At 72.7% G+C, this 57,671-nt stretch carries 38 protein-coding genes (1 of these 38 cut by a window edge); 24 read left to right on the forward strand and 14 right to left on the reverse strand.

Annotation, left to right across the window (positions count from 1 at the left end; genetic code table 11):
• Positions 1 to 123 precede the first annotated feature (123 nt).
• Entirely contained in the window at positions 124 to 579 is a 456-nt protein-coding gene (locus FHS29_RS22680) for a DUF6098 family protein (protein WP_184693607.1), read from the reverse strand.
• A gap of 60 nt (positions 580 to 639) precedes the next feature.
• Here FHS29_RS22680 and FHS29_RS22685 point away from each other — a divergent pair, with 60 nt between their 5' ends.
• The gene (locus FHS29_RS22685; RefSeq protein WP_184693608.1) at positions 640 to 2,121 is read left to right on the forward strand and encodes an FAD-dependent oxidoreductase; all 1,482 of its coding nucleotides are present in this window, start codon (positions 640 to 642) and stop codon (positions 2,119 to 2,121) included.
• A 116-nt stretch (positions 2,122 to 2,237) separates the two neighbouring features.
• Positions 2,238 to 3,788 (forward strand): outer membrane protein assembly factor BamB family protein, encoded by a 1,551-nt coding sequence (locus FHS29_RS22690; protein WP_184693609.1) that lies wholly within the window; start codon positions 2,238 to 2,240, stop codon positions 3,786 to 3,788.
• Between the two features lie 24 nt (positions 3,789 to 3,812).
• Here FHS29_RS22690 and FHS29_RS22695 read toward each other — a convergent pair whose 3' ends face one another.
• Genes FHS29_RS22695 through FHS29_RS22715 form a run of 5 tightly spaced genes read right to left on the reverse strand, consistent with a single transcriptional unit; the run spans position 3,813 to position 10,837 of the window.
• The gene (locus tag FHS29_RS22695; protein WP_184693610.1) at positions 3,813 to 5,234 is read right to left on the reverse strand and encodes a peptidoglycan-binding domain-containing protein; all 1,422 of its coding nucleotides are present in this window, start codon (positions 5,232 to 5,234) and stop codon (positions 3,813 to 3,815) included.
• Positions 5,235 to 5,290: 56 nt separating this feature from the next.
• On the reverse strand, positions 5,291 to 6,496 hold the full coding sequence (locus FHS29_RS22700) for a CHAT domain-containing protein (protein WP_184693611.1): 1,206 nt from the start codon (positions 6,494 to 6,496) through the stop codon (positions 5,291 to 5,293).
• Positions 6,490 to 8,592, reverse strand: a complete 2,103-nt coding sequence (locus FHS29_RS37755; RefSeq protein ID WP_184693612.1) for a hypothetical protein — start codon at positions 8,590 to 8,592, stop codon at positions 6,490 to 6,492. The genes FHS29_RS22700 and FHS29_RS37755 overlap by 7 nt, the downstream gene beginning before the upstream one ends.
• Complete coding sequence (locus FHS29_RS22710; protein WP_184693613.1) at positions 8,589 to 9,596, reverse strand: hypothetical protein; 1,008 nt, start codon at positions 9,594 to 9,596, stop codon at positions 8,589 to 8,591. The genes FHS29_RS37755 and FHS29_RS22710 overlap by 4 nt, the downstream gene beginning before the upstream one ends.
• On the reverse strand, positions 9,593 to 10,837 hold the full coding sequence (locus FHS29_RS22715; protein ID WP_184693615.1) for a hypothetical protein: 1,245 nt from the start codon (positions 10,835 to 10,837) through the stop codon (positions 9,593 to 9,595). Before FHS29_RS22715 ends, FHS29_RS22710 begins: the two co-directional genes overlap by 4 nt.
• Positions 10,838 to 10,937: 100 nt before the next feature.
• Between FHS29_RS22715 and FHS29_RS22720 the strand changes: the two genes are divergently transcribed.
• From FHS29_RS22720 to FHS29_RS22730, 3 genes are all read left to right on the forward strand, one after another.
• Entirely contained in the window at positions 10,938 to 12,077 is a 1,140-nt protein-coding gene (locus FHS29_RS22720) for a PA2928 family protein (RefSeq protein ID WP_184693617.1), read from the forward strand.
• Between the two features lie 25 nt (positions 12,078 to 12,102).
• The gene (locus FHS29_RS22725) at positions 12,103 to 12,876 is read left to right on the forward strand and encodes a hypothetical protein (protein WP_184693619.1); all 774 of its coding nucleotides are present in this window, start codon (positions 12,103 to 12,105) and stop codon (positions 12,874 to 12,876) included.
• Between the two features lie 76 nt (positions 12,877 to 12,952).
• The gene (locus tag FHS29_RS22730; RefSeq protein WP_312865047.1) at positions 12,953 to 15,685 is read left to right on the forward strand and encodes an AfsR/SARP family transcriptional regulator; all 2,733 of its coding nucleotides are present in this window, start codon (positions 12,953 to 12,955) and stop codon (positions 15,683 to 15,685) included.
• A 230-nt stretch (positions 15,686 to 15,915) separates the two neighbouring features.
• On the opposite strand, the gene FHS29_RS22735 is transcribed toward FHS29_RS22730, so the two are convergent.
• From FHS29_RS22735 to FHS29_RS22755, 5 genes are all read right to left on the reverse strand, one after another.
• Positions 15,916 to 18,903, reverse strand: a complete 2,988-nt coding sequence (locus FHS29_RS22735; protein ID WP_184693624.1) for an amidohydrolase family protein — start codon at positions 18,901 to 18,903, stop codon at positions 15,916 to 15,918.
• A 62-nt stretch (positions 18,904 to 18,965) separates the two neighbouring features.
• On the reverse strand, positions 18,966 to 20,540 hold the full coding sequence (locus FHS29_RS22740; RefSeq protein WP_184694129.1) for an outer membrane protein assembly factor BamB family protein: 1,575 nt from the start codon (positions 20,538 to 20,540) through the stop codon (positions 18,966 to 18,968).
• Positions 20,541 to 20,641: 101 nt separating this feature from the next.
• On the reverse strand, positions 20,642 to 21,661 hold the full coding sequence (locus tag FHS29_RS22745; protein ID WP_184693626.1) for an acetamidase/formamidase family protein: 1,020 nt from the start codon (positions 21,659 to 21,661) through the stop codon (positions 20,642 to 20,644).
• Positions 21,658 to 23,070 (reverse strand): APC family permease, encoded by a 1,413-nt coding sequence (locus tag FHS29_RS22750; protein ID WP_184693627.1) that lies wholly within the window; start codon positions 23,068 to 23,070, stop codon positions 21,658 to 21,660. Before FHS29_RS22750 ends, FHS29_RS22745 begins: the two co-directional genes overlap by 4 nt.
• 273 nt (positions 23,071 to 23,343) lie before the next feature.
• Positions 23,344 to 24,456, reverse strand: coding sequence for an ABC transporter substrate-binding protein (locus FHS29_RS22755; protein WP_184693629.1), 1,113 nt, complete (start codon positions 24,454 to 24,456; stop codon positions 23,344 to 23,346).
• A 47-nt stretch (positions 24,457 to 24,503) separates the two neighbouring features.
• On the opposite strand from FHS29_RS22755, the gene FHS29_RS22760 reads away from it, so the two are divergent.
• Positions 24,504 to 24,929, forward strand: a complete 426-nt coding sequence (locus tag FHS29_RS22760; RefSeq protein ID WP_246440704.1) for a MarR family winged helix-turn-helix transcriptional regulator — start codon at positions 24,504 to 24,506, stop codon at positions 24,927 to 24,929.
• A gap of 159 nt (positions 24,930 to 25,088) precedes the next feature.
• On the opposite strand, the gene FHS29_RS22765 is transcribed toward FHS29_RS22760, so the two are convergent.
• On the reverse strand, positions 25,089 to 25,232 hold the full coding sequence (locus FHS29_RS22765; protein WP_184693633.1) for a hypothetical protein: 144 nt from the start codon (positions 25,230 to 25,232) through the stop codon (positions 25,089 to 25,091).
• 112 nt (positions 25,233 to 25,344) lie between these two features.
• On the opposite strand from FHS29_RS22765, the gene FHS29_RS22770 reads away from it, so the two are divergent.
• From FHS29_RS22770 to FHS29_RS22840, 15 genes are all read left to right on the forward strand, one after another.
• Complete coding sequence (locus FHS29_RS22770; RefSeq protein ID WP_184693635.1) at positions 25,345 to 26,613, forward strand: MFS transporter; 1,269 nt, start codon at positions 25,345 to 25,347, stop codon at positions 26,611 to 26,613.
• A complete protein-coding gene (locus tag FHS29_RS22775; protein WP_184693637.1) occupies positions 26,610 to 28,010 on the forward strand; it encodes a pyridoxal phosphate-dependent decarboxylase family protein in 1,401 nt (466 codons plus the stop codon). Before FHS29_RS22770 ends, FHS29_RS22775 begins: the two co-directional genes overlap by 4 nt.
• Positions 28,011 to 28,126: 116 nt before the next feature.
• Positions 28,127 to 28,702, forward strand: coding sequence for a hypothetical protein (locus tag FHS29_RS22780; RefSeq protein ID WP_184693639.1), 576 nt, complete (start codon positions 28,127 to 28,129; stop codon positions 28,700 to 28,702).
• A gap of 45 nt (positions 28,703 to 28,747) precedes the next feature.
• Positions 28,748 to 29,413, forward strand: a complete 666-nt coding sequence (locus FHS29_RS22785; protein ID WP_184693641.1) for a TetR/AcrR family transcriptional regulator — start codon at positions 28,748 to 28,750, stop codon at positions 29,411 to 29,413.
• A 533-nt stretch (positions 29,414 to 29,946) separates the two neighbouring features.
• Positions 29,947 to 30,651: a metallophosphoesterase gene (locus FHS29_RS38505; RefSeq protein ID WP_376774461.1), complete on the forward strand. Its 705-nt coding sequence runs from the start codon at positions 29,947 to 29,949 to the stop codon at positions 30,649 to 30,651.
• A gap of 321 nt (positions 30,652 to 30,972) precedes the next feature.
• Positions 30,973 to 31,188 carry an MbtH family protein gene (locus tag FHS29_RS22795; protein ID WP_184693645.1) on the forward strand — a complete coding sequence of 72 codons (216 nt, stop codon included), beginning with the start codon at positions 30,973 to 30,975 and terminating at the stop codon, positions 31,186 to 31,188.
• 109 nt (positions 31,189 to 31,297) lie between these two features.
• Positions 31,298 to 37,027: a non-ribosomal peptide synthetase gene (locus tag FHS29_RS22800; protein WP_184693647.1), complete on the forward strand. Its 5,730-nt coding sequence runs from the start codon at positions 31,298 to 31,300 to the stop codon at positions 37,025 to 37,027.
• Between the two features lie 5 nt (positions 37,028 to 37,032).
• Positions 37,033 to 40,149, forward strand: coding sequence for a non-ribosomal peptide synthetase (locus FHS29_RS22805; RefSeq protein ID WP_184694131.1), 3,117 nt, complete (start codon positions 37,033 to 37,035; stop codon positions 40,147 to 40,149).
• A gap of 118 nt (positions 40,150 to 40,267) precedes the next feature.
• Complete coding sequence (locus FHS29_RS22810; protein WP_184693648.1) at positions 40,268 to 41,620, forward strand: FAD-dependent oxidoreductase; 1,353 nt, start codon at positions 40,268 to 40,270, stop codon at positions 41,618 to 41,620.
• The gene (locus FHS29_RS22815) at positions 41,620 to 42,300 is read left to right on the forward strand and encodes a DUF6875 domain-containing protein (protein ID WP_184693649.1); all 681 of its coding nucleotides are present in this window, start codon (positions 41,620 to 41,622) and stop codon (positions 42,298 to 42,300) included. The genes FHS29_RS22810 and FHS29_RS22815 overlap by 1 nt, the downstream gene beginning before the upstream one ends.
• A 2-nt stretch (positions 42,301 to 42,302) precedes the next feature.
• Positions 42,303 to 45,530, forward strand: coding sequence for a non-ribosomal peptide synthetase (locus FHS29_RS22820; RefSeq protein ID WP_184693650.1), 3,228 nt, complete (start codon positions 42,303 to 42,305; stop codon positions 45,528 to 45,530).
• Positions 45,527 to 46,813, forward strand: coding sequence for an MFS transporter (locus FHS29_RS22825; RefSeq protein WP_184693651.1), 1,287 nt, complete (start codon positions 45,527 to 45,529; stop codon positions 46,811 to 46,813). Before FHS29_RS22820 ends, FHS29_RS22825 begins: the two co-directional genes overlap by 4 nt.
• Positions 46,810 to 51,195: a non-ribosomal peptide synthetase gene (locus FHS29_RS22830; protein ID WP_184693652.1), complete on the forward strand. Its 4,386-nt coding sequence runs from the start codon at positions 46,810 to 46,812 to the stop codon at positions 51,193 to 51,195. Before FHS29_RS22825 ends, FHS29_RS22830 begins: the two co-directional genes overlap by 4 nt.
• Positions 51,196 to 51,197: 2 nt before the next feature.
• Positions 51,198 to 52,196, forward strand: a complete 999-nt coding sequence (locus FHS29_RS22835) for a class I SAM-dependent methyltransferase (RefSeq protein ID WP_184693653.1) — start codon at positions 51,198 to 51,200, stop codon at positions 52,194 to 52,196.
• A 403-nt stretch (positions 52,197 to 52,599) separates the two neighbouring features.
• Positions 52,600 to 54,450 carry a PQQ-dependent sugar dehydrogenase gene (locus FHS29_RS22840; protein WP_312865048.1) on the forward strand — a complete coding sequence of 617 codons (1,851 nt, stop codon included), beginning with the start codon at positions 52,600 to 52,602 and terminating at the stop codon, positions 54,448 to 54,450.
• Positions 54,451 to 54,453: 3 nt separating this feature from the next.
• Here FHS29_RS22840 and FHS29_RS38510 read toward each other — a convergent pair whose 3' ends face one another.
• On the reverse strand, positions 54,454 to 54,648 hold the full coding sequence (locus FHS29_RS38510; RefSeq protein ID WP_184693655.1) for an excisionase family DNA-binding protein: 195 nt from the start codon (positions 54,646 to 54,648) through the stop codon (positions 54,454 to 54,456).
• A gap of 254 nt (positions 54,649 to 54,902) precedes the next feature.
• Between FHS29_RS38510 and FHS29_RS22850 the strand changes: the two genes are divergently transcribed.
• Complete coding sequence (locus FHS29_RS22850) at positions 54,903 to 55,673, forward strand: DddA-like double-stranded DNA deaminase toxin (protein WP_184693657.1); 771 nt, start codon at positions 54,903 to 54,905, stop codon at positions 55,671 to 55,673.
• A gap of 14 nt (positions 55,674 to 55,687) precedes the next feature.
• Positions 55,688 to 56,110, forward strand: coding sequence for an Imm1 family immunity protein (locus FHS29_RS22855; RefSeq protein WP_184693659.1), 423 nt, complete (start codon positions 55,688 to 55,690; stop codon positions 56,108 to 56,110).
• A gap of 416 nt (positions 56,111 to 56,526) precedes the next feature.
• On the opposite strand, the gene FHS29_RS22860 is transcribed toward FHS29_RS22855, so the two are convergent.
• A complete protein-coding gene (locus FHS29_RS22860) occupies positions 56,527 to 57,324 on the reverse strand; it encodes a GNAT family N-acetyltransferase (RefSeq protein WP_312865049.1) in 798 nt (265 codons plus the stop codon).
• A gap of 169 nt (positions 57,325 to 57,493) precedes the next feature.
• Here FHS29_RS22860 and FHS29_RS22865 point away from each other — a divergent pair, with 169 nt between their 5' ends.
• Positions 57,494 to 57,671, forward strand: the 5' portion of a protein-coding gene (locus FHS29_RS22865) for an SRPBCC family protein (RefSeq protein ID WP_184693661.1). The gene runs 251 nt beyond the window's last position; only the first 178 of its 429 coding nucleotides appear in the window; the start codon lies at positions 57,494 to 57,496; the stop codon falls past the right edge of the window.

The following is a 57,671-nucleotide window of genomic DNA, read 5'->3' on the forward strand; positions in this document are numbered from 1 at the left end:
ATCCTCTGGGTCCGATCCTCTGGGTCCGATCCTCTGGGTCCGATCCTCTGGGTCCGATCCTCTGGGTCCGATCCTCTGGGTCCGATCCTCTGGGTCCGATCCTCTGGGTCCGCTTCTTCGGGTTCACTTCTCACGGTCCAGCGAGCCCCATTCGCCGTCGTGCTCCCGCACCAGCTCCTCGCACTGCCGCAACACGTTGCCGGAGATCCACGCCACCGGCTCCCGGCACCGGACCAGCGGCTCGTTGTCCGGGCCGCGCCCGGCCTCGGACCCCGCCAGCACCCACGGCCGGACGCCGGGGCCGCGGCGTTCGGGCAGGTGGCGGTAGTCGTACAGGCGGCGGGCGACCCACAGCTCCAACGAGCGGTCGGCCCACCACGGCTCGACGGCCAGCGGGTTGGCGGACAGGCCGGGCAGCCGGACACCGGTCAACCCGTCCCGGCTGCACCCGCTCCGGTCCGCGTCCGGACCCTGTGACCAGCGGACGAACAGATCCGGCCCGCGCGCTTCCACCAGCGCGACGAGCTCATCGAGGTCGTTCAGCGTCCGCATGTGCTCGGACTCCTCGGGCGTGCTCATGGACACGGGTTAGCCCGTTCGATCCGGTTCGAACCCGGCGGACGCGGGTAAGCCGATGCCATGTCCCACGAAACGGTGACCGCGAGCCACTCGCTGTGGACGGTCGACAGCGCCTACCCGCCGGTCCACGACGTCCGCGTCGACGTGGCCGTGGTCGGGGGCGGTATAACGGGTGTGACGACGGCATTGCGCCTCAAGCGGGCGGGGCTGACCGTGGCCGTCGTCGAGGCCGAACGCGTCGGCGGTGGCGTGAGCGGCAACAACACCGCCAAGGTGACCGCACTGCAGTCCACTGTCTACTCGACCATCGCCGACAAGCACGGAATCCACGCCGCCTCCCAGTACGCCGAGGCGAGCATGGCCGGGGTGTCCGAAGTGGCCGCTCTGGCGGCCACCGTCGACTGCGACCTCCGCCGCGCCCCCGCGTACACGTACGCGATCAGCCCCGACGAACTGCCCGCCATCGACCACGAGGCCTTGACCGCCGCACGGGCGGGCCTGCCGGTGGACCGCGACCGCGGCGAGGGCATGGGGGTGCCGTTCGAGGTCTACGGTGCCGTCCGGCTGGACGACCAGCTCGCCCTGCACCCCGGCCGCTACGTGGCGGGCCTGGCGAAGCTGGTCGACGGCGACGGCAGCCACGTGTTCGAGCGCAGCCGTGCCCTGCGCATCGACGACGGCAGCCCGTGCGAGGTGCACACCACGGCTGGTGTGGTCACCGCCGACCGCGTGGTGGTCGCGACCCACTACCCGATCCTCGATCGCGGCCTCTACTTCGCCCGCCTGGAACCCACCCGCGCGTACTGCGTCGCGGCGAGCCTGCGTTCCGGCGAGCCGCCCACCGGGCTCGCGATCAGCGCGGGCAGCCCGTCGTGGTCCCTGTCGGCCTACCGCGACCTGCTGATCGTGTGCGGTCAGAGCCACCCGACCGGCGACCGCCCCGACGACCCGTACGGCAAGCTGGAGGCGTTCGCCCGCGAGCACTGGGACGTGGAGCGGATCACCCACCGCTGGTCCGCCCAGGACCCCAGCGCCTACGACCAGCTGCCGATGATCGGGTCGTACACACCCGGGTCGACCAAGCTCTACGTGGCCACCGCGTTCATGAAGTGGGGCCTGTCCACCGGCACGTTCGCCGCGATGATCCTGTCCGACCTGATCACCGGCACCGAGAACCCGTGGGCGGAGCGCTTCAGCCCCCACCGCTTCAGCCTCAAGTCCGCGCCCAAGCTCGTCGGGCTGAACGCCAAGGCCGCCGTCTCCATGGTCGGCGACCGCCTGCGCCCGCCGGATACCCGGACGCCGGAGGACGTGCCGCGCGGTGAGGCGCGGGTCGTCGGTAAGGCCGGGGTCTACCGCGACGACGAGGGCGCGCTGCACGCCGTCTCGCTGCGTTGCACCCACCTCGGCTGCCTGGTGCACTTCAACGACGCCGAACGCAGCTGGGACTGCCCGTGCCACGGCTCCCGGTTCGACGTGGACGGCAACGTGCTGGAGGGCCCGGCCACCAAACCCCTGCCCCGCCACGACCTGGACTGCTAGCGACACCTCGTCGCGGGTTGACGACAGGTGAACGCGCGTCGTCCGATCACGGCTGCCGACCGCCGACCGGGAACGGGCGGTGAGGAACTTCCGTCACAGCGGCGGAGGTTCCACACATGCTGCGATACATGACCCTCGTCGGCGCGTCGGCTGCCGCGGTCGCGCCGTTCCTGTCGGGTGGGGCGGGACGGCCGGACGACCTGGACTGGCCGGTCGCCGGTCTGGCGGCCGGGCTGGTCGCGGTGGCCGTCTTGGGGTTCGCCCGCAGCAAGGGCGCGCGGATCACCGCCGTCGTGGGCGCGCTGGTCGCATTGGGCGTGACGGTCCGGTTGCTGCTGCGTGACTTCGAAGCCGGGTTGACCGGCAGCCGGCTGCCGGTGCTCGCGATGGGCGCGGTGGCGGTCACGATCGGGGTCGGGGTGGCCGGCAGCTGGCGGGTGCGGCCGGTCGGGGTCGTCGCCGCTGTCCTGGCGCTCGCCGCTGCCGTGCTCGCGCCCGGTGCGGCTCAGGCGGTGATCGTCGACTCGCAGCCGCGTGGTGCGCAGCTCGTGGAGGCTCCGGTGGTGGTCGAACGGCCGACCGGTGGCCAGTGGTCGTGGCAGCCCCCGGCAGACGTGGTCGGGGTGGTCGCCGCCGGTCACGGCGTGGCGGTGGCGACCGCGGACGGGTCGGTGGTCGCGTTGACCGGCGACGACGGGCGGGTGGACTGGCGGTACACGCGCCGCGGTGCGCGGATCGGCACGGTGAGCGCGTCGATGGACCGCAAGGCGGTCGTCGTGACGTTCCGGTCGCCGTTCGACACCAGGGCACAGCTGTTGGTCGCGCTGGACGCGGACACCGGGGTGGTGCGGTTCGAGAAGGTGGTCCGGTCGGTGCAGGTGGACACCGAAGGGGTGATGCCCGGCACCCGGACGCTCGCGTTGCGCGACGGCGACTCGGTCGTCGGCTACGACCTGGTCACCGGCGACGAGCGGTGGCGTTGGTCGCCGCCGGACGGGTGCGAATCCGCCTACGCGCGGACCGTGCGGGGGCGCAGCACCGTGTTCGTGCGCGTCGAGTGCGAGGACCTGCTGACGCTGTCCGCGCTGGACGAGGTGACCGGCCTCGAACGCTGGAAGCACCAGGTCGGGCTGACCCGCCCGGACGGCGACCGCCTGGACTTCCACCTCCACGGCACCACGGACGGCTCGGTCGTCTCGGTGCGGATCGTCACCGCCCGCGCGCTGCCCGGCGCGGTGACGGACGGCCTGTTCGACGCCGAGACGGGCACCCTGCTGGCCCGGCCCGACCGGAAGTGGGTCTTCCGCGAGGGCGTCGGCCCGCGGGTCCTCCTGGAGGAGCAGGTCGGCGCCGGACCTACCGCGATCCAGTCGATCGAGCTGCCCGGCGGCCGGACCACGCCTCTCGACGTCGCCGCCTGCCCGAGCCGTACCGCCGACGCCACCACGCCGACCACGTACGTGCGGGCCTGCGGGGACAACGGCCGTGAGGTGTCCGTCGTCGTCCAAGGCCTGGACGGCTCGCCACCCACCACGACTCCCGTCCGGCTCGACGGCTCGGGTTCGCTACCGGATTTCGAGCTGGTCCCGGCACCGGGCGCGATCGTGCTCACCCGCACCTCCTACGGCGGCACGCCTGCCCCGGTCGTGGGCTTGACCGGTCGCTAGCGAACACGCCGCCCGGTCGTGACGTCAGGCCATGCCGTCGGGTGCGACGGTCGGGAGGAAGCCGATGGCTTCCGCGTGGGCGACTTCGGCCAGGACGAACGCCGCCACGACGTCGCTCGCGGACGGGAAGGTGAGGGTGTCCAGCCGGGCCACCAGCCGCAGCCAGATCGCCACCTGGCGGTTGAACTCGGCGGCCGGTCGGGTCGCGAGCTCCTTCATGTAGCCGTTGTCGTGGTACGCGCCGGGGTCGCCCTTGGCGAAGTTCACCGCGGCGTGGAACAACGCCCCTCGGGCGGGCATCGGGCGGGCGGCCGTCGGTGTGCGGGAGCGGGCCGCGTCGTACTCCTGGGCCACGTGCCAGGCGACGTGGCGGGCCGCCACCTCCACCGCGAACTGCTTGCGCACGAACGGTGTCGTGCGGAACCGCTTGGCCAGGTTCACGTCCACGTACTCGGCGCGGTTGCTCACCTCGCCCGCGCGTTCCTTCTCGATCCGCTCGGCCTGCTCGGTGACCCGGTAGTGGTTGAGCTCGTGGGACAGCACCAGCATCGGGAACCTGAGCGGCGCGTTCCGGTCGGCCAGCAGCCGCGAGCCGATCAGCACGAACCCCTTGGCGGGCCCGCCGTTGCCGAGGATCTGCTGGGCGCCCGCGCCGGTGCCCATGTCCGGGGAGTTCAGCAGGGTGGCCGTCGCGGTGCCGACGCGAGGGGTCAGCCGGGCGCGGTCGGCCCACTTCACCATGCCCGCCAAGCCGCCGTTGCCGAGGTCGCGGAACAACAGGTCGGCGCTGTCGAACATCCAGCTGCCGGGTCTGCGGGCCATGAAGTTGAACAGCAGCGCGGCGTCCGCGTCCAGGATTCCCGCCGACACGTGCTGCTGGAACGGGCCCGCGCCGGCCGGTGCCAGCGTGGCCAGGGTCGGCTCGACGGGTGCGGGCGGGACGCGCCGGGCGAGGGCGGCGTCCAGCGCGGTCAGCGTCTTGCGGCCCGCCTCGAAGCCCCCGACGGGACTGACCCCGTGGTCGCGCTGGAACTGCTGGACGGTCGTGGTGGTCTCGCCGCCCCAACTCCCGTCGGGGTGGCCGGTGCGCATGGTGAGCGTCAGCGGGTAGCGGGCCGGGTCGGCGTCGAACAGCGCCTGCTGGAGTTTCGCCACGACCGCCCGCGGGTCGCCCGGGCGGATGGGCGGCGAGTTGTTGGCAGCCGCCTGGAAGCGGGTGTCGCCGCTCCAACGCGGGTCGCCGAGCGCGGTGGCCGGCGGGACCTGGCGCTGCACGACGAGCGCCCGCACGGCGTCGTTGCCCGCGATCGTCTGGAGCGTGATCATCTGGGTGCGCTGGAGGTGCGGGCCGATGGCCGGGACGCGCGCACCGCCGCCCGCCGGCTCCCGGGGGGCCGGTTCCGCCCGCCGGGTCGGCTTGCCCCGAGCGCGCGGTTCGCCTTCCACCCGACCAGCATCCGCAGGGGCGGCGCAGGTGTCCAGGGCAGCACCGCGACTCTGCCCTAGCGGGCGGCCGTGAGGCCGTTGGGCGCCGGAGCCCACGCCGTCTGGAACGCCGCCCACACCACCGGCGAGTACGCCGGATCGCCCGTCTCCTCCCACTTCGCGGCCTGGTCGCGCTGCCACGCGCAGAGCGCGGCCACGGGGTCGGCCGCGTCCCCGGCGGCGTCCACCGCCACGACGGCCCGGCTCAGCACCGGTGTCGGCGGGAAGTCCGGCACGAGGCCGGTCAGCCCCGCGTCGGTGGGCAGCGTCCACCGGGTCGACACGACGTACTCGGCTCCACCGTGCACCATCGCCGTGACCAGGCCGGACGGTTCGGCGAACCGCACGTCGCCGCCGCTCTCGCACGCCACCAGCGCGACCCGGTTGGGGATCCGCCACGGCCGGGGCGCGCCGGGGCGGTGGCCCAGCACGATGTCGGCGGCGGTCAGCGGGCGGTGCGCGCCCACGGGCGCGGCGCGGCCGGTCGTGTCGGCGCGGCACGACAGGTGCAGCCGGGCGTCGAGCCCGTGCCCGCCGGTGGTGACGTGGCCGACGTACAGCAGGCGGGAGGCGTCGAGCAGCGCCTTCTCCAGGACGTCCCGGTCGATGTCGTCCCGGCGCACGCCGCCGGGCACCTGGGCGGACGCCAGCGCGGTCAGTTCCGGCCCCACCTGCCCGAGCACCGAACCCAGGCCGGAGGCGTCGCCGAAGCCCGGCACCCTCGGGTCGAGCACCCCGACGACCGGCCCGCGGAACGGCGAGACCCGGCGCTCCGGGGCGTTGCGCACGGTCGCGGGCGGCAGGACCGAGACGTCGGTGGTGTGCACGGTCCGCTCCCCCTCGTCGACCCGCAGCGCCTCCCACGGCACCAGGGCGGTCGACGGCGAGGGGCGGATCCGCAGGTGCGGCCGGACTCCCCGGGACAGCAACGAGTTCAGCTCCGCGGCCAGCCGGTGGGGCAGGAGCGCCCGCGACAGCCGTCCGGCCAGGTCGACCTCCCGCGCACGGTCCACCAGCGGCCCGTGGGTGAGCGACCGGACCAGCGCCTCGCCCGCGCTCTCACCGGGCAACGGCGACGGCACCGCGCGGGCCAGGTCGTCCAGCGCCTCCTGCACCAACGCGCGCGGCACCTTCACGACCCTCGGCTGGTCGAGCGCGTGCTCCCACCGCCACGACACGTACAGTTCGCCCGCGTCCACGAACTTCAGCTGAACCGCTACCACGACGCCACCGCCCGCTCGGACCGCACCGGAAAGCCGTAGCGCCGTTCGGCGATGTCGATCCAACCGTCCAGAGTGGAGGGAAGCGCCGGGTCGACCCGGACCCGGGGAGGCAGCGCGAAGCCCACCGGGGGGAACGCCGGGTCATCGCCCGCACCGCCCACGAACGAGGCCGCGTAAGGCAGGTGCTCCTCCTCCGCCGCCGCCGGGGGCGGAGGCAGCGACACCAGTTCCCCTCGGGCCAGTGGCTGCTCCTCGGCGGGACTCAACGAGACCGTGCCGGCGATGTGGTCGATGTAGGCGGCGGCCAGTTCCACGTCCCCGAGCGACGACACCGCCGCGAACGCCGACCTGATCGCGGGTGCGGCGGCCAGCGCCACCCACCGTTCGCGCAACGGCCCGTGCCCGAATCGCTGCCGCACCGCCTCTGCGGCCAGCGCGGCGGGCAGTGCCAGGTCCAGGGCGCGCTCGCACAGCTCGCGCCGCCGATCTCCGTCCACAGTGGACGCCCACCGGATGAGGGCGTCGGCCCGCCACCACGCGACACCCAGCACCACGTGCCACAACCCGGCCCGCTCGCCTATCCCCGCCGCCGCGTCGTACCGCTCGTCGGCCGCCGCGTACTCCTCCAACGTCTCCAGCGCCGCGCCCTGCACCTGGTGGATCGCGATCCGTTCGACCGGCGTCGCCCCGTCGCCCAGTCCCTCGACCGCCCGGTCGAGCAGGGCCAGCGCCTCACGCGGCCGACCCGAACCGACTTCGACCGCGGCCCGCCCGAGCAGGCACACCACCAGCCCGCGCCGGTTCCCGGTGGCCCGGACCAGGTTCTCGGCCTCGTCGTACAGCGCCGCCGCCCGGTCGTTGGCGGAGTCCAGGTACGCCAGCCGGGCCAGGCTGAGCACGGCGGTCGCCTGGGCGCCCACGTCCCCGGTCGCCGCCGCCAGGTCGCGGGCCAGGCCCAGGTGTTCGGCGCTGCCCGCCGGGTCGCCGGTCGCGCCGGCGACCTCGGCGAGCGTGGTGTGCACGAACGCGGCCAGTTGCGGCGCGGAGCCGTAGGCGAGGTCCAGCGCGGTGTGCGCCTCGGCGGCGGCCTCGCCGAACCGCCCGCAGGCCGCCAGGACGGATGCCCGGACGGCCACGATCGACGGCTGACTGCCCGCCAGCGCCACCGCGTCGTCCAGGTCCGCCAGGGCCTCGGCGTGCCGGGCCGCGTGCCGGAGGTTCTCGGCGCGGGCGATCAGGGCGCTGGTGAGGACGTCGACGGTGCCGTACTCGTCGCCGACACGTGCGATCACGGCTCGGGCCAGCGTCACGGCCTCGGTGTTCCACCGCAGGGCCTCCGCGCCGTCACCGAGCAGACCCGCCAGCCCGGCGAGGTTGCCCGCGACGGCCGCCCGGCACACCAGCGCCTCGGTGTCGTCGGACCCCAGGGTCGCGCGGTACGCGGCTTCGAACGCGGACGCGGCGGACGCCACGTCACCCGACGCGGCCAGCATCGCGCCTTGGCTGTTGAAGTTGACGGATTCGTGCCACCGCGGGTCGATCGGACGCACGCCGGCGGGGCGTTCCACCAGCCGCCGGTAGGTCGCCGCGCGGTCGGCGTCGCCCGAGGCCTCCGCGATGGCGGCCAGGTTCGTGTAGGCGTGCACCACGAAATCCGGGGCTGCGCGGGTAGCGAGTTCGACCGTGGCGAGCGCCTCGGCCTCCGCCTCCGCCAACCTGCCGGCGACCATCAGCAGCCCGGTCCGGACGTTGCGCAGCATGGCCTCCGCGTGCGGCGGGGCGTCCACGAGCCCGCGTTCGACGTCCTGCCACGCCTCGTCCCACCGCTCCAGCCCCAGCAGGACGTCGGCGCGCGAGGCGAGCACGACGGCCCGCGAAGCCTCGCCGGTCAGGCGCAACGCCTCGGTGAGCAGGTCGGCCGCCCGGACGCGGTCGCCCGCCAGGTCCGCGGCGGCGGCCAGGTTGACCAGGATGGACGCCCGGTCTTCACCGAAGGCCTTCCGGTACGCCCGCTCCAGCGCGGCACGTCCCCCGGCCACGTCACCGGCCTGGAGCAGCCGCACGCCTTCGTCGTTCAGCTTCCGCCACCGCCTCACCGCCGACCCGCCAGCCGTTCGGTGAGCGTGGCCGTCGGCGAGTCGGGGCGGGACCGGGCGTAGTCGATGATCGCCGCCCGCCGCGCCGGGGCGTCCGGGTCCGGATCCCGTTCCGGGACGGCGAAATCGGGCGCGTACACGGTCAGTCGGCGCTCGGCGGGCGGCAGCAGGAGCACGGTCGGCGGGACGGGCGTGCGCCCGGTGTGCCACCCCAGGCCGTCGGTCCGGTCGAGCGCGATGTCGACCTGGCCGAACCGCGCCGCCAGCCGGACGTCCGGTCGGGGACCGGCGGGGACCGTGACGTCGAGGAATGTCGACCCCCCGTTCCGTACGACCGCCCACCGCGCCTCGGCCGCCGCGTCCACCGCACCGGACGGCACGAGCGCCCAGTCGACCGCGTCCGTTCCACTGTGGACGGTGACACCGCCACCGCCCACCGTGTCGCCCGCAGCCAGCGCGTACTCCGCACGGCTCGACCGGACGACTTGCGGCACAACGACTCCGTAGTCCTCGGCGAGGACGGCCAAGCGGGCGGACAGGCCGTCCACGGCAGGGTCGGCGGTGACCGCGGCCAGTGCGCGCACGGCCGCGTCCTCGTCGTCCAGCAGGTGTTCGACGTCGCAAGTCGCCACCGCGCGTTCGGCTAGCAGCAGCACGGGATCGAGCGCCGGGACGCCCGCTGCCGCGGAAGCCGGCCACCACGCCTCGGCCCAGCCGAGGTGCGCCACGACGCGGCACGCGTCCCGCACCCGCCAGTCGCCCGCGCCGATCTCCACCGCGTCCGAGTCGCCGAGGATCCCGTCGGCCGCCGCCCCGTACACCTCCCACAGCCAGTCCGCCGCACGGGCGGCGTCGTGGATGCGGGCGGCGGGCACGGCGTCGTCGGTCGGCACGTCCCACGCCAGCAGCGCGCCGCGGGCCTCCAGCAGCGCAGTCCGCTCGGGGTGCGACGGCCAGTCGCCGACCAGGACGTCGGTCCCGTCCCGTGCCACTCGCAGGCTCATCCGACCGCCCGCCGCTCCAGCGCCGACCGCAGCCGGTCACGCTGGTCCAGGATGACCGACCGCAGCACCCCGTCCAGCACGTCCCACAGGCCGTCCACCGGCACGGTGTCGCGCCGCAGCTCCCGGCCGTGCGTGCGGACCCACAGCCGCCGCAGATACGCCTGGCGCACGCCGTGCACGTCCGCGCGGACCCCCTCCGGCACGGCCGACGGCATCCGCAGCACGCGGCGCACGTAGGCCTCGCGTTCCCAGCGCGCCCGCAGCCGGGCCGCCGCGTCGCTCCGGCTGTCGCCGGCGAGCCCGGCGGCGGCCTCCCGACCCAGCACCATCACCACCCGGCCGGCCTCGTCGGCGAGCTGCCACGGCCGCGCGCAACGGGCGATCTCCTTCCGCACCAGCGCGGGCACGTCCTCCAGGGCGTCCCGGTGGGCGTTGCTGAGCGGGACGAACAACCGCTCCACGATGGACCGGTCGAACGGCTTGGGCAGGTTCTGCTTGGCCGCCGTCTCCCCCAGCTCCGGTCGCACCGGGCGGTCCCGGTCGGACAGACCGTGCGCCAGCGCCACCCCCGGCTCCGCCAAGCCGACCGCGCCCCTGGTGCCCGCCCGGTCGGCGACCAGGGCGTCGAACAGCCCGGGGTCCGGGTCGGTCGCGCAGGTGGCGAGGAAGTCGCCGGGGCGCACCGACTCCGGGCCCGGCGGCTCGGCCCCGGCCGTCCACTCCGCGTCCAGCAGGCGGGTCAGCCCGGCCGCGTTGCCGGGATCCGCCACGAACCGGCGCAGGCCCGCCAGGGTCGGCCCGTCCTGCCCGTGCACCTCGGCCAGCACGCCGGCGGCCCGGTCGGTGGCGGACGGGTCGAGCCTGGGGTCGCCGTGCGCGGTGGCCAGCTCGTAGCAGCGCTGGAAGTACAGGTCCTGCGGGTTGCCGTCGGTGATGCCCGCGCGCCTGCGCTCCTTCTTGAGCACCAGGAACCAGGCGGCGGTGGCGGCCAGCACCGGACCGGCCCGGACGATCCGCTCGCACAGCGCCTCGGCGTGCTCGGCGGCCACCGCCCCGGCCGCGAACTCCGGGTGGAGCACCGGGCGCAGCACCAGCGGGTCCAGGACGAGCTTCACCGTGCGGGCCAGCGGGCGGCCCGCCTCGTTGCTCAGCGGGGCGACCGACTCGCCCAGCGCGGACCACGCCCGGTCGACCAGCAGCCCCCTCGGCGTCGCCTTGCCCGCGGCCCGCGCTGTGCTCACCCGGCCGAGCCTAGCCGGTCGGGTGTCCGCGCTGGTGGGATGCCGTGCACCGACCATTCCTGTGATCGGTAGGCGGGCTGCCGACCGGAAGCTCTGCGGCATGATGGCGAAGACCCCGGACGGCATGTACCCGCCGTACCAGACACCTCAGGCGTACCAGGCTCCCCCGGTCCACTTCCCGGCGGCGCCCTACGACACCCCGCGTTTCCGGCGGCGGCTGCCGATCATGCTGCTGCTCCCGTTCGTGCTGTTCGCCGCGCTGTTCTTCGGCGGCTCCTACCTGATCTCCCCCGAACCGGACATCGAGGTCCAGCCGGACATCGGCTTCGCCTCCGTGGGCGAGCGGGACGTGCTGCTCGTCCCCTACGAGCGGCACGGTCCGCGCGGCATGTTCCAGCTGATGTTCCAGGACATGTTCCAGGTCCGGCTGGCCGCCGTGGACACCGCGACCGGGGACGTGCTGTGGGACAGCCGGCTCTCGGACGACCTGATCTGGGAGGCGTCGGTGCTCGCGTCCGGCGAGCGCTACACCTACCTGGCCACCGACTCGGGCCTGGTGGTGCTGGACCTGGCCGACGGGTCGACGGTCGCCGAGGGCAAGGGCGTCGAAGGCCTGGGTGACGGGTTCGTCGCCGCCCGCTGGGCCTACCGGTACGACCCGGACAGCCGCCGGGTGATGGCGATGAGCGGCACCGGCGGCGTGCTGGCGATCGCCCTGGACTCGGCGACCGCGACCCCGGCGGACCCGCAGACCTCGGCGGTGTGGGCGAGCGCCCTGTCCGAGCGCGAGCGCGCCGACATCCCGCCGGGGACCAAGCCCGCGGCCGGTGTCCGGGACGGGCAGGTCGCGCTCCGGGAACGGCCTGGCGGCGCTCCCGGCCAGGTGCTGGTGCGGACCGCTCCCGGCGGCGAGCAGAGCCAGGTGGGCGACCTCGCGTTCCACGGCGCGGGCCTGGTGGTGGACGGAACCGCGGCGGCCGGGCACTCGTCGGACCACGTGCTGGTCGTGCACAGCCGGAACGTGAACGACAAGGACCGCTCGATCAGCGCGGTGTCCCTCGCCACGGGAGCGGTCACCGGTTCCGTACCGATCGACTCCCACACGTTCAGCCGCACGGCGACCCGCGCGGACGGCACCACCGCGGTCGGCGTCGGCTCCACCGTCGTCCTGATGGCCCCGGACGGGCGGCTCACCGCACGCCCGGTCGGCGCGTCCGACTTCTTCGGCAACGTCTCCTGACCCGCTGTCACGAAAGGACGACACCATGAGGGCACTCGCCTGGGTCTTCCTCCTCGCCGGGATCGCCGGCACCACCGCGTACGTCGTCCGGGGCCTCACCTCCGACCACGACACACCCTGGCTCAACGGCCTGCTCTCGGTACCGCTGGTCACCGTCATCGTGGTGCCGGTGATGTTCTCCATCGCACGACTGACCAAGGGCGTCTCGCTGTCCGGCGGGGTGCACCGGACGTTCCGGGGCGCACCACTCGGCATCGGCCGGGTCACCGGCGTGGCCCGCACCAGCCTCTCCGTCAGCGACCAGCCGCTGATGGAGATCGAGCTGGAGGTCGACACCCCGGAGGGGCACACGTTCCGCGGCAGGACCCGCCAGGTCGTCGACATCACCGAACTCGGGGCGGTGCGGATCGGGACCACGCTGCCGGTGCGCTACCTGCCGGACGGCCGGGTGACCCTGGCGACCGACGCCGCACCGCACGAGGTGCAGGCCGCGTTCGACCGGGTGCAGCTGGCCAAGGGTCTGATCACGCCGAGGCAGCTGCACATCGCCGAGCACGGGACGGACGCGCACGCCGTGGTGCTGTCCCTGGTGCCGACCGGCGAGGTCCGCCACGACCGCTCGGTGGTGGACCTGACCCTGCGGGTGACCCGCCCGGACCGCACCATGTTCGACCTGACCCGGCAGAGGGCGCTGCCGCCGAGCGTGATCCCGCAGCTCCAGCCCGGTGCCGTGGTCCGGGTGCGGTACCTGCCGCACGACGAGTCCGAGGTGACCGTGCTCACCCGGCTCAAGCCGTGACGGACAGCCGCACCGCGCCGAGGCCGGTCGCCGGGCCGTTGCGACAATGGCCCGGCGACGACGGTGCGGAGGTGTGGTGGAGTTCTGGCTGCTCGGTGAGGTGACGGCGCGGAAGTCGCGCGCGGACGGGGAGTCCGCGGCCGTCGACCTCGGGCCGTCCATGCAGCGGTGCGTGCTCGCGGCGCTCGCGGTGGACGCCGGGCGGGTGGTGTCGGTCGGGAGGCTGATCGAGCGGGTGTGGGGCACCGACGCGCCGCTGCGGGTGCGGGCCACCCTGTCGAGCTACGTGTCGAGGTTGCGGCAGGTGCTCGACGGAGTCGACATCGTGTGGCGGTCCGGCGGATACGTGCTGGACGTCGACCCCTCCGCGGTGGACCTGCACCGGTTCCGGTCACTGCGCCGGAAGGGCGACGTCGACGCGCTGGCCGAGGCACTGCGCCTGTGGCGGGGCGAGGCGCTGACCGGGGTGGACGGCGAGTGGGCCGACGCGGAGCGGGAGCTGCTGCGGCAGGAGCGGTTCGGCGCGGAACTCGACCTGGTGGACGCCCGGCTGCGGCACGGCGAGGGCGAAGGACTGGTCGCCGGGCTCGCGGGGCTGGTCGCCGCGCACCCGTTGGACGAACGGCTCGCCGGGCTCTACATGCTCGCGCTGTACCGGGCGCACCGGTCCGCCGACGCCCTGGCGCACTACCACCGGCTGCGCGGCGAGTTGGGCGACCGGCTCGGGGCGGACCCCGGTGGGCCGTTGCGCGAGCTGTACCGGCGGATCCTCGCCGCCGACCCGTGCCTGGAGCCCGAACGCCCGGTCCTCCCGGCAGCCCGGCCGCCGGTACCCCGGCAGCTGCCCGCCGCGCCGACGCCGTTCGTCGGGCGGCAGGACGAGCTGGCCCGGCTGGACGACCTCGCCGGGACGGTGGTGATCTCCGCGATCGCGGGCACCGGGGGCATCGGCAAGACGTGGCTCGCGCTGCACTGGGCGCACCGCCACCTGGACCGGTTCCCCGACGGGCAGCTGTTCGTGGACCTGCGCGGGTTCGGCCCGGACGCCGACCCGGTGGACCCGGCGGCGGCCGTGCGCGGCTTCCTGGAGGCGCTGGGCGTCGACCGGGACCGCATCCCGGCCGAGCCGCACGCCCAGGCCGCGCTGTTCCGCACCACGGTCGCCGACCGCCGGATGCTGCTGGTGGTGGACAACGCCGCCGACACCGGCCAGGTCGTGCCGCTGCTGCCCGGCACCCGGTCGTGCACCGTCGTGGTCACCAGCCGCAGTCGGCTGCCCGGTCTGGTCACCCGGCACGGCGCACGGCCCCTCCCGCTCGACGTGCTGTCCGACGACGAGGCGCGGGCACTGCTCGCGGAACGCCTCGGCGCGGACCGCACGGACGCGGAGCCGGACGCGGTGGCCGAGCTGATCGCCCGCTGCGGCGGCCTCCCCCTGGCGCTGGGCATCATCGCCGGCCGCGCCCACACCGGGCCCGACCGGACGCTGGCCGCAGCGGCGCGCGAACTGCGCGAGCTGGGGCTGGACGCGCTGGACGACGGCGACCCGGCGGCCAGCCTGCCCGCCGTGCTGTCCTGGTCGTACCGGGCGCTGACCGCCGAACAGGCCGCCGTGTTCACCCTCCTGGGCATCGCACCCGGCCCCGACATCGGCGTGCCCGCCGCCGCGAGCCTCACCGGCCTGCCGCCCGCCCGCGCCGGTGCCGCCCTGCGCGGCCTGCACCAGGCGTCACTGGTCGGCCTGGACGCCTCGGGCCGCTACCGGATGCACGACGTGGTGCGCGACTACGCGGCCCGTCGGGCCCACGAACACCTGTCCGTCGCCGAGCGGACCGCCGCACTGCGCCGCGTCGTGGACTTCTACCTGCACACCGCGCACGCGGGCGACCGCCTCCTGGACCCGCACCGCAGCCCCGTCGAGCTGGAGCCAGCTGCCCCAGGCTGCACGCCGCAGCCGCTGTCCGACGACATGGTGGCGCTGGCCTGGTTCGACGCCGAGCACCCGTGCGTGCTCGCGGCGCAGACCACGGCGGTCGCGCACGGCCGTCACCAGACCGCGTGGCACCTGGCGTGGGCGCTGGTCACGTTCCACTGGCGTCGGGGCCGTTCGACCGACCAGATCGCCGCCTGGCAGGCGGCACTGACCGCCGCCGAACACCTCCCGGACCCGAAGTACCGCATCCAGGCGCACCGCCTGCTGGGTCGCGAGTACTCGGTCACCGCACAACACGACGACGCTCTGCACCACCTGCACGCGGCGCTCGGCCTGGCCGAGGGCGACCCGGTCCAGCAGGCCCGCACGCACTGGGCGCTGGCGTGGGCGTGGGAGATGCGTGGCGACGACCGTTCGGCACTGGACCACGCCACCCGAGCCCTGCACCTGCTCGACCGGTCGGACGACCCGATCGGCAAGGCCATCGCGCTCAACCAGGTCGGTTGGTTCAACGCGCGGTTGGGCGAACACGGGCCGGCCCGCACCCACTGCGAGGCGGCCTTGGCGTTGCACCGCAAGCACCACAACCGCGACGGCGAAGCCAACACGCTGGACAGCCTCGGCTACATCGCGCACGAGACCGGGCACCACGCCGAAGCCGCCGGGTACTACCGCGAGGCCATCGCCCTGTACCGGGAACTCGGCGACACCTACGAAACCGCCAGCACCCTGAACCGCCTCGGCCACACCTGTTCGGCCCAGGGGCTGCACGACGCCGCCCGCGACGCCTGGCGGGAAGCGCTGGCGCTCTATGCGGCCCAGGGACGCACCGCCGACGCGGAGAAGATGCGGCAGCAGCTCGACGAACGCGCGTAACGGGCCCACGCGGGTTTCGCACTACCGAGCCGGATCGACCGTGACACCGGCCTGGCACTGGTCATGCCGGGCAGTGTGGGGCGGCCGTGGACCGCGCCCACGTCGGGAGCCCGTCCACCGCGACCGGATCCGACGTGGGCGTACTGCGGCCTTACTCCGCACGCGAGGCGTTCAGCACGGCGCTCCACTCCGGCGCACCTGTCGCCGTCGGGGTGCCGGCCGCGGGCACGTCATCGCGGTGCGGTCCCCCCGCCGAACGGCGCGAGCAATTCCTCCACAGTGGACAGACGTCCGTTCTTCATCACCTGGCGGATGTCCGACAGGGCGGCCACGTCACGGGACGGGTCGCCCTCGGTGAACACCAGGTCGGCGAGCTTGCCCTCCTCCACGCTGCCCAGGTCGTCCTCCACCCCGAGCTGCCGGGCGGACAGCAGGGTGGCGCTCTGCAACGCCTGGAACGGCGTGACGCCGTACTTCGCCATCGCCCGCAGGTTCAGGTGCAGGCTCACCGCCATGCTGTCCAACGGCGCGTCGGTGCCCGCCAGCACGGTGCCGCCGGCCGCCAGCAGACGGGTGATCGTGCCGACGTCACGGCGTGCCTGCTCGGGCGTGCCGTCCAGGAACCCGCACGGCCCACGTCCCTGCGCGCACAGCAGCTTCGCGTACAGGGCCTGCCACTCCTGGGGGGTGTACAGGGTGCGCACCCTCGGGTCGTCGACCATGGCGGGGTCGTCGGCCAGCATCGAACCGGCGCTGAACAGCGTGGTGCTGAACGGCATCCCGCCGCGTGACGCGAGCTGGATCACGTCCTCGTACACGCCCGCCCAGGACGCGTCGCGGGCGAACCCGAAGCCCCACTTCGACGGCCCGGCGAGGTGTTCCTTCATGTCCACGCCGTGCGCGAGGCCCGGGTACAGGTAGTGCGAGGTGGTCGGGATGCCCAGGCGGTGCGCCCGCCCGGTCACCTCGGCCTGCCAGTCGAACGGGAACCGCTCGTAGGTCTTGACCAGGTCGTAGTCGAGTTCGCGGACCCTGGACAGCTCCAGCCCGAGCTGCTGCTCGCTGCGCACCGGCCGGGCGAACTCCCAGCCCACCCGCGAACCTTCCAGCATCTCGCCGGTCATGAAGAACCTGGGGCCGGTCCGGGCGCCGGCGTCCAGCGACTCCCGGTCCTCCAGCGCCCGGTACACCGGGTCGCCGGTGGAGCGGGTGGTGGTGATGCCGTAGGACAGCAGGAGCCTGCCCTGGCGGTCGCCGACGAACTTCGACCGCAGGTGCTGGTGGACGTGCATGTCCACCAAACCCGGCGTGACGGTGAGCCCGCTCGCGTCCACGAACCGCCGGCCGTCGCGCGGCCGGTCCGGGCGGTGCGGCTCGATCCGCTCGATGCGGTTGCCGTCGACCAGGATGTCCACGTCGGTGCGCGGTTCGGCGTTGCGGCCGTCCCACAGGCGTCCGGCGTGGATCACCGTCCGGGTGTTCGGCCGGTCGCGGGTGTAGGCGAGGTCCACCGGCACGTCGCGCGGCTTGCCGTTGTCCACGGCGGTCAACCGGAGCTTTCCGTTGTGCAGGTACAGCAACGTCTTCGCGTCACCCCAGCTCGGCGCGTCACTCGCCTCCCGGGTGACCTGCCGGGCCGGACCGGTCGGGTTGCCGCCGGGGCCGACCGGCAGCACCCAGATGGTGCTGTCCATGGAGAACGCGAGGAAGCGCCCGTCCGGCGACCAGATCGGGCCGTCGTCGCCGCGCGTCGACACCGAGCCGAACGGGGCGGGCTCGACGGTCTTCGTCGTCCCCGACGCCAGATCGGCCAGCATGATCTGGTTGCGCTCCGACACGCTCACGGTGAGCGCGAGGGTCCTGCCGTCCGGCGACCACGACGGCCTGCCCGGCGCGTTCTGCGGACCCAGCACACGGGTGGTCGCACCGCTCGCGACGTCGAGCGTGAAGGTCTGGTAGGCCTGGTCCTGGAAGGCCAGGGTGCGACCGTCCGGGGACCAGGTGGGCGCGACCTCTGCTCCGGGCGACGAGGTCACCCGTTGTTCGCGGCGGGAAGCCACGTCGAGCACGTACAGGTCCTCGGTGCCCGCCTTGTCCGAGGCGTAGGCGATCTTCGTGCCGTCCCGGGACCACGCCGGGTCGACCTCGTAGAACGGGTCTCGGGTCAGCTTCGTCGGCTTGCCGCCGATCGGCATCAGCCACAGGTCGTTGAGCGCCTTGAACACCACGGACCGGCCGTCCGGCGACAGCGCCGGACCGGCGATGCCGCGCACCCGCTGCGGCCGGCGGCTGTCGAAGTCGTATTCCTTGCGGTGGTAGCGATCCCGTTGGAGGGAGAACGTCGCCTTGAACGGCACGACCCGCGTGTCCCCGCTGCCGGCGTGGGAGACCGCGATGCGGCCGTTGGCGCCGTAGATCAGCTCGTCGGCGGAGAGCCAGCGCGGCGGGAAGGCGAACACGTCGTTGTAGGTGCCGACCTGGCGCACCGCGCCGCCTTCGGCGACCGCGAGCGCCCGACCGCCCTGCCCGCCGCGGACGAACGCGAGCCTGCGCCCGTCCGGCGACCACGACGGAGCCGCGATCAGCCCCGGCGAGGCCGGGACCACCGTCCGCACGGCCCCGGTCGCCAGGTCGACGCTCTCCACCGTGTTGCCCTGGACGTAGGCGATGCTCCGGCCGTCCGGCGCCCAGGTGGGCTGGGCTTCGCGGGTGGCGGCGGTCGTGATCCGCTTCAGCGCGCCGGACCGCACGTCCACGGTCCAGACGTCCTCGGTGCCCTCGCGGTCCGAGGTGAACGCGATCCGCTCGCCGTCCGGCGACCAGGCCGGGTAGAGGTCGTCGTACTCGCCGCGGGTCAGCGTCCGGGGGTTCCGGCCGTCCGCCGTCACGGTGCGGATGTGGAACATGCCGTCCACGAAGGACTGGATCGCGATCCGGCTGCCGTCCGGGGAGAACACCGGCCAGAACGGGTCGAGGAAGTCCTCGCCGATCGGCGTGGCCGTGCCACCGGAGCGCGGCATCGAGAACAGCTGTCCTTGGAGGTCGAAGACGATCGTGCCGTCACGTGGGGACACCGCCACGGCGAGGTTGGTGCCCTCGCTCACGGTGACCGTGGTGGGCGGCCGGTGGCCCCGCGCCTCGGCGGCGGTCGCCGAGGACACCGCGAGGACGCACACCAGCGCCACGCCGCCGAAGCGGCGGAGATCGGCTGTACGCATCTTGGGAACTCCTTGCGCTGGCGCGGTCGCACCGGGTGGTCCCGGTGCGACCGCGGCGAAGGTCAGAGTCCGAACGCGAGCAGGACGTTGCCGTGGTCGCTCGGGTAGGAGGGCCAGTAGCCGGACTGGACGTAGAGCATCCCGTTGGCGACCACCGCGCCCCCGTTGCCGGAGATCGAGCTGCCGCTCCCGGTCAACCCGTTGACGCCCTCGAAGTCGCGGATCGTGTCGAACTCCCAGCGCACCTTGCCGGTCGTCGAGTCGTAGATCCGCATCTTGCCGTCGTTGCTGCCCTCGTACACCAGGCCGGGACTGGTGGTCACGGCCGGTGTGTGGGCGAGTTGGCACACCCTCGGGTGCTTCGCCGCACCGCCGGTGGTGCAGCCGTCGGCCGGGTTGGGCGTCTGCCACACCACGTCGCCGTTCGCCGGGTCCAGCGAGAACACCGTGCCGGGGTTGGCCATGTACGTCGCCATGTAGAGCCGTTTGCCGTCGAAGCTGCTGCCCCACTGGATGCCGCTCAACCCGCCGCCGGGCATCGGTGTCGACAGCTGCCGCCGCCACGACACCTCGCCGGTCTTCGCGTCGAACACGTGGTAGACGCCGCTCTTCTGGCCGATGCCGACCATGGTCCTGCCGTTGGCCCGAAACAACGTCGGCGTCGCGCCGAGGTCGTAGTCCAGCGCGGTGCCGTCCTTCTGGCCGGGGCAGTAGCCCTCCGCGTCCGGGAAGCCGCACAGCAGCCGCCACGTGTCCGCCTTGGTGACCTGCTGCTTCCAGCGCGCGTTGCCGGTGCGGGCGTCCAGCGCCAGCAGGGTGTCGAAGTCACCGGTGGTGCCGGAGTACAGGTTGCCGGTGCCGACGTAGAGCGTGTCGGTGCGCTCGTCGATGACCGGCGAACTCCACACGCCCGCACCGGACGGCTCGTATCGCGTCGCACCGCTGGGCCACGTGCCGACCGCCTGCGGCTCCGGGGTGGTGAAGTAGCGCCACGCCAGGTTGCCCGTGTCGGCGTCGAACGAGTCGACGTGGCCGCGGAACGTGCAGCACGGGTAGTTGCGGTCGGGGTTGATGTTCTCGGCGCTGGACGCGCCGACGTAGATGCGGCCTTCGTGGTAGACCGGCGAACTGGTGTGCATCCCGGACGCGTGCGGCTCGGTGTCCTTGGCCCAAACGACCCGCCCGGTGCGCTGTTCCAGCGCGTACAGGAAGCCGCCGTTGTCGCCGAAGTACACCTTGCCGCGGGCCACGGTCGGCCCGTCGATCACCACTCCCCCGGTGTTCACCGTGCCGAGGTCGAACGTCCACCGGGTGGCCCCGGTCCTGGCGTCCAGGGCGTGGAACTTGCCGTCCGGGCTGCCGAAGTAGATGCCGCCGTCCGCCACCGCGGGCTGGCTCTTCGCCGGAAACCCGTTCTTCGGATAAGCGAAAGCCCACTTCAACTTCAGTTTCCCGACCGACCACGGGGCGATCCGGCGTTCCGCCGAGGCGAATCGCGAACCGGACTTGTCGCCGGTCCAGGTCGGCCAATCACCCGGCCGGTGACCGCCCGGTTCACCGCCGGCGGAGGCCGCGCCGCCGAGCAGCAGCGCGACCACACCCACCCCTGCCGAGATGCGATGTTTTCCTTTGAGCACAGGCACGTCCACTCCTCTCGGTGGGCGGCCTGGCACTCAACGTAGTGGGTTCCGACGCGGTTTCCCTCCTCCAAACAAACTAAATCGCGAAACGAGACGAGCTATCCCCGTTCGGACTGATAGCGGGCACCCGCCGCGCGCAGGCGCGAATGCACCCCGTCAAATACCACAGCACCCGAAAGAATGGCCTTGGGCAGTTTCGCGAGCATGGTGTAGTTGGTGTCCACCACGTTGCCCGCGGGCGCCAGACCCGCCTGGCTCACCAGCTGGTACGCGTCCAGGGCGTCCAGGCCGAGCAGGTCCGCGGTCCAGCCGACCAGGTCGTGCTGGCTGATCCGGAACGCGTCCTCCAGCGGGCGGGCCGAGCCGGTCGACATCAGGAACTCGTCGTCCTCCAGCCGGGGCCACGCGGTCGACGCGCCCTTGATCAGGTCGACCACGATCACCGTGGACATGGCGGCCTCCACCGCCGTGCCGCACACCTCGCCCTCGCCCTGCCGGCAGTGGCCGTCGCCGATGGAGATCAGCGCACCGGGGACGTTCACGCCGAAGTACGCCGTGGTGCCCGCGCGCATCTCCGGGGTGTCCATGTTCCCGCCGTGCGCGCCGGGGGTGATGCTCATGATCACCTCACCGGCCGCGGGCGCGACGCCGACGGTGCCGTGCATCGGGTCCAGCGGCAGCTCGACCTCGAAGTCGCCCTGCCGGGCGTGGAACCGGCACACGCCCCGGTCCACGTCCACGTCGTAGACCCACACCCGCTCCGGCAGGGCGTCGTGCAGCATCGCCGTGGTGTGGGTCGTGGTCAGCGCGCCGAAGTGCGGGAACGTCGTGGAGACCGCCCAGTCGCGGGTCGGCCGGATGTCCACGAAGTGCACCGCCACCGTGTCGCCCGGTTCCGCCCCCTCCACCGCGATCGGCCCGGTGACCGGGTTCAGGTAGGGGAACTCGCACACCCGGCTCGGCAGGTCGTCCACCCCACGCACGGCGCCGCCGAAGCAGTCCTCGGTGGTCAGCTCGACCACCGTGCCCGGCTTGACGGTCAGCAGCGGCTCCCGCCCGCCGAAGGCGTACCCCAGGTCGGACCGTTCCGGGTGCAGCCGCACGACCTCGATGCTCACTTGCCGTCCTCCTCGTTCCCGACGTTCTCCACGTTCCCACCGACGCCGGCGAGCTCCGGCCGCCGGCCCGCCACGAGCAGGCCGACCAGCACGACCGCGCCGACGCCGAGCCACACGAACCCGACGGTCTGCGCCGCCACCTTCGCGTTGATCACCACGTACGCCAGGATCCCGAACCCGACGGCCGGGGCGATCAGGTGCTTCCACCAGTTCCGGCTGCGGCGGCGGATCACGTAGTGGGTGACCACCGACACGTGCAGCACCAGGAAGGCGGTCATCGCCCCGAAGTTCACCAGCGAGCTGAGCAGCGTGATCCCGTCCTCGCGGGACTGCATGTACAGGCCGAGCACCAACGACACGCCCGCCACCAGCAGCGTGGCGTTGACCGGGATGCGGCGCGTCGGGTGCACCCTGGCCAGGAACTTCGGCAGCTGCCGGTCCCGCGCCATCGCGAACAGCAGCCGCGACGTCGCCGCCTGCGCCACCAGCGAGTTGGCGAACCCCCACGACACCGCCGTCGCCGCCGCGGTCAACGTGGCCAGCCAGCCGCCGCCGGCCGCCCGCGCCGCGTCGTAGAACGCCGTGCCGCCGCTGTCGCCGTTGGCGATCAGGCCGTCCGGGTCGGGCACGAGCAGTGCCGCCACCCAGGTCTGCACGATGAACAGCAGGCCGGTCACCACCAGCGCGGCCACCATCGACCGGCCGATGGCGCGGGCGGAGTCGCGGTTCTCCTCGGCCAGCGTGGAGATGCCGTCGAACCCCAGGAAGCTGAGCACCGCGATGGACACCGCGCCGAACACCAGCGACCACGAGAAGGTGCCGCTGTTGAACAGCGGATCGAAGCTGAAGCCGCGGCCCTTGCCCTGGGTGAGCGCCACCACGCCGATCACCAGGAAGATCGCCAGGATGATCAGCTGCGCCACCAGCATGACCCGGTTGACCTTGGCGGTCATCTCGATGCCCAGGTAGTTGACGGCGGTGTTGAGCAGCACGAACGCCACCAGCCACAGCCACACCGGGACGGCCGGCAACAGCGAGTTCATCGCCACGCCCGCGATCAGGTAGAGCAAGCCCGGCACCAGCACGTAGTCCAGCAGGATCATCCACCCGGCCAGGAACCCGACCGGTGCGCCGATCCCGCGTCCCGCGTAGGTGTAGACCGAACCGGCGATCGGGAACGCCTTGGACATCTGCGCGTACGAGCCGGCCGTGAACAGCATGGCGAGCATGCCGATGGCGTAGGCGAGCGCGACCATCCCGCCCGAGCCCTGGAACACGCTGCCGAAGATGCCGAACGGGGCGATCGGCACCATGAAGATCAGGCCGTAGACCAACAGGTCCTTGAAACCCAGGGACCGCCGCAGTTCCTGGGTGTAGCCGTAACTCTCGAGTGCCGGGTCCTGGGCCATGCCGTCCTCCTGCCACGCGCTGGTCCGGCGAAGCCTAGACAGGCTCCTTCCATTTGGAAAGATTCCGTATGGAAGTATTTTTCGCCCCGGTCGACCCCAGGTCACCACAGGTCATCGGGCGGTGACCACCGGTCGATCGGAGGGCAGTCGGTGTCCTACGGTCGCGTCCCACGGTCGATGTCCCACGGCGGTGTTCGGCAGGTGGGTGTCCGCAGTCGGTGTTCCGCCGGTCGGTGTTCCGCAGCGTCGGTGCCCCGGTCGGCGCTGCGGAGGTCAGAGCGGGGCGATCACCGTGAGGTCCAGCCCGTCCGCCCGCGCGAGGAACCCGCCCGATCGCGGCGGCCCCAGTGGCGCGGCGGCCCACGCGCCCCGATCGGCCGAGGCGAGCAGCGCCGCCGTCCCCGGCTGCGCGCCGGCGGGGGTCAACCGACCCGCAGCGGCCAGTGCGGCGGCCAGGTGCACCCCGTCGTAGCAGCCCTCGGCGTAGGCGTCGAGCACCGGAGCCCGCCCGCCGAACAGCGCCCGGTGTCGCTCGGCCAGCGCGATCCGCCGCTCGTCACCCTGCCCGGCGAACGACCGCATCGCCGCGTACAGCTCACCGGTGTCGTCGCCACCGGCCGCCAGCAGGCCGTTCTCCTCCAGCGAACCGGACAGCCGCACCACCCGCCCGGCCGGCGGCGACGCGGTGAACGCCCGGTTGAACAGCACCAGGTCCCGACCGACCAGGCTGAGCAGCACCGCGTCCGCCCGCACCCGGTCCAGCGCGGCCACGATCTCCTCCGCGTCGAACGCCGGCCCCTGGAACGGCACCAGCCGGGCCGCCACGACCTCCGCGCCGAGGCTGCGCACGATGCCCGCGGCGACCCGGTGCACCGCGCGCGGCCAGATGTAGTCGCTGCCGACCAGCGCCCAGCGCCGCAGCCGGCGCCGCTCCACCAGCCACCGCACGGCGGGCGCGAGCTGACGGCCCGGCGAGTCGCCGAGCAGCACCACGCCGGGCCGTCGCGAACCGCCCTCGTGCGGCGGGGTGAAGATGTAGGGCACCCGTCCGCCCAGCGCGGCCTCCAGCGCCCGGTGCACGTCGCTGGTGTGGAACCCGACGAACGCGTCCACCAGCCCGAGCAGGCCGGACGCGTCCCGCGCCACCTCGTGCGGCAGCCTCCCGGCGTCCACCAGCACGAGCTGCACCTGCCGTCCGGCGACGCCCGAGACGTTCAGCTCGGTGGCCGCCAGCGACGCCGCGAGCAGCCCGGACGGCCCGGTCAGCCCGAGCGCGCCGGACAGCGGCAGCAGCAGGCCGAGCCGCAGCACGCCCGGATCGGGACCGTCCACGACCACCTCCAGGCGGTCGCGCACCACCGTGCGCACGACCGCCGAGGAGTCCATGGACGGACAGTATGCTCGCTGACGAGTCCCCCGGCGAAAGGCTCGTCATGCCTGATCAGCACCGCCCCCGCCTCGCCCGCGCGGACTTGGTCGACCTGCTCACCCGCACCCAGCGCGCACTGGTCCGCGACCTCGGTTCGGTGCTGGAGGAGGAAGGCGTCACCGTCGACCAGTGGCGGGTGCTGCGCGCGCTGGCGGACGAGGAGCGCTCCATGGGCGAGCTGGCCGGCGCGCTGGAGATCCCGCACCCCACGCTCACCCGCATCGTGGACACCCTGGTCGACTCGGCGTTCCTCTACCGCTCGCAGTCCGAAGAGGACCGGCGCAAGGTCTCCGTGCACGTGTCCGACCTCGGCCAGGACAAGCTGGACCGCCTGGAGTCCCTCGCCGCGGCCCACGAGCGCGCCTTGGCCGACCGGCTCGGTCCGGACACCGTGGCCGACCTGGCGACGCTCCTGCGCGGCCTCGTGTAGCCGGAGGAGCCCCGCACCGATCGTGCGACCACGCGCTCCAAAGGTGCACGTGAAGCCGACCCGGGAGCACGGCACCCGCACGCCGGTCGGCTGCGGAATGCACCCGGTCGGGCGACGGATCGAGTCGACGATCGGGTGTTGTCGCCGCGACCTGCGGCCTCAGTCCGCGTCGTCCTCCCGGCGTCGCGAGTCGTCCACCACCGGCAGCGGGGTGGTGGCCGCCTCCGCGGCGGCTTCCGCGTCGATCACCAGTTCCGGCCCGCCCCACTGCCGTTCGGCGGACCCCAGGCGGTGCTTGCCCATCGCGTACTCCCCTCGTGCTCCCCTCGTGCTCCGGGTGCTGGTACCCGATTCGGCCGCGGTTCACACCCGGGCCCTTGGGATCCACCACCTGGAATGCGAAGATTCTTTGTCTATGCCGCAGATCACCGCCCGGGTCCGCGCCGGCTACGCGATGGGCTCCTTCGTCACCGGGGCGTTCGGCACCGTGCCCGGTCTGCTCCTGCTGCCGTACCTCACGGACAGCCTCGCCGTGCCCGCCGCCGTGGCCGGCCTGCTGGTGCTCGCGCCCAAGGCCTGGGACGTGCTGTTCAACCCGGTGGCCGGTCGGATCAGCGACCGGGCGGGTGCGCGCCGGCCGTTCCTGCTGCGTGGCGGGGTCGCGGTGGCGGTACTGTTCGCGGCGCTGTTCGCCGGACCGTTCACCGGTGCACCGGCCGCCGTGTACGTGGCTGTGGTGTTCCTGCTGTGCGCGACGGCGTACGCGTTCTTCCAGGTGCCTTACGTCGCGATGGCGGCCGAGATCACCGAGGACTACGACGAGCGCACCCGGCTGATGGCGTGGCGGATGGCGTTCCTGGCGCTGGCGATCCTGGTCAGCGGCGCGGGCGCACCCGCCGTGCGTGACCTGGTCGGTGGCTACCCGGCGGTGGGGGTCGCGGTCGGGGCGCTGATCCTCATCGGCACGGTGGCGACCGTCGCGGGCACCCGTGGCGTGCCGGCGTCCCGGCGGGTGTCGACGGCGGCCACACCGCGGGAACTCGTCGCGGCGGTGCGCGAGTCGCGGCCGTTCCGGCTGCTCCTGGCGGTGTTCGTGGTGCAGGCCGTCGGGCTGGGCACGATGTTGGCGGGCGTGGACTACTTCGCCCGACTGGTGCTCGGCGACCGGAGCCTGCAGACCCTGCTGTTCGTCGGGTTCGTCGGCCCCGCCCTGGTGGTGATGCCGCTGTGGCAACGGGTCGGGCGGCGGCGCGGCAAGCGGTTCGGGCTGGTCGCGGCGTCGCTGCTGTTCGCGGTGGCGGTGGCCGGGCTGGGCGCGGCGCGGGCGCTGCCGGTGGCGGCCGTGCTCGGGCTGATGGCCGTGGTCGGCGTCGGCTACGCCGGGATGCAGGTGTTCCCGCTGGCCATGCTCCCGGACGTGATCACCGCGCAGGAACAGCGCAGCGGCGCCACCCGCGCCGGGCTGTTCTCCGGCGTCTGGACGGCGGGCGAAACGCTCGGCCTCGCCCTCGGACCCGGTGTCTACGGCCTGGTGCTGGCCGTGGGCGGCTACGTCGCGAGCACCGACGGCGCCGCCGTGCAGTCGCCCGGAGCGGTGTCCGCCGCGCTGATCGGCTTCACCGCCATCCCGGCCGTGCTCGCGGTCGTCGCCCTTCCCCTGCTGCCCCGCGAGGAGTCCGCATGACCGCACCCGACGACGTCCTGGCCGAACTGCGCGCCCTGCGCGCGGGCGACCTGCCCACCCACGGCGGGCGCACGCTGGCCTACGTCTACGACAGCGCCCTGCCCGGCCTGGACGACCTGGCGGCGCAGGCCCACGCGCTGGCGTCCTCGGTGAACGGCCTGGACCCGACCGCGTTCCCGAGCCTGCTGCGGCTGGAGAACGACGTCGTCGCCACCGCCGCCCGCCTGCTCGGCGGCACGCCCGCCACGGTCGGCACGGTCACCTCCGGCGGCACCGAGTCGTGCCTGCTCGCGGTGCTCGCCGCACGCGAGTCCCGGCCGGACCTCGGCCCGGCGTCGATCGTGCTGCCGGAGACCGCGCACGCCGCGTTCCACAAGGCCGCCCACTACTTCGGGGTGCGGGTGATCGCCGTGCCGGTCGACCCGGTGACGTTCCGCGCCGACCCGGACGCCATGGCCGCCGCGATCGCCGACGACACCGTGCTGGTCGTGGTCAGCGCGCCGTCGTACGCGCACGGCGTGGTCGATCCGGTCACGCCGATCGCAGCCGCGGCAGCGGCACGCGGCGTGCGGTGCCATGTGGACGCCTGCATCGGCGGCTGGATCCTGCCGCACGCCGACGTCGCGCCGTTCGACTTCTCCGTGCCGGGGGTCACCAGCATGTCGGTGGACCTGCACAAGTACGCGTACTGCCCCAAGGGCACCTCCGTGCTGCTGCACGCCGACGCCGACCTGCGCCGCCCCCAGTACTTCGCGAGCGCCGACTGGCCCGGCTACACGATGCTGAACTCCACCACGCAGTCCACCCGCTCCGGCGGCCCGCTCGCCGCCGCGTGGGCGGTTCTGCGGCACATCGGCGAGGACGGCTACCGCGACCTCGCACGCCGCACGTTGGCCAGTGCGCGCGTGATCCGGGACGGCATCGCCGAGATCGACGGCTTGCGCGTGCTGGGCGAACCCGAGTCCACGCTGATCGCGGTCACCGCGACCCGTGACGACTTCGACGTGTTCACCGTGGCCGACGAGATGCGCGCCCGGAAGTGGTACGTGCAGCCCCAGTTCGCCTACCGCTCCTCCCCCGCCAACCTGCACCTGACCGTGACGGCGGCGAACGTCGGCGGTGAAGCGGAACTGCTGGCCGACCTGCGCGACTCGGTGCGTGCCGCGGCCGACGCCGGGCCGGTCCGAGTGGCACCCGAGGTGGTCGCCGCCATCGGCGCGCTGGACCCGTCCTCGTTGACACCGCAGGAGTTCGCCGGTCTGCTCGCGGCGGCGGGGTTCGGCGGCGACGCCGTCCTGCCGGACCGGATGGCCACCGTCAACACGCTGCTGGCGGCGGCGTCGCCCGCGTTGCGGGAACGGCTCCTCGTCGAGTTCCTCGGCACCCTGTACTCCTGAGGGCTCAGCGGCTCAGCGGTACGTGTTCCGGCTGGTCGCTCGTGCGACGCCACTCCACGGCTGCCTCCTCCCGGACGGGTTTGTGCCCGCCACCGTCCGGTTGACACCCTGGGCACATGGAGAACTGGCGGGTACTGCTGCTCGGTGGCGCGTCGGGCAGCGGCAAGAGCGCGCTGTCCTACCCGGTCGCGCGGGCGCGTGGTGCGGCGCTGGTGGAGGTGGACGACCTGGTCGTCGCGCTCCAGAGCATGACCACGGCGGACCGGCAGCCCGCACTGCACTACTGGCTGGGGCGCTCTGACGCGGGGATGTCCGCCGACCAGGTGCTCGACGCGCAGGTGGCGTTGGCGCGAGCGTTGGCCCCGGCGCTGGAGGCGGTGATCACCAACCACCTGGAGACCGACCTGCCACTCGTGCTGGAGGGCGACTACCTGCTGCCCGAGTTCTGCGCGAAGTGGACCGGTGGGGACGTGCGGTCCGTCTTCGTCCACGAGCCCGATGCGGCACAGCTCGAACGCAACTACCTGCGACGCGAACCCGACAGCGGCGCGCAGCGCAAGCGAGCGCTCGACAGCGCCCACTACGGCGACTGGCTCGCCGCCGAAGCCGCCCGCCACCGCCTGCCGGTGATCACCGCGCGGCCGTGGTCCGACGCACTCGACCGGCTGACCGACGCGGTCCGACAGCCGTGATCTACCCAAGAGACCGCCGGTCCGTTATTTGCTAGCCTCGCGGACGTGGAGTTCCGGCGGGCCAGGCGACCCGAGCAGGTGGCGGCGCGGCGCGCCGCGATCCTGGACACCGCCGAGGCCATGCTCGCCGACCGCCCGGTCGCCGGGATCAGCCTGCGCGAGCTCAGCTGCGAGGTCGGTCTGGCCAGGTCGAACGTGCTGCGCTACTTCGACAGCCGGGAGGCGATCTTCCTGGAGGTGCTGGACCGCCGTTGGTCGGCGTGGCTGGACGAGGTCGAGCCGCTGGTCCGCGCGGCGCGGGCCGAGCCCGTCCCCTATGGCCGGGCGATCGCCGTCGCGACCGCGCTGGCCTCCTCGCTGCTGCGCCACCCGCTGCTGTGCGAGCTGGTCAGCGGCACGGCCGGCGTGCTGGAACGCGACATCGGCATCGAGTCCGCCCGTGCCCGCGAAGCCAGGGCCACCGCGAACACCGACCGCCTGGCCGACCTGGTCCGGGGTGAACTGCCGCAGCTGGACCGAGCGGGCGCGACGCACTTCGCCACCGCGGTGGTGGTCATCACGGCAGGCCTGTGGCCGTCTGCCCGGCCCGCCGAGGCGGTGGCGCGGGCGGGCGCCGAACCGGGTCGTCCACCCGCCGCCGAGGCCTTCGCGACCGCGCTCACCGAAGGTCTGGTCAACCAGCTCATCGGACTGGTCGTCCGCTCCAGCTGACCGGCGTACCCTGGTTGAGACCACTGGTCTTTAAAGTCACGGAGACGTTCATGGCCGACACCGGCGCCGCCCCGGCGACCAGCGCACCACCCCGGTCCGCCACCCGACGGCGCATCGTGTTCGGCGTAGTCCTGTTCGTCGTCACGAGCCTGCTGTTCTGGGTGCCGTGGGCGGGGCTGTTCGCGCCGAGCGCCGAGTGGCCGCTACCGGTGATGGTCGCGGGCACCGCGTTGTTCGCCGTGGGCTACGTGGCGTTCCCGGTCCTGCTCATCCGCTCGCTCGGGCGTCGCCGCTCGGACCGGGCCGCGAAGGTCGCGCTGCCGTTGCTCGGCTTCGTCTGGATCGCGTTCGCCTGGACGCTGGTGACCGATCTGCTGCGCCTCGTCCTCGCGGTGGCGGGCGTGGAGAACCCGTTCCGCTCACGGCTCATCGCGGTGTCGCTGGCCGTGATCATCGTGGTGCTGGCCGTCCACGGAGTGCGGGAGGCCATGCGGGTGCCGCGCGTCCGGAGGGCGGACATCGTGTTGCCGCGCATGGACAAGGCGTTCGACGGGCTCACCGTCGCGGTGCTGGCGGACACCCACTACGGGCCCATCGACCGCACCAAGTGGTCCGAGGGTCTGGTCGAGGTCGTCAACGAGCTGCGCGCGGATGTCGTCGTGCACGTGGGCGACCTGGCGGACGGCACGGTGGCGCAGCGGCGCGGCCAGGCGGCCCCGCTGGCGGACGTGCGGACGCCGCAACGGTTCTACGTCTCCGGCAACCACGAGTACATCAGCAACGCGCAGGCCTGGATGGAGCACATGGCCGAGCTGGGCTGGAGCAGCCTGCACAACCAGCACCGGGTGCTGGAGCGGGACGGCGCACGGCTGGTGTTCGCGGGCGTCGACGACATCACCGCCGTGCACTCGGGCGAGGAGGGCCACGCCGCCGACCTGGACGCCGCCCTCGCGGGGGTCCGGCCCGACGACCCGGTGGTGCTGCTGGCACACCAGCCCAGCGAGATCGGCAAGGCCGTCGCGGCGGGCGTGGACCTGCAACTGTCCGGGCACACGCACGGCGGGCAGATCTGGCCGTTCCACCTCCTGGTGCGCCTCCAGCAGCCGGTGCTGTCCGGACTGAGCAGGCACGGCGAGCGCACTCGGCTGTGGACCAGTCGGGGCGCGGGTTTCTGGGGTCCGCCGTTCCGCGTCTTCGCGCCCGGCGAGGTCTCCCTGCTGACGCTGCGGTCCGCCTGACGGGAAGCGTGCGACCCGGCTGAGCCCCGGACTGCCCGGGCCGACCGGGCGCGTCCATTGTGGACCCTGATGGTTCGGCGGGCCCGGCCGGCGCGCCGGCGTTGCCGGTCCGCGAGGTAAATCGATTCCGAGCGCCGGAACGCGCGCATTGCGGTGACCGATCGACCACGCCGAGCGACGACCCATAGTAAATACAAATAAGGTGCGCTCGGATCGTCAAATGAACGGTTCGACCGTTCAGTGGATTCCAGTAATGTCCGCCGGACGCGTAGCTTTGAGCGAACGGCAACCGCCCGCAGGCGGAGGGCAGGAGATAACGACATGGGTGTCGAGGTCGCGGATAACCGTGTATTCCTGGTCGTGGTGAACAACGAGGAGCAGTACTCGGTCTGGTTCGCCGACCGGGAGCTCCCACTGGGGTGGCGAGCCGAGGGGACCACGGGTACCAGGGAAGAGTGCCTGGACCACATCGCCCGGGTGTGGACCGACCTGCGCCCGCGCAGTGTCCGCGAGCACCTGGCCGACCACCGGGGCTGAGCGCCCGGTGAATTGACCGCACACCCGTAAAGTGGCTGTCCGCAGGCTGCCCGGAAATAGCCGGGAAATCGGCCCGCGGACTGGCCGCACATTTAGTGGGGAGGCTTTGGTGTACACGGATCCGGTGGTCCGGACCGCGCCCGCACTGCCGTTGCAACGCGGCATGATCGCGGCCGGCCTGCGCGACCCCGAAGCGGGCACGGATGTGATCCAGTGCGTGCAGCACTTCGCCGCGCCGTTCGACACCGAGGCATATGTGGGGGCCTGGCGGGCGGCGGTCGAGCGCCACCCGATCCTGCGCACCCGCTTCCGCTGGCGGCCCGACGGCGCGGCCGAGCAGGTGCCCGGCCCGGCGGCCGACGTGCCGATCGTGGTGGACGACTCGGTCACCGACCTGGCCGCGTTCCTGGCGGCGGACCGGAAAGCGGGCGTCGACCCGGTTGCCGGACCGCCGCTGCGGCTGCGCGCGCTGCCCGGGAACGTCGTGGTGGCGACGTTCCACCACGCGATCCTGGACGGCCGGTCACTGGCGATCCTGCTGTCGGAGATAGACGATGCCTATGCCTCGCGCGGTCGGGCGGAGTTCGCGCCACGGCCCGAGTTCGCCGACTACGCCCGCTGGTACGCCGAACGCACCGCGCCGGACAACCCCCTCGCCCGTGCCGACGAACGGTTCTGGGCGGCCGAACTCGCCGGGATGCCCGAGCCGGGACTGCTGCCGCTGGAGCACGGTGGCAGCGGAACGCCGGTCATGGGCACCGCCGGGCTCGACCTGTCCGACGCGGAGACCGCCGCCGTGCGGGCACTGGCCGCCGACGCCGGCGTCACCGTCAACACGGTCGTGCTGGCCGCTTGGGGCCTGCTGCTGACCACGCACTCCGGTTCCGGCGAAACGGTGTTCGGCGTGACCCGCGCGGCCCGGCACGGTTCCGTCGCGGGCGCGGACGACATGGTGGGCCTGCTGCTCGCCACCGTCCCGCTGCGGCTGCCGGTGGATCGGGACGTGCCGGTGGCGGAGTGGTTGCGCACCGTCCGGGAACGGTCCGTGGCCGCCCGCGACCACCAGCTCAGCCCACTGCCCGACATCCAGCGCGCCGCGGGCCACGACACCCTGATGCGCAGTCTCGTGCTGTTCGAGCACCGCGAGATCAACACCGTGCTGTCCGCCCGGCCGAACGCCCCGCGGGGACGTCGGGTCCGCATCCTCCGCAGCCCGGGTTACGCCATGACGCTCTACGCGTTCGCCGAGCCGCATTTGAGCCTGCAACTCATCCACGACGTCACCCGGTTCCCCGACTGGGCACCGGAAACCCTGCTCGGCCAGTTCCGCGACCTGGTGGCGGGCATGGCGGAAGCTCCCGGGCGCCCGGTGCGCGAACTGGCCGAACCGCGTGGCGCGGAACGGGTGCGCGTGGTGGAGAAGTGGAACGACACCGCCGTGGAGTACCCGGCGGAGGCGACCGTGCCGGCGCTGTTCGCCGAGCAGGTGCGGCAGCGCCCGGACGCCGACGCCGTGTACGCCGAGGGCGGTTGGCTCAGCTACGCCGAACTCGACGCGCGGTCCAACCGGCTGGCGCACACGTTGATCGAACGCGGCGCGAGACCCGACCGCCCGGTGGGCCTGGCGCTGCCGCGCGGAGCGGGGCTGGTGACCGCGATGCTCGCCGTGCTCAAGACCGGCGCGGCCTACCTCCCGCTGGACCCGGCGAACCCGGCCGCACGCGATGCGGTGGCGTTGCGCGAATCCGGCACCACGCTGGTGGTCACCGACCAGGCCCGTGCGCTGCCCGACGGGGTGTCGGGAGTCCGGCTGTCCGAAGTGGACGGACCCGATGCGCCGGTTCCACCGGTGGCGCACCCGTTGAGCGTGGCGTACATCAACTACACGTCCGGGTCGACCGGCAAGCCCAAGGGTGTGGCCGTGCCGCACCGGGGCGTGGTGCGGCTGGTCACGCGTCCGACGTTCGCCCGGTTCGGTCCGGGGCAGACGTTCCTGCACCTGTCGGCGACCGCGTTCGACCTGACCACGCTGGAGGTGTGGGGCGCGCTGCTGACCGGCGGCCGGGTGGTGGCCGCGCCGGAAGGTCCGCCCGACCCCGCCGTGCTGGCGAAGGTGCTGCGCGAGCACCGGGTCAGCGTGCTCTGGCTGACGGCCGGGCTGTTCCACCAGCTCGTGGCGCACGCCCCGGACGCGTTGGAGTCGGTAGACCAGCTGCTCGCGGGTGGTGACGTGCTCGCTCCGGACGCCGTCCGCACGGCGCTCGTGGCACGCCGCGGCAAGCCGGTCGTCAACGGCTACGGGCCGACCGAGAACACCACCTTCACGTCGTGCCACGTGCTGACCGATCCGCGGCAGGTCGGCACGAGCGTGCCGATCGGCCGCCCGATCCAGCAGAGCACGGCCTACGTGCTGGACGAACGGCTGCGGCCGGTGCCGGTCGGCGCACCCGGCGAGCTGTACACCGGCGGCGCGGGGCTGGCCCGCGGCTACTGGGCCGACCCGGCGCTGACCGCCGCCAAGTTCGTGCCCGACCCGTTCGGCATCGAGCCCGGCGGACGGCTGTACCGCACCGGCGACCTGGCGCGGTGGCGCCCGGACGGGGTGCTGGAGTTCCTGGGGCGCGCGGACCAGCAGGTGAAGGTGCGCGGGTTCCTGGTCGAACCCGCCGAGGTGGAGAGCGCGCTCCGCGAGCACGCCGGCGTCGCCGAAGCGGCCGTCATCCCCGTCGGTGACGGCGACGCCCGGCACCTGGTGGCCTACGTGGTGGGCGGCGTGGCGGCGGAGTCCCTGCGCCGGCACGTCGAACAGCGGCTGCCCGCCTACCTGTGCCCCGCCCGGTACGTGAGCCTGCCCGAACTGCCGCTCAACCGCAGCGGCAAGGTCGACCGGGCCGCACTGCGGTCGATCCGCGGCGACGGAGAACGCCGCACCGCGCGGACCGCTCCGGCGGACGGCACGCAACAACGGCTCGCCCGACTGTGGCAGGTGCTGCTGGGCCACGAAGACGTGTGCGCGGAGGACGACTTCTTCGCCGTCGGCGGCAATTCGCTGCTGGCGGTCCGACTGGCGTTCCGGGTGCGGGAGGAGTTCGGCGTCGAAGTGCCGGTGGCCGACCTGCACCGCGCACGGACGCTGACGGCGTGTGCCGTCGTCATCGACAACGCGCAGACGGCCGAAGTCGGCGACGGGATCGTCCGCCGCGACCGGACCGCCTACCTGGTTCCCGCCCCACGCACGTCCGCTCAGGCGACGACCCCGGCGGTGGCGAACCCGGTCGAGCCCGAGGACGCGGGCGCCACCGGCCGGACCGTCGCCGACCACCTCGTGCTGCCGAGGGGCACCGGGAACTGGGCGGCGTGGCGGTGGGTCGAGTTGCGCGGCACCGGGTTCGGGATCGAACCGCTGCTCGCGGTGGCCAGCCCCGACGCCGCACGGGCCGCCGAGAGCGTGCTGATCGCCGACGACGCGCTCGGCGAGGCGCGCTGGGCGGCGTTCCGGGTGCTGCGGGCCGTGGAGGACGAGGCCGAGGGCGACGCGCGGTCGGCGTTGCGCCGGATCGGCAGGCTGGTGCGCAAGGGGCGGTTCGCCGAGGCACGCGGCGCGCTGCAGGACGTGCCGGAGGTCGACGCGGCGCTGGCCCACGCCGCCGAGGCCGCCGAGCACCGGGAAGCCGCACTCGCCGACTACACCGCACGCTTCGAGCAGGGCCGCCGCGCCGCCGCCGACGTGCTGCACCGGGTGAGCGGCGACGCGAAGTTCCGGGAGGCCGTCGCCTGGCAGAACCCGCGTGCCCTGCAGACGGCCGTGGACGCGCTGCACAAGGCGCTCAGCGGGCAGCGCAGCACCGGCCGCAACGTGGACTACCGGCGGTGGGAGCACACCGTCGTCAGCTACCTCCAGCGGTACTGCGCCAAGAACGACACCATCGGGTTCTTCGGCCCGGTGGGCTGGGCACGGGTGGACGACGACGCCACCGAGGCGCTGATCGCCCGGCCGGGGGAAGGGCTGGTCGACAAGCGGACCGTCTACCTGGAGAACTGGGCCGTCCACCAGCTCGCCGAGACGCTGACCACCGAGGCCGTGCGGCCGTGGGCGGTGCCCCGGCGGATGCCGTTCGTGGACATCGTCGGAGACACGCTGCACGTGCCGCTCGCCGGTCCGATCCGACTGCCCGCACTGGATGCCGCCGTGCTCGCCGCCTGTGACGGGCAGCGGCGGGCCTGGGACGTCGCCGAGCACGTGGGCGCGGACCGCGCGGTGGTGTTCGCGGTGCTGGAGCGGCTGCGCCAGGCCAAGCGGATCGCGTGGACGCTGGAGGTGCCGCCGTCCGCGCTGGTGCCGGAACTGGCGCTGCGCGGCCAGATCGACGGCATCGACGACCCCGAGGTGCGGGCACCGGTCGCGGCGGCGCTGGACGAGGTGGTGGCCGGCCGGGACAGGGTGGCCGCCGCCGTCGGCGACCCGGACCGGTTGGTGCGCGCGATCGGCGACCTGCACGAGAGGTTCACCGAGATCACCGGCGCGGCGGCCGTGCGCCGCCCCGGCCTGTTCTACGCGGGCCGGACGCTCGTGCACGAGGAGTGCCGCCGCGACCTGGAGGTGACCCTCTCCCCCGCCCTGCTGGACACGTTGTGGCCGTCGCTGGAGCTGGTGCTGGAGGCCGCGCGCTGGTTCACCTGCGCGGGTTCGGCGTTGTACACGAGGGCTCTCAAGGAGGTGTTCCGGGACCACGCGGGCGGGCGCGGGTCCGTGCGGCTGGCGGACTTCTGGCTGTGGGCCAACGACACCATCTTCCGGCTGGACGACCGGGTGGTCGGTCGGCTGGTCACCGCGCTGCAATCCCGGTGGGCCGAGGCGCTCGGCCCACACGACCCGACCGCCCGGCACGTCGAGCACTCCGCCGCGGACGCCCGGGACGCCGTGCTGCGGCTGTTCGCCGCGCCCCGGCCGGGGTGGCGTGGTGCGGTGCAGCACAGCCCGGACGTGTTGATCTCGGCTCGTGACGCGGAGGCCGTGCGGACCGGCGACTACCAGTGGGTGCTCGGCGAGGTGCACCCCGGCGTGAACACCATGCGGTCGGCGCTGTTCGTGTCGCAGCACCCCGACCCGACCCAGTTGTACGACGCGATGGCACGGGACATGGCCGGTCCGCGGGTCGTCCTGAGCACCACCCGCGAGCAGGGCGGCACGCCGCAGCGGCTCGCGGACGCGCTGGTGCTGCCCGGCGACCTCCGGATCGTGTTCGGGCACGACTCGTGCGGACCCGATCTGCGGGGTGCGATCCCGGTCGGCGAGTGCGAGGTGGTGGACGACAACGGGCGGCTGTTCGCCCGCAGCCGGGACGGCCGGGTCGACCTGGAGGTCGCCGAACTGCTCAGCGAGCAGATCATGGCGCAGCTGGTGCAGCGGTTCCGGCTGCTGCCCGCCGGCGACCACACGCCCCGGGTGAGCCTGGACCGGCTGGTGGTGGCACGGGAGAGCTGGCTGCTGCCGGCGTCGCGGTCCCGGTTCGCGTTCGCCGCCGACGAGCCCGGCCGGTTCCTCGGCGCGCAGGAGTGGCGGCGGGAGCACGGCATTCCGCGGTTCGTGTTCGTCAAGAGCCCCGTCGAGCACAAGCCGTTCTACGTGGACCTGGAGAGCGGGCCGTCGGTCGAGCTGTTCGCCCACGCCGTGCGCGCGCTGGAGCGCGAGCAGCCGGACGCGCCGATGGGCGTCGGCGAGATGCTGCCCGGACCGGATCGGCTGTGGCTCACCGACGCCGGCGGCAACCGGCACACCGCGGAGTTCCGACTGGTCGCGGTGGATCGCAGGGGTTGGCACAAGGGAGGGACGCGGTGAGCACGATGATTCCCGACGGGCAGGAGGTGTTCCGGTTCCCCGCCTCGTCCGGCCAGCGCCGGCTGTGGCTGCTGGACCAGCTCATGCCGGGTCCGGTCTACAACATCGGCTGGCGGGTGGCGCTGGACGGACCGCTGGACCCGCAGGCGTTGAGCGGTGCGCTGAACGCGGTGGTGGCCCGGCACGAGGCGCTGCGCACCAGGTTCGCGGCCGAGGACGGCGTGCCGGTGCAGGTGGTGTCCGCCGCGCAGGCCGTGGACCTGCCGGTGCACGACGTGTCCGAGGACGAGGCCGAACGGGTGGTGCGCGAGCTGGTGGGGCGGGCGTTCGACCTGCACGCCGGTCCGCTGCTGCGGGCCCACCTGCTCCGCCTGCCCGACCGGCACGTACTCGTTCTGGTGCTGCACCACAGCATCGCCGACGGCTGGTCGTGCGCGGTGCTGTTCGACGAGCTGGCCCACTGCTACGCCGGCGATCCGGGGTCGCTGCCGGAGCTGCCGGTGCAGTACCCGGATTACGCGGTGTGGCAACGGGAACAGGTCGACGGCAACGCCTTCGCCTCCGATGCCGCGTACTGGCAGGAAGCGCTGCGCGACGTGCCGACCGTGCTGCCGCTGCCCGGCGACCGGCCGCGCCCGGAGACGCCCACCGGGCGCGGCGCGGAGCTGCGCCGGGAACTGGCGGTGGACGACGGGTCGTTCACGAACCTGCTGGCGCTGTTCCAGTGCGTGCTGCACCGGGTGACCGGGCAGGCGGACTTCCTGGTGGCGACGCCGGTGGCCGCCCGGACGCGGCCGGAGACCGAGGGCATGGTCGGTTTCGTGACCAACACCCTGCCGTTGCGGGCGACCTTCACGCCCGACACGACCCTGGGTGACGTGGTGCGCGCCGCCGAAGCCGCGACGGTGTCCGCGTTGGCGCACCAGGACCTGCCGTTCGAGCAGGTGGTGGACCTCGTCGCGCCGCAACGGACGCTGGCGCACGCCCCGCTGGTCCAGGTGATGTTCGCGGTCGAGCCGCTGCCCCCGGCACGCCGGGCGGGCTCGGTGACCATGCGACCCGAGCCGGTCGCCAACGGCGGCGCGAAGTTCGACCTGTCGCTCACCGTGGAACGCGACGGGGACCGGTGGTTCACCCGCTGGCAGTACGACGCGGAGCTGTTCGACGAGTCCACGATCTCGGCCCTGCACGACCTGTTCGCCGCGATCACCCGGCACGCCGATCCGACGGTGAAGGTCGCCGAACTGCCGCTCACGGCCACGACACCGGGCAGCACGGCACAGGCAGCCAAGTCGGGTGCCGCCGCCGACCGCGGAACCGCGCTCGGCCTTGTCACGGCGGCACTGGCCGCGCACCCGGACGCCGCCGCGGCGACTCTCACCTGCGGCGGGATCGACCGCGCCGCGAACCGGCTGGCCCACGCGCTGCTCGCGGCGGGCGCACAGCCCGACCAACCCGTGGCGCTGTGCCTGGAGCGCGGCGCGGCCACCATCATCGGCATCCTGGCGGCCTGGAAGGCGGGCGCGGGCTACCTGCCGCTCGACCCGTCCTGGCCCGCCGAACGCCTCACCGCCATGGCCGAGGACGCCGACGTCCCGGTCGTGGTCACCGACGCGTACGCCCGTGCCAGGAACAGCTTCACCGGGTCGTGGGCGGAGGTCGACCTGGACTCCGTCGAGGGGCCGGACACCCCGCCCGAGGCCGTTCCCCTGCTGCCGGAGAGCCTCGCGTACATCATCTACACGTCCGGCTCGACCGGCCGCCCCAAGGGCGTCCGCGTCACCCAGGGCGGGTTGGCCGCGCTGCTGCGCGCGATGGACGAGCTGCTCGACCTGTCGCCGGCCGACCGCCTGGCGTCGATCTGCACACCGGCTTTCGACGTCTCCACGGTGGACATGCTGGTGCCGCTGCTCCGGGGCGCGGACGTCGTGGCGGTCCCGGCCGACGACGTGGCGGACGGAGCGCTGCTGCGCCGGCGCATCGCGGAGTCCGGCGCGACTGTCGTCCAGGGCGGTCCGGCGAGTTGGCGGATGGTCGTGGCGGCGGGCGGCGTGCCCGCGAACGTCCGGCTGCGCGTCACCGGCGGCGAGGCGCTGACCCGCGACCTGGCCGACGAACTCCAGTCCGACGACGCGACCCTCATCGACGGTTACGGCCCCACCGAGACCACCGTGTACTCGGCGGCCGGTGTGGTGCCGCGGAGTCCGGCGCCCATCCGGCTCGGCGCGGCCGTCGCGGGCACCACGCTGCACGTGCTGGACCCGTTGATGCGGCCCGTGCTGCCCGGTGTGGTCGGCGAACTGCACATAGGCGGCGCGGGGGTGGCGCGCGGCTACCACGGCCTGCCGAGGATGACCGCCGACCGCTTCCGGCCCGACCCGTTCGGCGACGGGCGGCTGTACGCGACCGGTGACCTGGTCCGGCTGCGCGCCGACGGCAGGCTGGAGTTCCTCGGCAGGGCCGACCGGCAGGTGAAGGTCCGCGGGTTCCGCATCGAGCCCGGCGAGATCGAGGGCGTGCTGCGCGCCCACCCCGATGTCGCGGACGCCGTCGTCACCACGTGGGCCGCGAACGACACCGATGTCCGACTGGTCGCGTACGTCGTGCTGCACGGCACGGTCGACGCGCTGCGCCCGTACCTCGCCGCGAAGCTGCCGGACTACATGATCCCGGCCGCGATCATGGTGCTGGACGAGTTGCCGCGCACCGGCACCGGCAAGACCGACCGCGACGCCCTGCCCGAGCCCGAGTGGTCCACCACCGACGCCGAGCACGTGCCGCCGCGTGACGACACCGAGGTCCGGATGGCGGCGATCTGGCGGGACGTGCTGAGCATCCCGGCCGACGGACCGCTCGGCGTGCACGACAACTTCTTCGCGCTCGGCGGGCACTCGCTGACCGCGACCCAGATGCTGGCCCGCGTCCGCACGGCGATGGGGGCGGACCTGCCGCTGGCGACGCTGTTCGCCGCGCCGACCATCGCGGACCTGTGCACCGCGCTGGGCGCCTCGGCCTCGAACGGGGGCGTGCGCGGTCCCGTGCCGCTGCTGGACCAGTTGGACGACCTGTCCGATGCCGAGATCGACCGGCTGCTGGGCACCTTGACCGAAGACGACCTGTGAACCGGGTCGACGGACACACAACCGGGGGAAGCCATGAACGACACCAGCTCGCGCCGTTCGACGGGGGTGGCGAGGCCATGAGCGGCACCGAGGCCGGACCACCGTCCGGGGGCCGGCCATGACCGACGCGGTGGTGGTCGGCGCGGGCCTGTCGGGCTCGCTGGCCTCCGTCTACCTGGCGCGGCGCGGCTTCCGGGTCCGGGTGCTGGAACGGCGCGAAGACCCGCGCACCCCGGGCGCCCGCGAGGCGGGCAGGTCGATCAACCTCGGCCTGTCCCAGCGCGGGATCGTCGCCCTGCGGGAGATCGGGCTGCTCGACGCCCTCAAGCCGGCCACCGTGCCGATGCGCGGCCGGGTCGTGCACTCCCCCGACGGGACCCTGCGCTTCCAGCCGTACGGCACCGAGGAGGACCAGATCCTGCACTCGGTGCTGCGGCACGACCTGAACGTGGCGCTGATCGACGAGGCCGAGAAGCAGGGCGTCGAGTTCCACTGGGGCCACAAGGTCACCGCCGTGGACCGCAGCAACCCGTCCGTCACCACTGCGAGTCCACAAGGGACGGTCGAGCACGCCGCACACCTCGTCGTCGGCGCGGACGGCGCCTTCTCGGCGGTGCGCACCCAGCTCGGGCGCGGCTCGCGGACGACGCTGCACCAGGAGTTCCTGGAGTGGGGCTACAAGGAGCTGCTGATCCCGGTCGGTGACGACGGCAGGCCGCGCACCGAACTGGCCGCCCTGCACGTGTGGCCGGGCGACGACGGGCTGATCGTGGCCCACCCCAACGTGGACGGCTCGCTCACCGCGACGGTGTTCCTGCCGTTCGAAGGCCGGGACGGGTTCGCGGGTCTGGACACCCCCGCGCGGGTCGAGGAGTTCTTCGCCCGGCGGTTCCCCGACACGCCGACCCTGATCCCGGACGTGGTGGAGCAGTTCCTGGCGCACCCGCCCGCGAGCCTGGTCACCATCCGCACCGAGCCGTGGCACGTGACCACGGAGCACGGGCGGGGCGTCGTGCTGCTGGGCGACGCCGCGCACGCCGTGTACCCGTTCTTCGGCCAGGGCATGAACTCCGCGTTCGAGGACTGCTCGGTGCTCGACCGCTGCCTGTCCGCCCACCCGGACGACCTGCCGAAGGCCTTGGCCGCCTTCGAGCGCGCCCGGCGGCCGCACACCGACGTGCTGGCCGAGCTGTCCAAGCGCAACTTCGTCGAGCTGCGCGACAAGCTGCGCTCCCCGCTGTTCCTGGCCCGCAAGAAGGCGGACCTGGTGCTGCACCGCATGTTCCCGCGCTCGTGGGTGCCGCTGTACACCCTCATCGCGCACACCACCGTGCCCTACGGCGAAGCCCTGGCCCGTTCCCGGCGCCAGGACCGCCTGCTGGGGGGCCTGACCGCCGCGCTGACCGGCGCGGCGCTCGCGGGACTGGCACACCGGTCCCGCGGCCGACGTGGCAGAAGGCAGGTGAGTTGATGCTGATCCATCCGACCCGGCCGGCCCACCCCCTGGTCGAACCGGCGGACTTCGCCGCCGAGCGGCTGCCGGACGCGGTCGCGGCGCACGAACTGCCGCTGCGCACCGTGTTCGACTGGGCGGGCGACTACCTCTGCGCACCGCACCCCGAGCTGGGCCGGCGCGGGGACGTGTGCCCGTTCACCGACACCTCGCTGAACAAGGGGCTGTTCTTCCTGTCCGTGCACGCGGGCAAGCCGACCGGGCCCGACGAGGTGGCCGACCTGCTGCTGCACTACCGGGACTGGTTCGCCGAGCTGGAGCCGCGCACCGGCCCGTCCGCCCAGTTCAAGACGATCATGGTGCTGTTCCCGGACCTCACCGCGCCGCAGGAGTGGGCGGTCGTGGACCGCGCCCAGCAGCTGCTCAAGGCCGACTACACCCGGATGGGCCTGATGGTGGGCGAGTTCCACCCCGGGCCGCCGGACAAGGCGGGCCTGTGGAACCCGGGGTTCCGGCCGCTGAGCAGCCCGGTGCCGATGCTCGCCATCCGGCACATGGTGCCCACCGACTTCCCGTTCCTGCGGGACGACGACGCCACCCTCGCCGCGTACCTGCGGCGCTTCGGCGACCGCGTGCCGACCCACCTGCGTGGTGACGTGCGGGCCGCCGCCGACCGACTCGCCACGTCCGGGAGCTGACCATGACCGACCCCGACGCCGGGTCCGCCGCGCGCAAGCGGGAGCTGCTGGCACGCCGGCTGCGCGAGCGCGCGGCGAAACCGGCCGCCTACCCGCTCTCGTTCGGCCAGCAGCGGCTGTGGTTCCTCGACAAGTTCTCGCCCGGTCGCGCGGTCTACAACATCCCGCTGGCGCTGCGCCTGCGCGGTGCGCTCGACCGGGCCGCTCTGCGAAGCGCGTTGGACCTCGTGGTGGCGCGGCACGCGGCTCTGCGCACCACGTTCCCGGACTCGGGCGGTGAGCCGGTGCAGTTGGTCGCACCGACCGGGACCGTCACGCTGACCGACCACGAGCTGCCGGAGGGCGACCGGGACGCGGTGGCGCGCGCGTTCGCCGACCAGCGCGGTGCGATCGGGTTCGACCTGCACCGGGGACCGTTGTTCACGGTGAGCCTCGGACGGTTCGCCGACGACGACCACGTCCTGGTGATGACCCTGCACCACATCATCGCCGACGCGTGGTCGCTCTCGGTGCTGCTGGGCGAGATCGGCGAGGGTTACGCGGCGGCGGTGGAGGGCCGTGCGCCGGAGCTGCCGGAACTGCGGTTGCAGTACCCGGACTTCGCGGTGTGGCAGCGGGACGGCATGGGCGACGAGGTCGCCGCCGCCCATCTCGACTACTGGGCGCGGCACCTGGCGGGTGCGCCCGAACTGTTGACGCTGCCGACCGACCGGCCGCGCCCGGCGGTGGCCACCTACCGGGGCGCGTTGCGCTACGGCGAGATCGCCGGCCCCGGCGTAGCCGCCTTGGAGAGCATGGCCCGTGCGCACGGCGCCACCCTGTTCATGGTGCTGTTGGCCGGGTTCGCGGCTCGGCTGGGCAGGCTGGCCGGGCAGGACGAAGTCGTGGTGGGCGCACCGGTCGCGGGCCGGTCGCACGCGGACCTGGAGGGCTTGATCGGGTTCTTCGTGAACACGTTGGCGCTGCGGACATCGGTGGCCGGCGATCCCACGTTCAGCGAGCTGCTGGCCAGGGTGCGCGACACCACCGTGGAGGGCCTGGCGCACGCCGAACTGCCGTTCGAACGGCTCGTGGAACACCTCCGCCCGCAGCGGAGCCTGGGCCACGCGCCGCTGTACCAGGCCCAGCTCATCCTCCAGAACACGCCGCCGCTGGACATCGGGCTGCCGGGGCTGGAGGTCGGCGGGATCACGCCCGACCCCGGGGTGTCGAAGTTCGACATCACGCTCGCCGTGGAGCGTCGGGGCGACACGCTCGCGCTGGGTGTCGAGTACAGCACCGAACTGTTCGACGAGTCGACGATCGTCGACTTCACCGACCGGTTGATCGCGTTGCTCGGGGCGGCGGCGACGCACCCCGAGCGGAGGATCTCCGAGCTGGACGCGTTGACCGGCGTACGGCGTTGGGAGGTGTTGGAGGGGTTCAACAACACCGATCTGCCGTTGCCCTCGGCCACCACCGCGCTGGAGCTGATCTCGGGTGATCCCGGTGCGGTCGCGGTGTCCGGACTGTCCGGTGAGTCGTTGACGTACCGGGAGTTGGCCGAGCGGTCCGACCACGTGGCCGCGATGCTGCAAGCACACGGCGCCGGTCCGCTGGTGGCGCTGCACCTGCCCCGCACGCCGGATCTGGTGGCGGCGGTGCTGGGTGTCTGGAAGGCGGGCGCGGCCTACGTGCCGCTGGATCCCGGCTGGCCTGCGAACAGGCTGGCGTCGATGCTCGCCGATTCCGGTGCGGACGTGCTCATCACCGATGCTTCGCAGGAGCCGTTGACGTTCGAAGGGACCGTTCTGTCGCTCGCCGATCTGCGACCCGGTGTACCGCAACCGGTTCCGGTGGTGGGTGAAGACTTGGCCTACGTCATCTACACCTCCGGATCCACGGGCACACCGAAGGGTGTGGAGGTGCCGCACCGGGCGGTGGTGAACCTGCTGGCGTCGTTCAACCCCTTGTTCTCCCTGACGCCGCGGGACCGGCTCGCAGCGGTGACCACGTTGTCGTTCGACATCTCGGTGCTGGAACTGCTGTTGCCGCTCGTCACGGGTGGCGAAGTCGTCGTGGTGCCGGGGGAAACGGCCGGTGACGGCGCGGCGCTGCGCTCGCTGCTGGTGGAACGGGACGTGTCCGCGCTCCAGGCGACCCCGGCGACGTGGCGGCTCCTGCACGCTGCCGGTGGTGTCCCGGCCGTCGTCACGACCCGGGTGTGCGGCGGCGAGGCGCTCCCCCGTGACCTGGCCGACGACCTGCTGACCGAAGACTCGCTGTTGTGGAATGTCTACGGGCCGACGGAAACCACGGTCTGGTCGGCGGCCGGTCTGGTCGACCCGCCGCCGTCGCCGGTCGTCATCGGCCCGCCGATCGGCAACACGCGCCTGTACGTCCTGGACGCCGGCTTGGAACCGGTACCGCCGGGAGTGGTGGGTGAGCTGCACATCGGTGGCATGGGGGTGGCGCGCGGGTACCACGGCCGTCCCGACCTGACCGCCGACCGCTTCGTGCCGGACCCGTTCTCGCCTACGCCGGGGAGCAGGCTGTACGCGACCGGTGACCTGGTCCGTCACCGCGCGGACGGGACGCTGGACTTCCTGGGTCGGGCCGACCACCAGGTGAAGGTGCGCGGGTTCCGCATCGAGCTGGGCGAGATCGAGACCGCGCTGTTGGAGTCCGGCGAGGTGCGCGAGGCCGTTGTGGTGCCCCGTGACGGGCGGTTGGTCGCGTATGTGGTGCCGGAGAAGCGTTCCGACGATCTCTGGGCACGGTTGCGGGTCGGGCTGGCCGAGCGGTTGCCCGAGTACATGCTGCCCGCCACCGCGGTCGTGCTGGATGCGCTGCCGCTGACGCCCAACGGGAAGACCGACCGCAGTGCTCTACCGGAACCGACCTGGGCGACTGCCGGTGAACGCGTTGCGCCGCGTGACGCCGTGGAAGAGGTGCTGGCGGGCATCTGGCGCGAGGTGCTGGGACTGACCGAGATCGGTGTGCACGACGACTTCTTCGCGTTGGGCGGTCATTCGCTGCTCGCGGCGAAGGTCCTCGCGCGGGTGCACGGCGCGTTCGCCGTCACGGTCCCGATCGGTCGGATGTTCGCGGCACCGACCATCGCCGGTATGGCGTCCGCGCTGGCGTCGTTGGACTCCCCCGATCGCATCGCCGCGGTCGCGGAGTTGCGCGTGCAGTTGGCGGGCATGTCGAACGAAGAGGTCGAAGCGATGCTCGGGGAGGCACCGTGAAGCGGTTCGCCGTCGTCTGGGCCGGTCAGCTCGTTTCGGTGATCGGCTCGGCGTTGACCGCGTTCGTGCTCGGGGTCTGGGTGTACCTGGGCACGGGCTCGGTGACGCAGTTCGTGCTGATCCAGTTCTGCGCGGTGGTGCCGGGGATCCTGCTGGCCCCGTACGCCGGCGCCCTGGCGGATCGCTACGACCGCAAGAAGATCATGCTGTTCGCGGACAGCGGCGCGGGTGTCGTCACGGTCCTGTTGCTGGTCGCGGTGAGCGCGGACGCGTTGGCCGTGTGGCAGATCTACCTCGCCTCGGCGTTGACTGCGACGCTGAACCTGTTCCACTTCATCGCGTACCAGGCGTTGGTGCCCGCGTTGGTGCCGCAGAAGCACCTGGGCCGGGTGAACGGGCTGATGCAGCTCACCCAGGGCGTGCAGATCGCCGCACCGCTCGTGGCGGGCGCCCTGCTGGGATTGGTCGGGCTGCGCGGTGTGCTGATCATCGACGTGGTGTCCATGGCGTTCGCGGTCACGGCCCTGCTGATGGCTCGGCTCCCGGTGGTCGCGGGCGGCGGCGCCGAGGGTGGCGAGACCGGGATCGGTGCCGGGCTGCGGTGGCTCAGGGGCGCACCGGGGTTGTTCGTGCTGTGCGCGGTGTTCGGGGTGTGGAACTTCCTGTTCGCCATCGCGGGTGGGCTGGTGCAGCCGCTGATCCTGTCGTTCTCCAGCCCCGCGACGCTGGGTGTGCTGATGGCGGCGGGCGGCAGCGGGCTGTTCGTCGGCGGGCTGGTGATGGGCGCGTGGGGTGGGCCCAGGCGGCGGGTGCACGGCATCTACCTGGGGTTGGCGCTGGGTGGTGTGTTCCTGGTGCTGCACAGCCTCGCGCCGTCGCCGTGGCTGATCGGGCTGGCCGCGCCGGCGTTCCTGTTCACGTTGCCGCTGATGAACACCTGCTGTGTGACGTTGTTGCAGACCAAGGTCGACCCGGCCGTGCTGGGCCGGGTGCTGGCCGTCGTGCGGATGCTCAGCACCGCCGCGATGCCCGTCGCGTTCCTGCTGATAGGACCGTTGTCCGACGGCGTGGCCGAACCCCTGATGGCGGCCGACGGCGCGTTGGCGTCGTCGCTGGGCACGCTCATCGGCGTCGGCGAGGGCCGGGGTATCGCCTTGATCTTCCTGGTGGTCGGCGTGCTGATGCTGGCGCTGACCGCCTACGCCTGGTCGCGCCCACGCCTGCGGGCCGTGGACGACCTGCCCGACGCGGTGGCCGAGACACCGGAAAGGACACTCCAGTGACCGACTTGTCCGACCACCGCGAGCGGCTGCTCGAACGGCTGCTCGCCCAGCGCGGCCTGGCTGCCGCGAAGCACGAGATCCCTCGACGGCCCGAAGGTGCCGTCGTCCCGCTGTCGGGCAACCAGCGCGGTCTGTGGCTGACCAGCCGGCTGGGGCTGGACGCCGGCGCGTACGCGATGTTCGTGGCGTTGCGGGTCGCCGGGGAGGTCGACCCGGCGCGGTTGCGGACTGCGGTCGGGGTGGTGGTGCAGCGGCACGAGGCGTTGCGGACCCGGATCGCGGAGCGGGAAGGGGTGGCCCAGCAGGTCGTGGAGTCCCGGTTGTCGGTCGACGTGCCGGTGACCGACCTCGGGGACCAGGATCTCCAGAGCGTCGTCGCGTCCGAGGTGGACACCCCGTTCGACCTGGAGACCGGTCCGCTGCTGCGCGTCCGGTTGGTCCGGGTCGCACCGGGTGACAGCGTCGTGGTCGTCACGGGGCACCACATCGTGTGTGACGACCTGTCGTTGGGCATCGTCGCGCAGGAGATCGGTGAGGTGTACGCGGGGGCCGAACTCGGGGCCGAGGGCGTCCAGTTCCCGGACTACACGCACTGGCAGGCGGATCGGCTGGCCGACGGTGAGCGGCAGCGGCAGCTGGACCACTGGGCGGAACGCCTGGCGGGTGCGCCCGACGTGCTGGACCTCGCTTCGGACCGGCCGCGCAACCGGAACCGCACCGTCGCGGGTGGCAGTCACCGGTTCGTGGTGCCGGCGGGGTTGGCCGACCGGTTGGCGGAGCTGACCCGTGCGCACGGGTGCACGACGTTCGCCGGGATGCTGGCGGTGTTCTCGATCGTCCTGTCGCGGCGGTCGCAGAGCGGTGACCTGGTGATCGGGTCGCCCACCACGCACCGGCCGTTCCCCGAGCTGGAGCGGTCGGTCGGGATGTTCGTGACCACGACCGCGCTGCGGATGGACCTGTCCGGCGATCCCACCGTCGCGGAGCTGTTCGGCCGTGCGAAGTCGACGGCCGTCGACGCGCTCGACCACGCCGAAGTGAGCTTCGACGAGGTCGCCGCCCGGGTGGCGCCCCGTCGTGACCTCGCCCATCACCCGTTGTTCCAGGTGATGCTGGTGCTCAACCGGGGTGGCGCGAGCGACGAGTGGGCGGGGATGCCCGCCGAGGTGCTGCCGGTCGACCGGGGTACCAGTCGGTTCGACCTGACGCTGCACGTGCGGGAAACCGACGGGGACTGGCCGGCGAACCTGGACTACAGCACCGACCTGTTCGAGCCGGACACCGTCGCGCGCCTGGCCGACCAGGTGCTGGCCGTGCTGGAAGCGGTGGTGCGGCACCCGGACGCCCGCCTGTCGGCGCTGGACACGACGACCGAGGCGGATCGGATCGCGGCTGCCGCGTTGAACGGGCCGGCCAGGGCGGCGGCTCCGGCCGACGTGTTGACGCGGATCGGCGTTCAGGTCGCCGAGCAGCCGGACACCACAGCGGTGCTCGCGTTGCACGCCGACGGGACGGCCGCCGGCGAGTTGACGTTCGGCCAATTGGACCGTCGGGCGAACCGGGTCGCGCAGGTGCTCGTGGAATCGGGTGTCCGGACCGAGGTTCCGGTGGGGCTGGCGCTGCGGGCCGGGCCCGACGCGTTGGTGGCGTTGCTGGCGATCCTCAAGGCGGGCGGGGCCTATGTGCCGCTCGATCCCGGGCATCCGCCGGTCCGGCTGGCGGGGTTGCTCGCCGACTGCGGCGCGCCGGTGGTGATCACCGCGCCGGGGAGCCGTGACCGGTTCCCGGAGTTCCACGGAGTGCTGCTGGACACGGCCGACGACGCGTTCCGCGGGGAGGCCGCGGAGCCACCGGGGGTGGAGGTGGCGCGGCAGGGGTTGGCCTACGTCATCTACACGTCGGGGTCCACCGGTGTGCCGAAGGGCGTCCAGGTCCAGCACGACACGTTGGCCAACCTGACCGATGCGTTCATCGAGTTGCACGACTTCGGTGCCGGTCAGCGGATTCTGATGATCCCGCCGCTGAGCTTCGACGCCTCGGTGGGCGATGTCTTCCCGGCGTGGTGCGCGGGCGCGGCCGTGGTGGTGCACCCGGAACCGGCGACCGTCGGTGGCGCGGACCTGTTGCGGCTGTGTGCCGAGCACCGGTTGACGGCGGTGGACGCGCCCGCCGCGCTGTGGAAGCGGTGGGTCGCCGATCTCGAGGGTGTGACGGATGCGGGCGGTCCGTTGCGGGTGATGATGATCGGCGGTGAGGCCGTGCCGCCGCAGGCCGTCGCCGACTGGGCCAAGGCGACCGGCGTGGCGCTGGTCAACCACTACGGGCCTACCGAGACGACGGTGTGCGTTACGGCCTACCGGACGGTGGACGCGGCGGAGGTCGACCCGCGTTCGGCTACGTTGCCGATCGGGCGGCCGTTGGCCGGGGTGCGGACCTACGTGCTGGACGGGAACCTGCGGCCCTCGCCGGTCGGCGTTCCCGGACAGCTGTACGTGGGCGGGACGGCGCCGGCCCGTGGGTACCGGGGTGATCCGGGGCGTACCGCGTCGGTGTACGTACCGGACCCGAGGGTGCCGGGCGGCCGGATGTACCGGACCGGGGACCTGGTGCGGCTGTTGCCCGGTGGGACGCTGGAGTTCCTCGGTCGCGTCGATGACCAGGTGAAGCTGCGCGGGCACCGGATCGAGCCGGGTGAGGTGCGGGCGGCGCTGCTCAAGCACCCTGGGGTGGCCGAAGCCGCTGTCGCGGTGCGGGCGGACACGCTGGTGGCGTACGTCGTGCCGCGTGACGACGCTCCCGAGCTGGACGAGCTGCGGGCGTTCTGCGCCGAGCACCTGCCGGAGGCGATGCTGCCGGGCGCTCGGGTGGTGATGGCGGAACTCCCGCTCACCGCGCACGGGAAGGTCGACGTCGCGAAGCTGCCCGAGCCGGATGTGACCGCTGCGCCGTACGAGCCCCCGCAGACGCCGGTCGAGCGGGCGTTGGCGGAGATCTGGGGAGAGGTGCTCAACGCGCCGTTGGTGGGGCGGCACGACTCGTTCTTCGGGCTGGGCGGGCACTCGCTGGTGGCGGCGGCGGTGTTGGCGAAGGTGCGGCAGCTGCTCGGGGTGACGGTGCCGTTGCGGGCGCTGTTCGCCACCGCCGACCTCGCGGAGCTGGCCGAGGTGGTGGAGCACGCCGCGTCGTCGGACCACACGTTCGCCAAGCGGTACCGGTCCGGGCTGCCCAGCGTCGAGCAGATGCGGTTGGACGCCGTGCCGCCCGCGGATATCGAGGCCCGGTTCCCGCTGCGGACCGGGACGCCGGAGAGGGTCCTGCTGACGGGTGCGACCGGTTTCCTGGGTGCCCACCTGTTGGGCGAGTTGCTGACCCGGACCGATGCCGAGGTGCACTGCCTGGTGCGGGCGGAGACCCCGGCGGTGGCGGCGGCACGCATCCGGGCGAACCTGCGGCGGGCCCACCTGGACGTGCCCGAGGAGCAGTTGGCGCGGGTGGTGCCGATCATCGGTGACCTGTCGAAGCCGTTGCTGGGGTTGACCGAGCGCGAGTTCGACGGGCTCGCCGAGAGCATGGACGCCGTCTACCACAACGGTGCGGTGATGAACTTCGTGCTCACGTACGAGTGGATGATGCCGCCGCACGTGGGCAGCACGATCGACGTGCTGCGGCTGGCGACGCGGTATGCCACCAAGCCGTTGCACCTCATGTCGACGCTCGGGGTCTTCCTGGGGGCTACCTACGACAAGCAGCTGATCACGGAAGCCGACCGGGCGGAGGACCCCACCGGGCTGGACACCGGCTACCACACCACGAAGTGGGTGGCGGACATGATGGGTGTGCTGGCCCGTGACCGGGGTGTGCCGGTGTCGGTCCACCGGATCGCCGCCATCGTGGGCGACGTGCGGACGGGTACGGCGAAGACCGAGTCGTACTTGAGCCGGCAGATCGCCACCTGTGCGCACACCGGGGCGGTGCCGCGCACCGCCGACGTCATCGACATGCTGCCGGTGGACCGGTTGGCCGGGGCGATCGCCGGCATCTCGACCCGACCGGAGCCGGCGGGACGGGACTTCCACTACTACCGGGCGGACGGGTTCACCTACGCCGATCTCGGGGAGGTGCTGAACGCCAAGGGATATCCGGCGAAGGTGCTGGAGTACCCGGAGTGGCGGGCCCTGATGCTGGAGAACCCGGACAGCGCGTTCGGCCCGTTGGCGTTCGGGTTGACCGCCACGCACCGGGCGCACCCGGTGTTCGACTGCTCGGCCACGTGGGCCGCCGCGGCGGAATGCGGCGTGGAGTTCCCGCCGGCGGACGCCGAGATGATCGCCCGCCACGTCGACTACCTCGCCAGCGCTGGCGTCATGCCGGAAAGGTCCTGATCATGCCACTGCACTTGGAACCGGGTGATGGCCCGCCGTCCTTCGTGGACCTACTGGCGACAGCCGGGTATCGCGCCATGGCGGCCGGGCTGCGGTTGGGGGTCTTCGAGGCGTTGAGCGGTCGGGCGCTGTCCTCCGGGGAGTTGGCGGAGGATTTGGGCACGGACCCGCGGGGTACCGGTTTGCTCGCCGAGGCCCTGGTGGCGTTCGGGTACCTGGAGAAGGGCGAGGACGGGTACGGCAACGCGCCACTGACGCAGAAGTGGTTGGCCGGGAACGGGTACGGCGAGGTCGACCGGTTCTGGTCGACGGTGTTGTTCGAGTCCTGGGACGGGTTGGAGGACTCGATCCGGGCCGGGAAGCCCGCGCTGGACTTCTACGGGTGGCTCTCGGAGCGGCCGGAGACGCTCGCCAGGTTCCAGAGGATGTTGTCGGGGCACGCGGACAGCATCGCGCCCGAGGTGACGTCGCTGGTGCCGGTGGGTGCCCGGTTGCTGGACCTGGGTGGCGGGCACGCCAAGTACGCGATTCGGCTGTGTGTCGAGCATCCCGGGCTGCGGGCGACCGTCATCGACCTCGATGCGGCGCTGGCGGTCGGTGCCGGGGCGGTGACGGACGCGGGGCTGTCGAACCGGATCGAGCTGCGGCCGGGCGACTACGACGAGCTGGACCTCGGGTCCGACTACGACACGGTGCTGCTGTTCAACGTGGTGCACGGGCGGACGGCGGCGGCGAACCGGGAGCTGCTGCGGCGGGTTGCCGGGGCGTTGCGGAGTGGTGGCTCGGTGGTGCTGCTGGAGCACGACGAGCACAGCGAGGACCCCGCGTCGGATGCGTTCGCCCGGGTGTTCAGCCTCAACCTGTTCCACGGGCAGGGTGGGCAGGTCTACGCGGCGGGCGAGATCGAGGATTGGTTGGCCGGGGCGGGGTTCGGCGAAGTGACCACCCATCCGCTGCGCAGTTCACCCGGGCAGTCGTTGATCGTGGCGCGGAAGTCGTAGGAGGCGAGTGGTGGTGCGATTAGCGACGGGTGGGGTGGCCAAGGCGGCTGCGGCTGTCGGGGCGGTTTGCGCGTTGGTGGTGGGAGGGACGCTGGGAGGAGGCGTGCCCGCTGCTGCGGATGTGGCGTTCGGGGTGAAGGTCAACTTCTCCGACCAGGCCACGGCGCCGCCGGCTGGGTACGTGAGGGACTTCGGTGAGGCGTACGGGGTCCGGGGCGGCTATACGTTCGGGTGGGTCGGGCTGGGTACCGGTACGCCCCTGAGCCTGGTGGGAAACGGGCGGAACCGCGGGGGTTCCGACGTTCGGCTCGGGACGTTGATGCACGCGCAGCTGCCGGCCGGTTCGGCTGGTGTGACCACGCCGGGGAGTTGGGAAGTCGCTGTGCCCAACGGGGTTTACAGCGTGACCGTCGCGGTGGGGGATGCCGGGACTGCTGCGGACAGCAGCCACTACGTGAACATCGAGGACCAGAACGGGGTGGCGGCGTTCAAGCCGTCCGCTTCGGTGAAGCACGCTGTTGCCACGAGGGTCGTCACGGTGGCGGATGGACGGCTGACCCTCAGTCCTCGTGGTGGGGGGAACAGCAAGTTCAACTACGTCGACGTGGACGCGGTGGACGTGGCCGCTCGGCCGTCGGTGCGGACCGTGACTCCGGGGAACCTGGCTACCGGGGTTTCCGTGACGGGGAGCGTGGTCGCGGATCTCCGGTTGCCCGGGGGCGCGGTCGACCCGGCCTCGTTGAGCGCGGCGTCCGTTCGGCTGGTGCGGGTGTCGGATGGTGCTGTGGTGCCGGCGAACGTCATCACCAGTGGTGGCGGGGATGTCGTCAACCTCTCCCCCACTGTGGCGTTGGCACCGCAGACGTTGTACCGGTTCCAGGTGACCGATGGCGTGCGGGACGTCGCGGGGAACCGGTTCCAGCCCTGGTCGTCGGTGTTCACCACCGGAAGTGGCGGTGGTGGCGGGACGATCGCGTTCCAGCAGGTGTTCGGGGTGGCGTCGGGTGCGGCGTTCACGAGTGTCGCGGTGGGGCCGGACGGGCGGCTCTACGCGGCCACGTTCACGGGGCAGATCCACCGGTTCCCGGTGAACGCGGACGGGACGCTGGGGACGGCTACCGTGATCGACACGGTTCGGGCACATGCCGTGTCGGCGGGGTTGCCGGGTGCGCCGAACCGGACGGTGATCGGGTTGGCGTTCGACCCGAAGTCGACGGCCGCCGCTCCGGTGCTGTGGGTGACGGACAACTACGGTGGTACGTCGAACGCGCCGGACTGGTCGGGGAAGATCGCCCGGTTGAGCGGGCCGAACCTCGGGGTGTACCAGGAAGTCGTGGCTGATCTGCCCCGGTCGATCAAGGACCACGAGACGAACTCGTTGGCGTTCGGGCCGGACGGGGACCTGTACCTGACCCAGGGGTCCATGAACGCGATGGGCGCGCCGGACTCGACCTGGGGGAACCGGGCCGAGCACCTGCTGAGTGCGGCCGTGCTGCGGCTGCGGGTGGGGCGGTTGCCCGCGGCACTGCCGCTGAACGTGCGGACCGAGGCCGGTGGGAGCTACAACCCTTATGCGGCAACGGCTCCGTTGACCATCCACGCCACCGGGGTGCGCAACGCGTACGACCTGGTGTGGCATCGGAACGGGCATCTGTACGTGCCCACGAATGGTTCTGCTGCGGGTGGGAACGCTCCGGGGACACCTGCGGTGCTGCCTGGGGCGTGTGCGTCACGTCCTGATGGGGCTTATACGGGGCCGGTGGTGCCGGGGGTCAGTGGGAATCCTCAGGCTGAGACGGACTACGTGTTCGATGTGAAGGCCGGGAAGTACTACGGGCATCCGGCGCCTGTGCGGTGCGAGTGGGTGCTGGCGGGCGGGAACCCCACGGGCGGGACGGATCCGTTCCAGGTCGGGGCTTATCCGGTGGGGACGCTGCCGGACCGGAACTTCGACCTCGCCGGGACTTATGATGCGGGGTTGCACGCTTCGGCTGATGGGGTGATCGAGTACCGGGGGACGGCGTTCGGGGGGCGGCTGGACGGGAAGTTGCTGGTGGTGCGGTACTCGTCCGGGCAGGACATCCAGACGTTCGACGTCGGGGCCAGTGGGGGGTTGTCGAACCGGACCACCGGGATTGCGGGGTTGACCGGGTTCAGCCAGCCGTTGGACCTTGTGCAGCATCCGGGGAGTGGGCATTTGTACGTGACGGAGTTGGGGGCGGGGAGGATTACGTTGTTGCGTGCGTTGGGGTGAGGGTCACCCGTCGGTACGCGGGCCCGATCCACGCGGCTGGGGTGCAACTCGCCACGACGCGAGGATCTCGGTCACGTCGGGGCCCGTGAACCGCACCAACCTCCCCACCCGCCGGTGAGGCGCGCGCCCGGCTGCCACCGCGCGCCGCAGCGTCCGCGACGAAATGCACAACCGCTCGGCCGCCTGGTCGTAACTCATTCACCCGTGGCCGTCCTCCGGCTCATCCGGGAACGTGGCCCGGGGCTCTGACGCTCATCCTGTTGTCTCTTAACACCCTCGCGCTCAGTGGTACACGTCCACACTGAGCCGCGCGGGGCCGCGTCGGCCACCGGCTGACCACTGCTGTCCACCACTGGCACCGCATGTCACACCCGTACGGGCAGTGGTCGCGGCGACACCCGACGTGACACCCTGACACCGGCGAATGGGGGCCGGTGGTATCGACCGGGGACGTGGTCGCACAGATCAACGCGGCGCGCGACAAAGCCGCACAGGCACGCGCGGCGTTGGAACACGCGGAAGACCTGGCCGGGGAGGCACACCACATCCTGGCCGGCGCACTGGCGGGCGTGGTGCACCTGGAGCCGGACACGGCCCGGATGCCGGCCGCGTTCGACGCGGTGACGGACGGCTGCAAGGGCCACTGGTGGCCGATGCTCAACGAGGCCATGAAAGGCGCGGAAACCATCGCGGCCCGCGTGGAAGCGGCGGCCACCGTATCCCCCGCCGTCCGGCCGCCCGCACAGCCGCAACCACGACCGGCCCCGGCCCGCCGGGTCGAACCCGACGACCCGCCGACCGTCCCGCCAGAACGGATCGAGGCGATACGGCGGGCACTGCCGCCGCCGGTCGTCCCCCGTTCCGGACAACGCACCGTAGGCCAGTGGATCGGCCCGAACGGCCAGGCCCGGACCGTCGAAAGCGGATGGGACCAACGGTCCGCCCAGATACAGACCCAGTTGGCGCGCAAGGGACTTCCCGAAGGCACGAAGCGATCCGGGGACGTGGAACTGAAGGTGGCCGCCGACATGGTGGCGCGCGGTATCAGGCACGCGGAAGTCGTCATCAACCACGTGACGTGCAAGGGCCCGGATTCGTGTGACACTCTCGTCCCCGTGCTGCTCCCCGAGGGGTCGACGCTCACGGTCCACGGGATCAACCAGGCCGGCACCCGGACACGCGTCCGCTACACAGGAGGGGCTACACCGCCGTGGCAGGTCTAGAGATTTGGTACGACGTGGAACACGACCGCCCCACGATCGTGTCCACCCCGGCCGAGCTGGACGACGTGTTGGACGTGATGACCGGATGGGGCGGCCCGGCGCTGGCGGACTTCCGGCTCGCCGGCGTACAAGGGGACCTCAAGCGCATGTCCCTGAGCGTGGGCATCCGGGGGGACGCCGGCAGGGGAACGCTGATTCACACCAGCCCCGGCGCGGTCCTGTTCGCCAAGGGGACACCCGGCCCGTGGGCCACGTGGTCACCCCCCGAACTGCTCCTGTACGACTACATGACCAACCCCACCGAATTCCCCCCCGACGCCGAACTACCGCTGGCCGACGTGCGGGAGGCCGCACAGCACTACCTGACCACCGGGGGTGGACGGCTGGCCCGGATCGACTGGCAGACCCCGCCACCGGCCCACCCGACCGCGTACTGACCCACCGGCCGCCCGACAGCCCGATCGGCCCTGTGGCACCCCCGCGAACGACGGAAGCGGCCGGGACAGCCCCACGACCCCGCCAGAGGTGGTCACAGCCGGATCCCGCCACGGCCGGGCGAACGGGTGCCCGGCCACACCCGATACGGCTCGGCCACCCGTTCGCGTGGTCGAACAGCAGGGGCGACAGCGGCCACCAGACGCGAAGCACGGCAAGGGGAAAGCGGCCCAGCCGGCGCGGGTGCTCCCTTACCCGTGCTGCGACAGGCCGACGTGGCAGCCCGTACGGACGCCTCGTCCGCCCGGCTCCCCTGGGAGTCCCAAGCGGTGACGCATACCCACAAACTACCTGGTCAGAGCCCGTCCGTCAGACAGGGATGACACGCAGGGGCAGGGGTGTCCGCAAGGCGCGGGGGTCAGGGTGAAGGGGTCCAGACGTAGGGGGTCGTGGTGGTGATGGCGGTGAATCCGAGGCGTTGCAGGATTGGGCGGCTGTCTTCGGTTGCGTCTACGTAGAGGTAGCGGATGCCTTGTGCCACCGCGACCTTGGCTCGGAAGGCGACCAGGGCGCGGTAGATGCCTCGGCCTCGCCATTCGGCCAGCGTCGAACCGCCCCACAGGCCTGCGAACTGCGTGCCCGGCTCGATCTCCAGCCGGGCTGACGACACCACTCGTCCATCGGCTTCGGCGACGACCACGGTCAGTTGTCCCGCATCGTTCCGGAGGCGGTCGATCAGATCGGCGGCCAGCCAGCTTCGGTCGTCGCCCCAGACCTCGGACGCCATCTCGGCTATCCGGTGCATGTCGGCGTCGGTTGTCGCCTGCCGGGCGGTGACGCCATCGGAAGGGCCGGGGTCGATCGTGGCCAGTTCTGCGGCCTCGCCGACGAGCACGGTTTCGGGTTGTTCGGGGGTGAATCCGGCTGCTGTCAGGCGCTGGGGCAGGTCTGCCGGCAGGTCGTGGCCACGGGTCTTCCACTCGACGGCTTCGCCTCGGGTGGCGAAGAAGTCGCGTTGGCGTGCGATCAGCGCGTCCAGGGCATCGCCGTCGAGGCCGAGGCCGCGTCGGCCGCTGACGAAGCCGCGGCGGCGCTGGCCGACGATGCGCACGACCGGGCCGTCTTGTTCGGCGTGTGCGCCGGGTGGGACGTTCGTCATCTCGGCTACGCGGAGTTGCTCGTCGTAGGCGGCGAGGAGTCGGGAGGTGTCGGTCACCGGGTCACGCTAGTTCGCTCCGGTCGGGGCCGCGCTCCGATATTCGTGCTCGGCGGACCTGGTGCATCGTTGATGGCCGGCGTGCCCGGAAGGGTGGCGCAGGTGGGTCGGGGTGTCGATGGCCGGTGTGCGGGTACCCCGGCGTCCGGACGATGAAGAGGAGCCGGACGTGGGCAGTTACGAACACCGGGCATCGGTCGACCTCGCGGCGGATCGGTTGTTCGACCTCCTGTCGGATCGCGAGAACCTGCCGCGGTACTTCCCGGTGATGAGCGAGCTGGACCCGGCCGGGGGTGACCGGGTGCACGTGGAGGCCGAACTCGGTGGTCGTCACGTCGAAGCCGAAG

This window comes from Saccharothrix tamanrassetensis (assembly GCF_014203665.1).
GTDB lineage: Bacteria > Actinomycetota > Actinomycetes > Mycobacteriales > Pseudonocardiaceae > Actinosynnema > Actinosynnema tamanrassetense.

What these genes read in the sequence shown, in the direction of transcription:
- FHS29_RS22680 (WP_184693607.1), bottom strand. Translation starts at nt 579, where the DNA reads ATGAGCACGCCCGAGGAGTCCGAGCACATGCGGACGCTGAACGACCTC.
- FHS29_RS22685 (WP_184693608.1), top strand. Translation starts at nt 640, where the DNA reads ATGTCCCACGAAACGGTGACCGCGAGCCACTCGCTGTGGACGGTCGAC.
- FHS29_RS22690 (WP_184693609.1), top strand. Translation starts at nt 2,238, where the DNA reads ATGCTGCGATACATGACCCTCGTCGGCGCGTCGGCTGCCGCGGTCGCG.
- FHS29_RS22710 (WP_184693613.1), bottom strand. Translation starts at nt 9,596, where the DNA reads ATGAGCCTGCGAGTGGCACGGGACGGGACCGACGTCCTGGTCGGCGAC.
- FHS29_RS22720 (WP_184693617.1), top strand. Translation starts at nt 10,938, where the DNA reads ATGATGGCGAAGACCCCGGACGGCATGTACCCGCCGTACCAGACACCT.
- FHS29_RS22725 (WP_184693619.1), top strand. Translation starts at nt 12,103, where the DNA reads ATGAGGGCACTCGCCTGGGTCTTCCTCCTCGCCGGGATCGCCGGCACC.
- FHS29_RS22735 (WP_184693624.1), bottom strand. Translation starts at nt 18,903, where the DNA reads ATGCGTACAGCCGATCTCCGCCGCTTCGGCGGCGTGGCGCTGGTGTGC.
- FHS29_RS22750 (WP_184693627.1), bottom strand. Translation starts at nt 23,070, where the DNA reads ATGGCCCAGGACCCGGCACTCGAGAGTTACGGCTACACCCAGGAACTG.
- FHS29_RS22755 (WP_184693629.1), bottom strand. Translation starts at nt 24,456, where the DNA reads ATGGACTCCTCGGCGGTCGTGCGCACGGTGGTGCGCGACCGCCTGGAG.
- FHS29_RS22760 (WP_246440704.1), top strand. Translation starts at nt 24,504, where the DNA reads ATGCCTGATCAGCACCGCCCCCGCCTCGCCCGCGCGGACTTGGTCGAC.
- FHS29_RS22765 (WP_184693633.1), bottom strand. Translation starts at nt 25,232, where the DNA reads ATGGGCAAGCACCGCCTGGGGTCCGCCGAACGGCAGTGGGGCGGGCCG.
- FHS29_RS22770 (WP_184693635.1), top strand. Translation starts at nt 25,345, where the DNA reads ATGCCGCAGATCACCGCCCGGGTCCGCGCCGGCTACGCGATGGGCTCC.
- FHS29_RS22775 (WP_184693637.1), top strand. Translation starts at nt 26,610, where the DNA reads ATGACCGCACCCGACGACGTCCTGGCCGAACTGCGCGCCCTGCGCGCG.
- FHS29_RS22780 (WP_184693639.1), top strand. Translation starts at nt 28,127, where the DNA reads ATGGAGAACTGGCGGGTACTGCTGCTCGGTGGCGCGTCGGGCAGCGGC.
- FHS29_RS38505 (WP_376774461.1), top strand. Translation starts at nt 29,947, where the DNA reads ATGGACAAGGCGTTCGACGGGCTCACCGTCGCGGTGCTGGCGGACACC.
- FHS29_RS22795 (WP_184693645.1), top strand. Translation starts at nt 30,973, where the DNA reads ATGGGTGTCGAGGTCGCGGATAACCGTGTATTCCTGGTCGTGGTGAAC.
- FHS29_RS22805 (WP_184694131.1), top strand. Translation starts at nt 37,033, where the DNA reads ATGATTCCCGACGGGCAGGAGGTGTTCCGGTTCCCCGCCTCGTCCGGC.
- FHS29_RS22810 (WP_184693648.1), top strand. Translation starts at nt 40,268, where the DNA reads ATGACCGACGCGGTGGTGGTCGGCGCGGGCCTGTCGGGCTCGCTGGCC.
- FHS29_RS22815 (WP_184693649.1), top strand. Translation starts at nt 41,620, where the DNA reads ATGCTGATCCATCCGACCCGGCCGGCCCACCCCCTGGTCGAACCGGCG.
- FHS29_RS22820 (WP_184693650.1), top strand. Translation starts at nt 42,303, where the DNA reads ATGACCGACCCCGACGCCGGGTCCGCCGCGCGCAAGCGGGAGCTGCTG.
- FHS29_RS22835 (WP_184693653.1), top strand. Translation starts at nt 51,198, where the DNA reads ATGCCACTGCACTTGGAACCGGGTGATGGCCCGCCGTCCTTCGTGGAC.
- FHS29_RS38510 (WP_184693655.1), bottom strand. Translation starts at nt 54,648, where the DNA reads ATGAGTTACGACCAGGCGGCCGAGCGGTTGTGCATTTCGTCGCGGACG.